The organism is Aquamicrobium soli, from assembly GCF_042646345.1.
In the GTDB taxonomy this organism is placed as follows: domain Bacteria; phylum Pseudomonadota; class Alphaproteobacteria; order Rhizobiales; family Rhizobiaceae; genus Mesorhizobium; species Mesorhizobium soli_A.
The window spans coordinates 56,781-113,291 of sequence record NZ_JBHRTK010000014.1 but is presented as its reverse complement, the minus strand read 5'-3'; the positions used below and the strand labels follow the sequence as shown (position 1 = coordinate 113,291).

Genomic DNA, 56,511 nt, shown 5'->3' with positions numbered 1-56,511 from the left:
CAGGGCGGCACGGCGCTGTTCACCCAGCCGGCGATGCCGATCAAGTGTGCCGGCGCGCCCCAGAAGATCATGTACCTGATGGCGGACCGCCTGAAACGCCGGGGAAAGCTCTCCGCCTCGACTCTGAAATTCTGCCTGACCGGCGACGCGCTGTTCGGCGTGCCGTTCTTCGTGCCGCCTTTGCAGAAGGCGGTCGACGGCTACGGCATCGAGGTCTGCTACCGCCACACGCTGAAGGCGGTCGACGGGCCGAAGAAGACGGCGCTGTTCGCGGTCGCTGGCAAGGACGGCGCGACCAGCGAGGTCGCAATGCAATTCGACATGATCCATGTCGTGCCGCCGCAGACCGGCCTCGACGTCGTGCGCGCGAGCCCGCTCGCCAACGCCGCCGGCTGGATCGAGGTCGACCCGGCGACGCTTCGGCACGTACGCTACCCCAATGTCTTCTCGCTCGGCGATGCCGCCTCGACGTCTAACGCCAAGACGGCGGCGGCCGTGCGGCTGCAGGCGCCGGTGGCGGTCGCCAACCTGCAGGCGACCATGTCCGGCAAGCCGATGCCGAAAGCCTATGACGGCTACGGCTCCTGTCCGCTGACCGTCGCGCTCGGCAAGATCGTGCTGGCGGAATTCGCTTATGGCGGCAAGGTGACGCCGAGCTTCCCCTTCGACCCGCGCGTGCCGCGCCGGAGCATGTGGTACCTGAAGACCAAGTTCCTGCCCTGGCTCTACTGGTCGCACATGCTGAAGGGCGGGACGATCGACATCAAACATCGGGAGCGCGGCTGGTGAAAGGGTCTCCCCCTCCCGACCGCCGCTGCCTTAAGGCTGGCTTAAGGTCCGAGGCGTTCCGCAGACTCGGCCCTCGAAAGGAAGCGAGTTCACGTTTGAAGCAACCGCGCCGCCAGCCCCTCGCCTGCGCCGCCTCGCTCGCCGTGGCCGCCATTCTCATGGTGTCGCCGGCGGCGGCGCAGGACGGCGCCGCGATCGCGGCAAACGGCGTTTCCGGGGCGCCGGCCTGCGCCTCCTGCCACGGCACGCAGGGCGAGGGAAATGCTGAGAGCGGCTTCCCCCGGCTGGCCGGGCTCAACGCCGCCTACCTCGTGCACCAGCTGGCGTCCTTCGTCGACGGCACGCGCAAGAACGACATCATGCCCCCCATCGCCAAGGCCCTGACGCCGGAGCAGCGCCAGGCGGTCGCTGATTTTTACGCCGGCCAGAAGGTCGCGAGCGCGACTGCCGAGAAACCGGACGCCAAGCTTCTCGCGCGCGGCGCCGCCCTCGCAATCACCGGCGACTGGTCGCACGGCGTCCCCGCTTGCGGGCAGTGCCACGGCCCGGCCGGGCAAGGCGTTGGGACCGCCTTTCCGCGCCTCGCCGGCCAGGGAGCGACCTATATCGAGAACGAGATCGCGGCCTGGAAGGATGGCAAGCGCGGCAACGACCCGCTGCACCTGATGAGCGGCATCGCCCATAAGCTCAGCGATGACGAGGTCAAGGCGGTTGCCGCCTACTACGCGGGCCTCCACGTCGCGAAGGACAGCCCCCATGACTGACACGCCCACCATCGACGCGAAGACGTGGGTCGCGGGCGTGGTCTTCCTCGGGCTCGCCGGCTTCATCGGCTATTCGCTTCCGCATCACGCCGAGATGCAGTCGAGCGGCGCCGCGAACGCACCGGCAGCGTCCGCAGCGAAGCCGGCGGTGAAACCATCTGAAGTGGCCCAGTTCACGCCCGTTCCCGAGGACAAGCTGCCGACGGGCGAGTTCGGCAAGATGGTCAAGCTCGGCGAGGCGATCTTCACCGACACGAAGGCGAACGCCGGCGCGTTCGTCGGCAACGACTTGCGCTGCGCGAGTTGTCATCTCGACCGGGGCCGGCTGGCGAACTCCGCGCCGTTCTGGGCGGGCTATCTCGTCTACCCAGCCTACCGCGCGAAGAACGGCCACGTGAACAGCTTCGCCGAGCGCATGCAGGGCTGCTTCCGCTTCAGCATGAACGGCAAGGCGCCGCCGTTCGGCGACAAGGTCCTCGTCGCGCTCGAGAGCTACGCCTATGCGATGGCCAAGGGCGCGCCGACGGGAGTGAAGGTCAAGGGGCAAGGCTATCCGAAGCTCGCGAAGCCCACCAAGCTCGACTACGCGCACGGCCAGCAAGTCTACGCGCAGCACTGCGCGCTCTGCCACGGCGCGGACGGCGAGGGCCAGAAGACCGCCGACGGCGCCGTCGTCTTCCCGCCGCTGTGGGGTGCGCGCTCCTACAACTGGGGCGCCGGCATGAGCTCGATCAACAATGCGGCTGGCTTCGTCAAGGCGAACATGCCGTTCAGCGAGGGCAATACGCTCACCGACGCCGAAGCCTGGGACGTCGCGGCCTACATCGACAGCCACGAGCGGCCGCAGGACCCGCGCTTCAAGGACTCGGTCGCCGCGACGCGCAAGGCGCACCACGATTCGCCGCTCGACATGTACGGGCAGACCGTCAACGGCGTGACGCTGGGCGAGCACTCGCCACCCGCTGGCACGGTCGGGGAGTGACCCATTCAAATCGCCGGCGTCCAGACGGCGAGCCACAAACGAAACCAGGGAGGTTGCCATGACAGACTTGAAGCGACGCCACATCATCCAGGCGGCGGGCGCCGTCGCGGCCGCGGGAGTGCTCGGCCTGCCGCAGGCGGCCGCCGCGAAAGCCGGAGACGTCGCATCCGAGATCCCTTCGGACGGCGGGCGACTGAAGGGCTTGGCCGAGGCGCTCGCCAAGGCGCCGCGCCGCAGGGACTTCAAGACCGTGCCGATGATCCTGACCAAGCCGTCGGAATGGGACGACGAGGCCCTGAGGCTCGTGCTCGACTACAAGTCGCCGCACAAGCAGGCCTGGGACAACACCGTGATTGGCGGCCCCTGGCTCAACCTGATGCGCAATTCCCTCAACGCGCAGATCTGGTCGTTCAGGCACCCGGATTTCCTGGTGGTCTCGGCGACGCACGGCTCGGCCCACCTCGCACTGCTCGACCAGTCGATCTGGGACAAGTACCAGCTCACCAAGCTCGCCGGCGACAAGTTCAAGACCAACACGCTCATCGAGGACGCCAAGGGAGCCACGGCGGACGCGAAGGACTTCGAGAACGCCGACGGCGTCTACTCGCCTGCCAACAACTCGATCCCCGCATTGATGAAGCGCGGCGTCGTCTTCCTGTCGTGCCACAACGCCATCTGGGAAGAAGCCGGGAAGCTGATCAAGTCCGGCGCCAACCCCGACAAGCTCACGCACGAGCAGATCGCGGCCGATCTGACCAACCACCTCCTGCCGGGCGTCGTGCTGACGCCAGGCGCGGTCGGCACGCTGCCGGAGCTGCAGCGAGCGGGCTTTGCCTATGCGACGTAACCGCAAGGGGATGTGGCCGATGCGAACCCGGATCGCGGCGGCGGTCATCGCATGTGCGGCGGTTGCGGCTCCCGCCTCGGCCGCAGACGGCTGGCACGGGAAGGTGCAGGCGCCAGGCTATCGCGGCGAGGTCTTCCCGCCGTGGCAGCACGGCGCGAACAGCGACGTCGCCGACCGCGGCTTCGAGTTCACCGTGCCTGAAGTCAACAGCATGGCGGACTTCCACGGCGATGTGTCGGACCCGAAGCTCGTCCTCTATGTCGGCGGCAACTACTTCTTCGTGATGGCGCCGCTGGTCAAGACGTTCGAGGCGGCACACCTCAAATACAAGGCCAAGATATTCTGGGAGACCATTCCGCCCGGGCTGCTGGTGAAGCAGATGGATGCCGGCGGCAAGGTCACGTCTGGCAATCTCACCTTCACGGCCAAGGCCGACGTCTACTTCGCCGGCCTGAAGAAGGTCAAAGACCTGATCTCGCAAGGCAAGCTCGATGGGCCTGCTGTACCTTACGTGACAAATGATCTCGCCATCATGGTCGCCAAGGGCAATCCGGGCCACGTCGCCGGCCTCAAGGATCTCGGACGCGACGATATCAAGCTGGCGATGCCCAACCCCGAATTCGAGGGCATCGCGCGGCAGATCAAGATCTCGCTCGCCAAGGCCGGCGGCGACCAGCTGGAAAAGAAGGTCTACGAGACGAAGGTGAAGGACGGCTCGACGATCCTCACCCATATCCACCATCGTCAGACCCCGCTGTTCCTGATGCAGGGCATCGCCGACGCCGGCGTCACCTGGAAGTCGGAAGCGATCTTCCAGGAGCAGGCGGGCCACCCGATCGAGCACGTCGACATTCCGGCCGACCTCAACACGACGGCGGTCTACGCAGGCGCGGTGGTGCACGGCGCGCCGCATCCCAAGGCCGCGCAAGCGTGGTTGTCGTTCATTCAGTCGGACGAAGCGTTCGCCGCGTTCGAGAAATACGGTTTCAAGCGGTACAGCAGACAGTAGTCCGCGCATTCGGGATCACACAGTGTTGGGTGCGCCCGCCCTCGGTGACGCGACTTCGCGTGCGATCTCGCCCGCCGGAATAAGACTAACAAGTTGGGACTTGCCCGATGAATGCGGTTGCCCTCGGCCCTTTTGTCTTCTCCGTCCACCAGGCCGCGGCGCTCGCCGGCGTGTTCGTCTTCATTGCCGTCACAGCGGTGTTGGCGTGGCGCGTCGACCCCGTGATCGGAAAGTGGTCGAGCTGGGCCCTGGTTGCGGCGCTCCTCGCCGCGCGTGCCGGTCACGTCGCGCTGCACTGGGACAGCTTCGCCGCGGAGCCGTGGAGGGTGTTCGCATTCTGGCAGGGCGGCTTCCAGCCTGTAGCCGGATTCGTTGGCGTCCTGCTCGTCAGCGCCTTCTTTATCCGATCGGTCAAGGCTGGCGCCGCGGCCGTCGCCGCGCTCGGAGTGAGCCTGCTTGTCGCGATTGGCTTCGCGCAATTGAAAAAAGCCACACTCGGCCAGGCCGCGCCGACCTTCGCCCTTGAGCAGATGCATGGGCCGCCGCTCGCGATCAGCGCGCTGGCCGGCAAGCCCGTCGTCGTCAACCTCTGGGCAAACTGGTGTCCGCCGTGCCGGCGAGAGATGCCGCTGCTCGCCAAGGTCGCAGCGAGCCGCGACGACGTGGTCTTTCTCTTCGTCAACCAGGGCGAGGGGACGCAGGCGATCCGTTCGTACCTCACGTCACAGCACCTAGAGCTTGGCCACGTCCTGCTCGACCAGTCGATGCAGGTGCGGCGCCACTACCGTACGGTGGGATTGCCGACGACACTGTTCCTGAGAGCCGACGGCACCCTCGCCGACATCCACGTCGGGGAGGTGTCGCCTGAGAGCCTCGATGCCGAAATCAGCAAGCTTATAGGCGCGAGGTGAGTTGAACCTCGCTTCGAAGACAATTCCCACGCTGTCCCAGCCCTGTATTGGCCGCTTTGTGGAGAGCCCGGCTTGGGTCCAATCGATCGGACGGCGCGAACGCCGCTGCGGCCTTCATTTTCCCCAAGCTCGTAAGGCCTTGCTCGCTGACGCGCAGAGGCGCGATGCACGGCCACGCAGCCACCTGAAGCGCGCTGGCGCTCGTTATATCGATCGCGCGTCGCCGGCCTGGCAACGCCGACGCTAGGTACCGGCCCCCGACGGGAGCACCACGACCTTCGTGCCTGCCGGCACGCGGCTGTAGAGGTCGATCACGTCCTGGTTCATCATGCGGATGCAGCCGGACGACACCGACTTGCCGATCGACCAGGGCTGGTTGGTGCCGTGGATGCGGTAGAGCGTGTCCTTGCCGTTCTCGAATAAATAGATGGCGCGCGCGCCGAGCGGGTTGGTCTGCCCGCCGTCCATGCCAACAGACCATTTCTTGTAGGTGTTCGGATCGCGCGCGATCATGTCTGACGTAGGCGTCCAGCGCGGCCACTCGCGCTTGTAGGAGACCTTGGCGGTGCCGGACCATTCCATGCCGGCGCGGCCGACGCCCACGCCGTAGCGCAGCGCCTTTCCGTCGCCTTGCACGAGGTAGAGGAAGTGGTGGGCCGGGTCGACCACGACGGTTCCGGGCGGCTGGTCGGTTTGATAGTCGACGAGTTGGCGCATGTAGCGCGGCTTGAGGTCGGCGAGCGAGACGGCCGGGACCGGAAACTTCTCGTCGGTGACCGCGCCGTAGCGCGCGGCGTCCGGCATTGCTGGGGCCGGCGCGGCGGCGAACGGCATCGGGTCTGGGCCGGACACGGTGGTGCAGGCGGCGAGGCACACTGCCAGCGCCAGCGCGGCGGAAACCCGCGCCATCATTAACACAATCGAACTACGCATCACTTCACGACGTCCCCAGCCGCCTGCCGGCGGCGCGCCTCAGCCAGCGCTTCCTTGAAGCCAGCATAGTCGAGGGTCGACGTGCGAAAGGGCCCGATCAGATAGGTCGGCGTTCCCTGGAGGCCGAGCGCATTGGCCTGGTCCATGTTGCGCTGGAGCAGTGCGGCTATGTCCGCGGAATGCTTCTTCAGGTCGGCATCGAGCCGCGCCATGTCGACGCCGGAGGCCTTGACCGCCGCCAGCATCCGGTCCTCCGGGACCTTGATGCCCGGGATCGCCATCAGGGCGCCGTGGACGAGGTCGTACTTGCCCTGGTACTTCGCCGCCAGCGCGAGCTGCGCGCCGTAGACCGAGGCCTTGGTCAGGATCGGCCAGTCCTTGTGGACGAGGCGAACGTGGCCGTCCTCCCTGACGATGCGGTTGAGGTCGGGCTCGGCCTTCTTGCAGAACGGGCAGTTGTAGTCGGTGAAGGCGACGATGGTGACGTCGCCCTCCGGGTTGCCGCTGACGGGGGCGTCGGGATCGTTGAGGATCGCGTTCACGTCGACGCCCTGCGCGAGCGCAGTGCCCGGTATCCCGGATAGGACAAACGCCAACGCCGCCGCAGCGGCCGCGATCCTGATGAAATCTCTTCGTTGCACGCGATGTCTCCTGTGAAGGTTCTAGACGCCCGCCTGGGCGAGGCGTGTTTCAATGCTTTCGACGGTGACGGGGCCGGTCAGGCGCGAGCCCGGGATCTCACGGCCGCGGCCGTCGATGAGAAGCAGCGTCGGAGGCCCGACGACCGCGAAGCGCGCCATCAGCGCGCGGGTCGCCTCGTTGTAGGCGGTCACGTCGGCGACGATGGTCGGAAGCGCCTTGAGCCGGCCGCGCACGGCTGGCTCGGCCATCACCGCCTCGTTCGACTTGCAGACGGTGCACCAGTCGGCCGTGAAAGAGACGAGCACGGGGCGTCCGGACCCCTGCGACGCGGCGAGCGCCTTGTCGAGGGCCGCCAGTGAGGACACGCGCACATCAGGACGGTCGGCTACGGCGGTTGTCGACATGCCAGGCAGCGTGTGGAGAGGGTTGAACGGATCGCCGTTGCCGATCGACGCGCCGACAATCAGCACGGCGCCGTAGACGACCGCAGCCACGCCCGCCGCCTTGCCGAGCCGGCGCACCGGGCCGCTCGCGGCGTCGAGCCGATCGAACGCGCCGACGAAGACCGCGACCCCGATCGCGAACACGCCCCAGAGGCCGAGGACGGCAGGTCCTGGCAGCAGTCGGCCAGCCAGCATCACCGCGATCGCGAGAAACACGGCGCCGAAGACCGGCCGGATGCGGTCGAGCCACGGACCCGCCTTCGGCAGGATTCCGGCGCCGAAGGTGCCGACGGCGACCAGCGGCAGTCCCATGCCGAGGCCGAGCGCGAACAGCGCCGCGGCGCCCTTGGCGGCCTCGCCAGTCTGAACCGCGTAGAGCATCGCCGCGGCAAGCGGCGGCGTGACGCAGGGCCCGACGATCAGCGCGGACCCGAATCCGAGCAGCGCGGCGCCTGTCAGCGAGCCGTTTCCGCCGCGGCCGGAAAACCGCCCGGCGATCCCGGCCGGCAGCGCCAGGTCGTAGACGCCGAACATCGACAGGGCCAGCGCCACGAACAGCGCGGCGGTCAGGCCGAGCGCCCACGGCGTCTGCAGCGCTGCCTGGAGGTTGGCTCCCGTCAACCCCGCGACGAGGCCGACAAGCCCGTAGGCCGCGGCCATGGCCAGCGCGTAGGTGAGCGACAGCGCGAAGCCCCGGCCGGCGGACAGCCTGCCGCCGGCGCCGCCCAGCATAGCCGACAGGATCGGGATCATCGGGAAGACGCAAGGCGTCAGCGACAGCAGAAGGCCGAAGCCGAGGAAGGCGGCCAGCATGGGAGCGAGACCGCCACCGAGGAGGGATGCCAGGTTGCTGTCCGCGCCGGAGGCTGCTGCTGCGGCCTGCGGTGGAGGCGGCGCCTGCGTTTCTGTCACCGAAGGCTGCGAGTTTGCTCCGCCGCCGCCACCAAGCCCGAGTTCCACGTCGTGGACGGCAAGGGTCGCGATGTCGACCGAACGGGTGAGCGGCGGATAGCAGATGCCCTCTTCGGCGCAGCCGCGCGACACGACCTCGATCTGGCCTGACGCGGGCAGCCCGGTCAGGCGCCCTTCGACGCTGCTGTGGTAGACTTCCACAACCCCGAAATTGGGGTCGTCCTTCGAATCGCCCGCCGGCAGGGCGAGAGGCAACTTCCGGCCGTCGAGCTTCGCCTGCAGGCTGTCGCGGTAGATGTAGTTGCCCGGCGCGATCGCAAAATGCAGCGTCAGCCCGTCCGCGCCGCTTCGCTCCACGGTGAGGCCGAAGACCTTGTCTGCCGGCGGCGGCATCCCCGCGACAGCCATCGCGGACGAAAAAAGGCCGAGAAAGGCGACGAGAAGCGCGATAGTTGTTCTTATTCCGACCGACATTCGCTGCGTTGGCCCCGGTGTGACGACGAGCGAGGACCAACGTCCAGCAGCTTAAGCCAGCCTTAAGGCGCGGAGGCGAAGGCGAACCAAGAAAAAAGGAACCGGACACGCATGCGCATTCTGGTGGTCGAGGACGACGCCGTCCTCTCCGACGGTTTGAAGGTCGGGCTGGCGCTCAATGGTTGGACGATCGATGCCGTCGTTTCTTGCGATGATGCCCGGGCAGCGCTGGCGGCGAACCGCTTCGACGCAGTCGTCCTTGACGTGATGCTGCCGGACGGGTCCGGCCTCGGCCTCCTGGCCAACATGCGGCGGGAACGCGATGCGACGCCGGTACTTCTGTTGACCGCACTCGACGAGACGGCCGACAAGGTGCGCGGTCTCGACACCGGCGCCGACGACTACCTCGTCAAGCCGTTCGACCTCGATGAGCTCTCAGCCCGCCTCAGGGCGCTCGGCAGGCGGCAGGCGGGACGCGCCCATCCTGTGCTGGCTGCGGCAGGCATCGCCATCGACCCGGCGACGCAGGCCGCGACGGTCGACGGCCGCCCGCTCTCGCTCTCTCGACGCGAGCTCGCTGTGCTGACGGCCCTGATGGAGAGGCCCGGGGTCATCCGCTCCCGCGCGGAGATCGAGGATCGGCTCTACGGCTGGCAGGAGGAGGTGGAGAGCAACGCCGTCGAGGTTCACATCCACAATTTGCGCGGCAAGATCGGCCGCGAGGCGATCGAGACGGTTCGCGGGCTCGGCTACCGTATCCGGACTCAATCATGAGCTCACTCCGCCGCCGCCTGTTCGTCCTCCTGATGGTCGCGACCGGCGCGATCTGGCTGTGTGCCGTCGGCTGGATCTACATGAGCAGCCGCGCAGAGCTCCAGCACGTCCTCGACACCCGCCTGCAGGAGGCCGCGCGCATGGTCCACTCGCTGGTGGCGAGCGGCAACGTGTCGGCCGCCGCCGCGACCACGCACATCGAGGACGTCGCCTACACCAAGCAGCTGTCGTGCCAGATCTGGTCGTTCGACGGCCGGCTGGTCGCGCGCTCCAGCGGCGCGCCGGACCAGAGCCTGGCGCAGAACGAGGAGGGTTTCGCCGACCGGGATGTCGGCGGCGAGCAATGGCGGATCTATACGATCGTCGACCAGAAGAAGGGCGTCCGTGTCGCCGTCGGCGATCGCATCGGCTTGCGCAACCAGCTCGTGCGCGATCTCGTCGCGGGGCTTGCGGCGCCGGCGCTGCTGATCGCGCCCCTTCTCGGGCTCATGATCTGGGCGAGCCTCGGCAGGGGACTGAGGCCGCTCAATGCCATCGCAGGAGACATCGCGAAGCGAGACGGCGAGGACATGCAGGCCATCGCATTGGACGAAACGCCCACGGAAGTGCGCCCGCTCCTCGCCGCGCTCAACGGGTTGTTTGGCAAAGTGGAGGCAGCTCGACGCCATGAGCGCGAGATCACGGCTTTCGCCGCGCACGAATTGCGCACACCGCTCGCCGGCCTGAAGACCCAGGTCCAGGTCGCGCTGGCGGCGACTGATGCGGCAATCCGCGAGAAGGCGCTGCGACAGGTGCTCGTGTCGGTAGATCGCACCACACGTCTCGCGCGCCAACTCCTTGCTTTGGCCAAGCTCGAGGCGTCGGCGGTCCCCCCAGCGACAGAGACCACCAATGCCGGGGGCCTGCTCCGGGAGGTCGTAGCTGAGTGTGTTGTTCCCGCCGGCCTCAGCATCGAGGTCGATCCGGAACTGGATGGTCTGAGCCTTAAGGCTGACCGGGAAAGCCTCCACCTCATCGTGAGGAATCTCCACGAGAACGCTATCGCACACACGACGGCGCCGGGGCGGATTCGCTGGGCGGCGCTCACTGAAGGAAACGGCATCGCCGTTACTGACGAAGGACCGGGCATTCCGGATGACGAATTGCCGCTGGTCATGCAGCGATTTTATCGTGGCCGAAGCCGAACCGCGAGCGGCACAGGCCTCGGGCTGACCATCGCAAAACTGGCAGCCGATCGCGTCGGGGCCCGGTTGAGCCTGAAAAATCGAAACGACCGACCAGGGCTTTGTTGCACCTTGGCGTGGCGGGAGACAGAATTGCGTGCTCGAAAAGGCCTTCGGTGTTCCCTTCAAGGTGGCCGCGTGTGAGGCTGAGGCCGAAGAACTCGGCCGCACTCTCGTTGGCCCGTTTCATAGCGGGACAGCGCAAACGTAGTGATCATCAATATCGGTCGCGGCCCGGCACGTAGGTAGCTAGCAAGGTCGCCTAGCCGCTCGACCCCGCGAGCGCTTCAACTTCCGGCAGCTTAAGCCAGCCTTAAGGTACGCAGGCGAACGCCGAGCAATGAAAGGACCGAACAACTATGCGTGTCCCGGTCGTCGAGCACTACGCTCTCCAGTCCGATGGGCTGAAAATCCACTTGGTCCAACGGCTGGATCGATCGGGTAGCTTCACTAATCAACGTGCGCCGACGAAACGTGGAGAAGCAATGCTTCGAACTAACGGCAGTTGGATCGATGGGGAATGCGCGTTACCTCCAAAGCCTGGAACTTCATAAAGTCCATCGAGGACTCCGACGACGAGGCGACTGTCCAGCAGCTCCTGCTCAGGCGGGCGGCTCCCTCGGGCTTCGAATGGGCGTTCGCGGGCCGCGTGCCGGGTCCGGCAGCAAGGCCCCGTGACATCCCCTCTCACGTCCTCTTCCAGCAATTTCCCGAGGGTTGGGGCGAGCGGTACAACGAAAACAATTACGCGCTGCGCGACCCGGTCGTGCGCCATCTCCAGCGCCAGCAAAGCCCGTTCACGTGGGACGAATGCTATGCCGCAGCAACGCGGCGCGAGGACGTGAAGCTCGTCGGCGGCGAGGCCGCGTCGTTCGGGCTGAGGAGCGGCTACGTCATCCCAATCCAACTGGTCGGGGGCGTTTTGGCCGCAGTGTCGTTCGGCGCCAGCCACGCGGACTTCCATCCCGACGCCCTCGCCGAGCTCGCCTTCGCGGCGAACTTCGCCGTCGGCCACCTCCTCCGCCTGCGTCACAAGCCGCAAAGCCGGGAACGCCTTGTGACACCACGCGAGCGGGAATGCATCTTGTGGGCGTCCGAAGGGAAGACCGACTGGGAGATTTCAGTCATCCTCGGCATCTCTCCGCCGACTGTCGCAAAGCACCTGCTGTCGGCGCGGCAGAGGCTCGACGTCATGAACCGGGCCCACCTCATCGGCGAGGCGATCCGCAGGAAGATCATCCGCTGACGCGCAAGCGGTCAACGCTGCCGCTGGCCCTTGATCGACTGCGTCTCCCCTTTCGCCGCTTCCAACTCCTGTACGATGCGCTCCTGCTCGGCCCGCAGCTTCTCGAGTGCGTCGGTCTGGATGAGGGCGTTGGGGATGCTCTGGCCGGGGTGCTCGGCGATCATGCGCGCCGCGTCCGCGGCGGCCGCCGCTTCGCGGGCTTCTCGCGCGGCCGACTGCTGCGAACCGGCGACGATTGCCCTCTCTGCGCGGAGTTCTCGCTGCGACGTCGGATCCAGCGCCGCGTTGGCCTCCTGGCGCCGCTCCGCATTGAGAGCGCGATCGGCGAGGCGCTCGGCCGTGGCAGCCTCGCGCCGCTCCTGCGCGCTGACCTCCTGCGCGCGGGCAACGAGCCTGTCCGCGTTCTCGCCGACGATCGCCTCGACCTCGGTTCGGCTGAGCTGCTCCACGCCGCGCTCCTGCGCCCGCTGCAGGTCGATCCTGTTCGCGAGCGTCTCCAGGTATCGCGCGGACGTCTCGCGGAACTGCTGCTTGGTCTGGCCGTCGAGCAGGTCGCTTGTCCGCGACACCGCTTCGTTCATGCCCCGCAGGTCCTTCGCCATTTGCTCAGACGTGATCGCCATCGCTGCATCCTCCTTCGTCAAATGCTCTACACGCTTCCCGATCGCCTGCAGGATCCCGCCAACGGCCTGCGCCAGGAGCAGCCGCTCGAGCATGTCCTTCGCTTGCGGGTTTGCGGGCTGCTCTGACGCCACGGCGCGCCATGCGACCATGCTTTCATTCACAGCAGCGCGCGCCGGCGGCGACATCGGCAAGCGGATCGGGTTCGACCGGGCGACCGCGATGCGCTGGCGCGCGTTGTCGATGAGCCTGCGGTTGGCTGGGTCGGCGGCGTAGGCCCTGTCCCGCGCCTCGCGCGCCGGACGCGGCCGGTCGGCGGCGTCCACGATGGCCTTGTCCTTCGGGCCGTAGCTCTGCGACGAGGCGCGCTCGCGCGCCGACGTCGCGACGATGCGAAGCCCTTCCGCCTGGGCGTGCTGCGCGTAGGCCGTGCGCCACTCGCGGAACGTCTCCGGGCCCGGGTGCAATTTCTGGCCGGACTCGCTCTTCGCGGCGATGACGGCGTGGACGTGGATGTGGCCGGCCGCCTCCTTGTCGACGTGGATGCCGAACATGAACTTGTGGTCGCCGAAGCGGTCGTGAAGGAAGCTGCGCGCCGCCCGCCGCAGCGCCTCGACGTCGGTGCCCGCCTTCGCCGACAGCATGAGGTGCATCGTGTCGCGCACCGACTGGGAACGCAGCGACGGACCCCACTCGCGCGCCGCCACCCGGGTGTCGGCGACGTTGGCGATGGCCTTGCCCTTGTCGTCGACGGCGGCTCCGTGCTCGACCAGCCTGTTGAGCCGGTAGGTGACGCCGTTGCGGCCGTGGTTGGTCATCCCGGGCGACGCGTCGATCGCCGCCGTATCGACGCCGGTAGCCGCGTGGATGCGGTCCTTGATCTTGCCCTCCGACGCCATGTCGAAGCGCTTGCGGGTGAAGCCGTTCTCGCGCTCCCCCACGCGCTCCTCGCGGACGCGGAACCGCTCCTTCGCCGGCCCGGCCAAGGCGATGACCAGGCGCGCCTCGAGCTCGCCAGACTCCGTGGTGTCGAGCCGGTACGCGTAGCGGTGTCCGCCGAAGCCGGCCGCGATCGCCTTCTCGTAGGTCTCGCGGCCTGCCTCGCTGCCCTTCACGCCGCGCAGCGTCAGTCGAACGGCGCCGACGTCCTGGCTCTCCGCCCGCTTCGAGAAGTTCGCCGACCAGGCCTTGATCTCGTCGGCGACCGCCTCGCGGTCCGTCAGCATCCGTCCGTCATGGGTTTCGAGCGGCACGTCCTCGCGTTGCGCGTACTGCCCCGTCTTGGTGGCTCGGACGGTGCCGTGGGCGTAGGAGAGCACCTTGATGACGGCCGGCTGGTAACCGGAGGCGAGCTGGCGTGCGCGCCCGACCGCGCCCTGCCCTGCCCCGCCAAAGCCTCCGGCGATCGGCGCAGACGTAGCGGCACGAGGCGACACTGCTCCGCCACCGTCTCCCCCGCCGGAGGACACCGGCAGCGACCGCATGCGCTCCTCGTCGCGGTCGCCCGTGATCGTCTGGCCCCGGATGACCTCGTGCGCCGGCGGCGCTTTGGCAAGCGGCGCGACGCGCGCCGCGCGGCGCCTCGGCTCCTCGTCGAGGCCGCTGAACGATCGCGGCTGTCGCCGCGACTGGGCGGCCGCGCCGACGGCGGTCCGGGCCGCCTCGACCTGCGCCACCCACCAGGCGATCTGGGCTGCGCGGTTCATCGCGCCTCCTCGGCCGGGATCTCGGACGGCAGCGGAAGCCCGGCCTGCCGCCGCAGTTTCGAGCCGTAGGCCACGGTCATCTCGGTGAGTTCGTCGTTGATGGCGGCGACCATCTCGTGCAGCCCGCGCCACACCGGCTCGGTGTCCTCGATGCGCACCGCCTGGCCGCGGTGGATCGCGCGCAGAACCTGCGAGAGGTTACGGCCGACCATCCGGACCTGCTGGGCGAGCTCGACGACGGCGCGCGTGTTCTCGGCCGACAGCGCCGGCCCGGCCTGCACGGACGCACGGATCAGGCGCCGCACCACCTCGGCCTTCGGCACCCCGAACAGCACGACGGCCGCCTGCAGCCGCGCCTCGTCGGCCTCCGACAACTCCGTTCGAAGCCTCGGCTTGCGTCGCGGTGCTGTGGCGGAGCGGGCCATCTTCCCTTCCCGTTCGCGCGGCTCTGCCGCCATTGCGCGTCAGCGCTTTCCGACTGCGTCCAGCAGTCGTCACCCGGTTTGGCCCACAAACCGGTATCTTGTCAACCAATATCTAATAAATCGACTGTCGGACACAACCTCAGGAGGGGCGCCCACGACCAGGGAAGCGAGCCCCATCACCCCGACGCGGACCCTCGGGATAGTCTCGCCGCAACTCGGCAATGACGAAGTGCGCTAGTGCGGCAATACCGCAACGAGGTACGCCACGAATGCCGCAATGCTGCAAAACCGCAGCGTTGTATTGCCGCATTGCCGCCTTCACACACTGCCGCAATACCGCAATAACGCATTGCCCCAGCACCGCAACGCGCGAACACCGCAACACCGCAGTCACGCACTGCCGGAATGACGAACTGCGGCGTTGCGGTATGTCTATTATATTGTATGTTAGCGGATCGATTCCACGAGGAGCAGGAGGTGGGCGTGCCAAGCGTCTTCGCCGTCGCTAACCCGAAGGGCGGCAGTGGCAAGACCACGGTCGCGATCATCCTCGCCGGCGAGTTCGCCAAGCACGGCTACTCCGCCGCGATCGTCGACGCCGACCCGCAGGGGTCCTCCTACCAGTGGCACGCGTCATCTGTCGCGCGCGGGCTGAGCCCTCAGGGTGTCGACCTCATCCGCGCGCCCGATGAGGCGGCGTTGGCGCAGGCGGTCGAGCGGCTCGCCGGTTACGACGTTGTCGTCATCGACACGCCCGGATACTACGGCGAGGTCCTCGTCCAGTCTGCGTTGCGCGCCGACCTCGTCGTGCTGCCCTGCAAGGTCCACACATTCGACGCGTCGCAGGTCGTGCGGACGATCCGCAACCTCGAGCAGCATGCCGCCGCCGCGCAGCTGCCGATGAGCCAGCACCGCGTTCTGTTCAACGAGTACGACAGCCTCGACCGCAACACGCGCCCGCTGCGCGAGGTCGTCGCCTACCTCGATTCGGAGCACGTCCCAGTTTGCGCGACGGCCCTCTACCGCCGCGTGACCTTCCGCACGATGACCAGCGGATCCGGGACGCTCTACCAGATGAGTGACAAGGACGAGTCCGTGCGCAAGGCGCGCTACAACGCCGACCAGGTCGTGCGCGAGCTGCTTGCCGCGAGCCAGGGCACGACGACCGATGAGGCCACCGCATGAACGACAGCGCGCCGAGCGAGAAGCCGGACCGGCCTCCCCTGCCCCGCGACGCGTTTCGCGCGCAGCGCGTCGGGGCCGCGCCCGCCCAAAAGACCGTGCTCCAGCCAGTGATCGTCACGCCGTCATACGACGACCCAGTCGCTTCGGCGCCGCCCGCGCAAAGGAGACCGTCGCCGGAGACGGGCGAGCCCGGCCAGCCGAAGAAAGCCGCTCGGCCGCCGCGCGACCGCAATCGCAATCCGTTCGAGTCATACGGCGAGCGTGCGTCGTCGCGGCCCTACGCGCTGCGCTTGCCCGACGCGGTTGACCTCGCGCTTCGCCAGCTCGCCGCCGAGGAGCGCACGCAGCCTTTGCGCATCGTCGACCGCGCCATCCACGACCTCCTCAAACGGCTCGGGCGGTTGCCTCCTGTCGACGAACCGTAGCCGCCGGCGCAAGGAAAGCGACCGCGTGGGGACAAAGACCCCTACGCGCTTTCGTCCGGGAAGGAAGGGGACGATAGCTTTCGTGCGGCGGGGACGTCTTTTCGACGTTGCGAGGCGCCGAGCGCCATCAGCATCGGCCAGACCGAGAACTGGCCGGCCGAGGCGCGTCGCGCCAATGTCCTCAGGTAGCCGCCGGGGTTCCTGATGGCGCTGCCGCGTTGCAGGATGAGGGCGAGCGTGACGCTCGCCGGGCCGGGCCCCATCGCAGCGCAGGTTTCCTCCCAGGCGCTCGGGCTGACGCCGAGCAGGGGGCGCACGATCGCGGCGGTGTCGGTGACGTCGCGCGCCGTGCGCAGGCCGTCGCGCGCGTAGTCGACGAAGTCGGGGCATGTCTCGGCGAGGAGCCGGACGGGCACCGGCGACCACGCCTTGTCTTGGGGTCCGGTGTGTTGAGCTTCGTCGTTGCGGGCGCGCCCTTCAGCCGCCGGCCGCTCTGCGTCGATTGTTGTGTCGCGATCCGTCTCGTCGCCCACATGGCTTTCCAGGATGCAGAGGATCCGCCTCGACAGTTCGGTTAGTGCGGCAGCAAGCGGCTCCAGCGTCTCTCGGCCAGCGGCCCGCGGCCGGCCGGCGAGCAGTTCTGTGTACTCGCGGTGAAGCGCCGGAAGGTCGGCGTCGACGTTCTGCTCGATGCCGTACGAGAGCATCTTGGCGATGTCGCGTCGGGCGAGCGTGATCTGCTCGCGCAGCGCGTCCAGGGCGCGCCGTTCTTCGATGATGCGGGCGGCGCGATCGGCGAGCTCGTCGGCGCTCGCCACGAGCGGGCTGAGGTCGAACCCGAACGCCTGCTCGATGCCGCCGGCTGGTGCGCGCCTGGCGTACCGCTTTCCGTTGGGGCTGTCGCGTCGAAGGATGAGGCCTGCGTCCACCAGGGCAGCGATGTGCCTGCGGAGCGTCGAGGCGGGTATGCCGTGCGACCGCACCGAGAGCTCCCGGTTCGAGGGGAAGACGACGAGGTCGTCCGACCCGAGCGTGAGAACCGTCTCGGGGTGGAAGCTCAGCAGCGCGTTGAGCACCGTGAGCGACCGGTCGGAGAGCCGGAGCTCGGCCCTCGCCTCGCAGACGTGGCGGAACGTCTTCCACTTGTGCGCCGCCTTGCCGTCTGGCGCGCGCCGCACGTCTCGCTGCATGCGCAATGCGGTCGCGGACAGCGGCCGCGGCCCGAAGGGGGCGGTTGGATTGAGGCCAGGCATCTGCATTCGCGTCCTCTCTTCGCGAGAGCGCTTGGCAAACAAAGACCGTGGCGTGAAAACGCGCGAGTCTCTTGATCTGTCGGGTGGCGCGGGCTAGGATGCTGTCGCGTTTACGAGGCACCGCTGGCGATTGGCGTCGCCAGCCCGCTGACCCTCTTGAGAGACCCGGCTTTGCCGGGTTTTTCTTTGTCCGAGCGCGCTCCTGTTGTTGAATCGAATCCGTCTATTATATTGAATGTTAGACGGCCATCCAACGTGTGAGTTAAACACACGGGAAGAGCCGGCGTCGGATCAGCGAGGGACGCGAGCGGCTCCATGAATACGAAGGTCTCCGGCCGCAAGGCCGCCCACGCGGCCCGCGGCAACACGCTGCTCGTCGCCTTCCAGGATGCGCTCGAGCGCTTGCGCAAGGAGATGGGCCTGACGCGTTGCGCGTTCGCGGAGCGTCTCGGCATTCCTCGCTCAAGCTACTTCCACCTGATGACCGAGGCGGCGAACCCGAGCCTCGACTACATCGAGCTGATCGCCGAGCGCGCCGGCGTCGAGCCGATCGCATTCCTGGGCAGGGCAGGCCAAAGCACGCGTCGATTCAGCGTCGGCGCGCGCTAAGTCGAGTCGCCTCAACAAGAAATTCGCTTGGCCAATGTCCAATATTCTAGACTTTGACACGGAGGTGTGTTGATGCTGGCGCGTGCCCAACGCCTAGCAGAGCCGGCCGAGATGTCGCCCGTCCGAAAACCCCAGTCCCTCGATCACTCGGTCCTGAACGAGATGCTGGCGATTCGGATGCAGCAACTCGAGATCGAGAACGGCGGCGCCGAGGCGTTCCTCGCCAAGACCGGGCTCGCCCGCCACACCTACTACACGATGGTGCGCGGCATCGGGAATCCGACCATCCGCACGATCGAGCGCATCGCGACGAGCCTCAACATGAGCGTGTTCGAATTGTTGGGCTTCGACGTCGCCGACGCGCGGCGCGCCCTGAAGAAGAGCGGCGTGAACTACGACGAGCTGATGTCGGCGATCACCAAGAAGAACCGCGCCGACCGCGCGCTGGCGCGACAGACGCGGTCCCGAAAGCTGCCGTCCTGACGCTCGAGGCGTCGAGCGGAGACGGGGAGGCTTGCGCCTCCTCGTCTCCGGCCTAGGCGGCCGAACGCTCCGCGGCCTGGGCGAGGCGGCCAAACTCGATGCCGATCAGGTCGACGGTGTAGATCCGCTGGCCGTCGCGCTCGTAGCTGTTCTGGCGGACCCGGCCGCGCACGTGCACCAGGTCGCCCTTGCTGACGTGCTCGTTCACGTAGTCCTGGATCGACTTGGTGAAGATCGTCACCTCGTTCCAGTGCTGGTCGTCCTTCCACTCGCCGCCCTTGTCCTTGAAGGGGTAGTTGGCGCAGACCGTGACGCGGACCGTCTTGCCGACTTGCTTGATGGTCCCGACGCGGCCGATGAGGGTGAATTCGGCGATGTTGCGCATAGTCTCTCTCCATCTTGTGGGGCTGCGCCCCGTTGCGATGGCGATCCGTCATGGCCGGGAAGGCGGCACAGAGCCGGAGCCCGCGAGACGCGGGCGGAGGGCGAGCGCAGCGCTGCGCCCCGTCAGCCCGTGAATTTTGGCGCCGCAGGCGCGTGCGCGAGGAATGCTGTCGGGCCCCGCTTGCGGGTGGCAGCAGGGGAAAATTCTCGGGCGCAGGGGCCGCCGTGCCGACGACGGCCATAGGAATCCAGCCATGCAACCGGGAGCGCTGCCCGACGGTGTCAAGCGAATCGAGGATTTGACCCCTTAGGCGAAGTGAAGAACTGACCCCCTTCATTGGTTTGCTGTTTCGTTGGTCTCGAGCGCCGGTCCGGTCTTCTGCAGAAGGCCGGACCGGCGCTTTTCGCGGAGGCGATAGCTGTCGCCGCGAATGGTGATCACCGTGGAATGGTGAAGGAGGCGATCCAGGATCGCCGTGGCAACAACGGGGTCTCCAAAAACACTTCCCCATTCGCCCACCGAGCGGTTGGAGGTGATCAGGATGGATCCCTTCTCATAGCGCCGCGACACCAACTGGAAGAACAGGTGAGCGGCATTGGCCTCGAAGGGCAGATAGCCCAGTTCGTCGATGATCAGCAGCTTCGGCCGCGACAGGAGCGTCAACTGCTTGTCGAGCAGACCGTCGCTATGAGCCTTGGCCAGCGTCGCCACCAATGTGGCCGCCGTGATGAACTGGACGTTGTAATTCTGGCGGATTGCTTCGCGGCCAAGGCTGACTGCCAGGTGCGTTTTGCCCGTTCCGGGCGGCCCGAGGAACAAAACCGTATCGCCGTGCGCAATCCAGCGGCAGGTCGCCAGTTCCCTGATCTGCTCCTGATCCAGCGAGGGTTGCGCCTCGTAATCGAAGCCGTCCAACTCCCGCACGAAGGGGAACTGTGCGATCTTGCTCGACATGGAGATACGCCGCTCGTCACGCCGGGCGATCTCGCGCGACACCAGGAAGGTCAGAGCCTCGCGCAAGTTCATCTTCGAACGGGCCGCCTCATCCAGCAACGTATCGAGCTGGTCACGGATCGCGGTCAGCTTCAGCCGATCGAGGGTTGCGATGAGCATGTCATGATCGACGGTCGTCATCACCAGCCCCCTCCGACAACAGCCTCGTATTCGGCAAGCGGCCGCAACAGGGCGGCAGGCGCGATCTCGATGCGCTCGGCACGGACCGGCCCTTCGAAGCCGGCTACGCCGACAAAATGAGCACGGTCCACGATCCTTTGTCGTCGCCCTCGGCACAAGGCATGGTCAGCCACCACCTGGCCGGCATGGCGCATGATCACCCGGCCGCCCAACACCACGACCTGAACGCTCTCCCCGATCAGGCGCCAGGGCACCGAGTAGCTGTTCGTGTCGAGATCGATCGCGCAGTCGGCCTGGACCTTGCGGACCAGATCCCGTAACTGACCGAAGGGGGCACGCCCAGCCAAGGGGCGAAGCGCCCTGGCTTCAGCGGCAAAGCGCTCCGCCGGCGCGACACCGGTGGTGCCGTGTTCACGCTGGTCAGCGACCTCGCGCGTCCACCGGTCCAGATGCGCCTCGAATGCCGCCCAGCTTTCAAACCGGCGTCCGGCGATCGCGTTCTTCTTGACGTAGCCGACTCCGCGTTCGTCCTTTCCTTTCGTGCGTGCCCGATAGGGAGCACAGGCACGCGGCGTGAAGCCCCAATATCGGGCGAAGGCATGCAGCCGCGTGTTGAATCTCACCTCGCGCGTCACCGCGTCATGGTGTTCGACCAGCGCCTTCGCGTTATCGATCAGGACTTCCACGGGAACGCCTCCGAACCGCAGGAAAGCGCCTTCCATCCCTTCGAACCAGTCCGCCTGGCGCTGCCTCTGCGAAGCTCGGATATGCATCCGGCGCGAATAGCCGAGCGTGGCGACGAACACATGGATTCGAACCCGCTCGCCGCCGATCCAGACCTTTGTGTCGCCGAAGTCGATCTGCATCTGATGCCCAGGCACCGTCTCAAAGCGCACCGTCGCCCGCTTCTGCGCTTTCAACTCGCGCCGCCATTGTCGAACCCGAAGCTCGACCGAACGCAGCCCGATGATGATGCCATGCTCGCTCTTTAACTCTTGGCGAATGACGTCCGCGTTCCCGTCGTGGCGGAAAAACCGCTCCCGAAGCCAGTCATCCAGACCATCAAATGCCGTCCGACGCGCAGGCTGGCGATACGGCACCACGCCGCCTTCGCGAAGATAGCGGCGAACAGTATTGCGCGCACAGCCAAATTCCTGCGCAATTCGTTTCGATCCCCAGCCGACCTCATGCAGTCGAACCATTGCTGAAACTTCTTCCCCCGACCGCATCTCCTCAACTCGCACTGTTTTTGACAATGCGAGGTTCGACGGAAATTCATCGCTCATCTACTGATCCTCTCAATAACGAGGGGTCAGTTCTTCGTTTCGTTCGGGGGTCAATTTCTCATTTCGCCTGACAGACGGGAGAGGCGAGCAGCCGTCGCCGTGCCGCCATCGCCCCACGCTGGGCCAAAATTCGGCGGCAAGGATCCGCGTTGTCGACGCGAATTCACCGAGGACCGTGCAGCAATGAGAAGACGCCGCGCTGGATTTCGGGTCGATCCCAGCAAATGACGGCACACCGAGCGGACCGAGCGCCTGCAACCGACCGCGGTGCGCCTTGGCCGAATGGCAGGACCGCGGCGCAAACGGCGCGGGCAGAACCCGAACCCGGTCCGCGGCAGTCCAGCCTCGCCGCCGCGAACCTCGAACCGGCCCGCCGGCGCCGGGCGCGCTCCTTCCCCAAGACCGCCACGGCCGTCACGCCGACCGCTTGGTGCGCAGTTGCGCGTTGACCTGCGACATCAGGATGGGTCCGAGCGAGAACTCCCCGGCCCTCGCCTTCTCCGTCAGGCCGCGCAAATAGCCCCCGGCCGATCGGATAGCCGCGCCGCGCTGGAGGATGCACGCCACAACCACGGCGGCCTGCATTTCGCCCATCACGGCTTGCGCCTCCTCCCAGGCGCTGGGGCTGATTCCGAGCATCGACCGCACCACGGCCGCCGTCGCCAGCAGGTCCCGCCAGCTCGCAATCCCGCCCTTGGCGTAGTCGGCGATGTCGGGGCACGCCTTCATCACCAACCCAAGCGGATAGGCCGTCTCGGCAACCCTCGGCGTTTCAGGTTCTGGCACCGCCCTCGCCGCCCGGCTTCCTCGAAAGCCAGGTTCAAGATCAATTAGGGGGTCTGGATTTGAATTCTGTATATGGCGCTCACTTCGGGACTCATTGGCGCTCATATCTTGTGCTTTGACGTGGTTTTCCAGCAAGTTGAGGACGTCATCGGCGAGTTGCGAGAGTTCCTCGGCCGCCGCCTCGAGCTGTACGCGGGTCGCCGTTCGCGGAATCCCCTCGACGATCGAGCGGAAGCCTGCGTGTACCTCGGCCCAGTCCGCTGGCCCCTGCCCTCCCCTGCGCGTTGGAACGCCTTCCTCGATGCCCGTAGCGATCATCTTGGCGATGTCGCGCCGGCACAGCGTGATGCGCTCGCGTGCGAGCTTGATCGCGCGCGCTTCGGCCTCAACGGCCGCTGCCATGCTCTCGAACTCCTCGGAGCGGACGACGAGCGGCGAGAGGTCGAAGCCGAACGCCAGCTCGATTTCGCCCGATGCGCCCTTGCGCGCGTATCGCTTGCCGTTGGGGCTGTCGCGGCGGACGATCAGTCCAGCGTCGACCAGGACGGCGAGATGGCGCCGCAGCGTCGACGCCGGCATGCCGTGCGCGCGGAGCGACAGGAGTTGGTTCGACGGGAAGACGACGAGGTCGTCCTCGCCCGTCAACGCGGTCTCGGGATGGAACGTGAGAAGCGCGTTCAAGACTGAGAGCGCGCGCTCGGTCACGCCAAGGCTCGGTCTTGCCCGGCAGATCGCCTGGAAGATCTTCCACTTGTGTACGACCTTCTCGGGCGGCCGCGAGGCTGCGGCGATCTGCGTTGCCACGTGGGCGAGCGTCAGCGATCGCCGCCCGAAGGGCGTCGTCGGTGTGTGTGGTTCCATGTCTTGCCCTCATGCGGGCAAAGGAAATCTGCTCGCCGAAACGGCGCCGTCTCTCACGAGAGACTTGACTGCGATTCGCGGAAGTGATTCTCTATCAGTCGCCAAACTAAGACAGAGGCTTCCGGGACGGCGACGTTTCGGGGGCCTTTTTCTTTTGCCTACGGTTCCTTTCGTGATTGTTGTGTACGCGATTCACGCATCGCGGTGCCTCCAGACAGAAACTGGCCGGTAGCAGTCGCAATTTCGGAGCGGGGAAGTCATGTCCCCTCCTTCGTGTGACGGAATGCGTCGTAGAGCTCGGGGAGCTTGTCCAAGACGAAGTCGCCGAACGCCGGCGCGACTTTCTCGTCGAGCGCCAAAATAAATCGATCGCCCGCGCGCTCGACCTTTGCGATCTTTTTTCCGTCAGCTGCGGTCCAGGTGGTGGCTTTGGTTGCCTTCACGGGACGCACGGTGACGGCCGAAAGAACCATCGCAAATCGATCGTCCGTGTTCGCTGCGACGAAGGGCTGGCTGGACAGCAACCCTTCAAGTTTACCAGCAGGCTTTTTTTCGCCGAGGCGATCGACGAGCTCCATCCACCGGCGGCGACCAACCTTCGGCGCGGGCCCGATTGCATCGCTCAACTTCGCGGGCACGGCGCGATAGATTGAAATCAGCCGTGAGAGCTCCGTCTTGTCGACAGATAGAGCCGCCATGATGGTGTCGCGTTTGAAGTTACGGTCCTCGAGCAGCGTCGCGTAGCGAGCGCGCTCGATGAACGAGAGATCCTCGCGCTCGCCGTTTTCCTTCCCTTGGGCGATGACGAGATCATCGTCGCTGAGATTTTGAACGACCGCGCGGACCGGGCGGCCAAGTTCGCGCAAAGCGCGGACGCGCCGATGGCCGTACGCGATCTGGTAGCGGTCCTGGTGTGCCGGGTGCGGCCGCAGCAACGCAGGAACAAGCTGGCCTTTCTCCCTGATTGACTCCTTGAACGCCGTGAAGCCTGCGTCCGAGCCCTCCATGCGATCTGGGACGATGGAGTCGTCGATAAGATTTGTATCTATCTCAAGTACCGCTTCACCATTCGCCAGGCGCGCGGAGAGAGCCTTGGCCGCGTCGCGCTCGGCCGAAAGCTGTTCGAGGGATCGGCTCATTGCGCCGACGGCGCCGCGCGAGCCGAGAGTTGGCATCGCTCCTCTCTCCGCGGGCGCAGGATTAGAGGCGGCCGGCTGGTCCGTGCTGCTGCCTTCAATAAGATCAGCGAGGAGGTTCTTTCGTCCCATCAGGTCCTCCGCCAAGCAGCGCTGATCAGGGACTCGATCTCGCCGTTCACGCTGTCGAGGGATTCGATTGCGCGGTCGTAGGTCGCGCGCGTGAACTGCTGTCGCTCTACCTCGTACAATGTTTGCTTGGTGATTCCGGCGTCGGAGATTGCGGTGCTCTTCAGCACCATGTGGGTAAGCACGCGATCAGCAAACAGCGAGCGCATGAAGCTAACCATCTGGGTTTGCGGTCCGTCGCTGGGTTCATAGCGGGTTACAAGATATCGCATCCAATCGTAGTCGGTATTTCCGCCAGCCTTGGCAACGACAGACATCAGATCAGACGTCATTATGAGAAATTGACACATCGACATGACGTCGAGCATCTGCGGATGAACGGGAATGAGAAGGGCAGTCGCTGCGCAGAGCGCTGACAAAGTCAGAAACCCAAGCTGCGGCGGGCAGTCGATGACGACGACGTCGTAGTTCTGCTCTACCGAAGCGAGCGCACGCGCGACGCGCGAAAAAAAGAGCGGATCGTCTGTCTGTCGCGAGGTCAGCGCCTTCGGCGTTTCGTGCTCGAACTCCATGAGCTCGATGTTGCCGGGTATGATGTCGAGGCCGGAGAAGTAGGTCGGGCGGATGATGTCCCGAAGGTCTCGGCGTTCGTCGTCGTAGCGGATTGCTCCGTAGAGCGTCCCGTTTTCTTCAATGTCAAACTCTGGCTGATATCCGTGAAGGGCGGACAGCGAAGCCTGCGGGTCGAGATCAACGGCGAGGACGCGATATCCCTGCAGCGTCAGGTGCTGCGCAAGGTGCGCTGCGGTCGTTGTCTTCCCGGAGCCACCCTTGAAGTTGACCACGGCCACGACCTGCAAGTGTTCGCCAGTGATGCGCCAAGGGCGGTACCGCCGAGTGCTCTTCCCCGTTTCGTCGAGATAGGTCCTGAGAGCCTGGATGTCGTCGAAGGTATAGGACCGACGGCCCGACGGGTTCGTCTCAGGCTGAGGCCCCTTCCCTTCCAGAGAGAGCTGCCGGAGATAGCCGTCGTTGACGCCAACGAGTTTCGCCGCCTCGCCCGATGAGAAGGGGCGCAATTTTTTCCGAGCCTTCGGCGGGAACAGTTTGAGGCGATGAGCCTGGAGCTTTTCAGATAGCTCTCGTGCGTCTGCCGCGATAAGTTCGTGAATCGCGAGGCGACGTGGCTCGGGCGGCGTTGTGAGTGTCTGCTCCACTGATTTGTCCACGGTCTGCTCGCGTAGTTACGTCTTCATCGGCCTCTTACGGCTCAAAACCGTGGCTACTTAAGCCCGATTCTCCCCATTCGGCAAGAAATTAAGGGTTAACGAGGTGTTAACGCCGCATCGGCGTGCCGACGGCGTCGCGAGCCTCCGCGCAGTTGCTCACGATCTTCATAGCGGGGCCACGAGCAAGGAGTGGGCGAGTTGACCGGTGTCAACTTTTCTTGCCTGGGCTCGGAGTTGACACCGGTCAACTCGCGGGAGCCGGTCGCTGTGAATGCACCAATGAGCTCTTCTTACAACGCCAATCGAGCCGCCCTCCCCTGCGCGCGCTCGGCCTCGTTGTAGTAACTCGCGGCCTGCTGCACCGACCGGTGCTGAGACTGCTGCATCGCCTCCGGCAGCGCCACGCCCTGCCGCGCCGCCTCTGTAAGGTACCCCGATCGAAGGCCATGGGCGGTGAAGTCCCTCGGGTCGAGCCCGGCCATTGCGCATCGCCGCTTGACGATCAAGTTGACCGACTGCGGCGTTAGCGCCCGCTCCTCAATCGCCTCCCAGCGGTCGATCGCGCGGAAGATTGGACCCTTGCGGACGTCGGATCGCTCGAGCCACTCCCGCAGCGCCTCGACCGGCGGCCCAACCAGGAACACCCTGCCCTCGTCGTCGGCGTCGCCGGTCTTGGTCCGGCCGAGCTGGATCGAGGCGCACGGTAGCGTCGGCGACTTCGGGTCGGTCGGATCGAGCGGCACCGCCGGCTCGTCGGTCAGCTGCTCGATCCGCAGCCGCGCCACCTCGCTGCGCCGCCGCCCGCCGGAGGCGAAGGCCAGCAGCAGGATCGCGAGGTCGCGCGTGTCGGCGAGTCGGTCCGTCGCGCACGTCGCAACCAGCCGGTCGAGGACGTCGCGTGTCACGGCCCGCTTGCTCTTTCGCCGGCGCGGTCGCGGCGAGGCCCGCACCGCGAGGCGCACGGCCGAGCGCAAGGCCGGAGAGCCGAATGGTCCCTCGATCCCCTTCCAGCGGTGCAGTGTCCCCCAGCTCGCCAGGCGCCGCTTCACGGTGCTCGGCGCATGCGGGCCGTCGCTGCGCAACAGCCCCTCCTCGCGGAGCGCAGCCGCGACATCCACGGGCATCCCGTGCCGGGGATCGCTCTCGCGCTGCGCCGGATCCCAGAGGTGGTGGGCGACGAACTTCAGCGCGAGCGCCTCCGACGCCGGCCACGGCAGCGGCTCGCCGATGGCGGCGGCCGCCCAGCCCTCGAGGTACGCCAGGTCGGACGCCAGCGCCCGCAGGCTATTCTCGCCCATGCCCTCGCGCGCAAGGTGTTTCAGTGTCGCGACGTCGTCGTCGGTGAGCAGCTGCGCGAGGCGATCGCGACGGTCCATCGGCAGGATGGCCGAAAGCGTGTCGAGCTCCAGGCTCCGCCGGGATTCGGCGTCGAGCGATCGGCCTTTGACGATGTCGTCCATGGCGCGCCTCAGAATCCGTAAGATCGCTCCGCCCAGCGCAGCAGCACGGCGGCGTCGGGGTCGGGCAGGCGCACACGCTGCGCTTTTAGTCCTTCGGCGATCGCGAGACCGACATCGGGCTCCACCCAGTGGCCGTGGGTCATCAGGAAGAACCAACCGAAGGGCAGGTCGACTTCACGATCGAGAGCCTCGATCCGGTCCATGAGCTGGTGAACTGAGGTCTCTGGCGTCATCAGCAGGCGCTCCTTGGGCATCCTCAGCGGCCGCGGGATGAATCCGATTTCGCGTTCGCCTTTGTAGGTGTAGTCGCGAACGTCGAGCGCCCAATGCGCGAAGACGCGGTGCGACCGGGCGCTCGAAGCCTCCCAGTCCTGGAAGAAGCGCAGCTCGCGCGGCACAAACTCAAAATAGTCCGGCACCAATGCCAGGAACGGGGTTTCGCGCGTCGTCCCGCGCGGGCCGGTTTCGCGGATGACCCGCCGCTCCATCTCGGGACGCTTGGCCTCGCGCTTGTCGCGCTCGATGCGGCCGCAGCGATCGAGGAAGCTGCGGACGTGGACGAAGGCGCCGCCGGCGCGATCGAGCAGGCGGTAGACCGGACCGGCAAGACGGTCCGTGTCGGGCAGGGGATCCAGGCGCGGCCAGCTCGGGTCGAGCAATTCCTGCTCGCCCCAGGGCCGGTAATCCGGATTGACGATCGGGCCGGCGCGCCACTCGACCTCGCGGCCGAGCGCGATCTGGATGTAGTCGGCCGGGGCGGGGCCGGTCGGCGCGAAGACGAAGGCGCTGGCGCCACGCCACTCGGTGATTTGCAGGCCGGTGTCTCTCAGGCGGGCCCAGGTCGCCGTGACGTCGCCGCCGTCCTTGGCGAGCTCGGCCATCATCCACGGCCGCAGTTCGCCGATGCGCGTGCCGTTCGGCTGGATGACCGAACGGGTGTCGCGCCAGTAGTCGTCGTCGACCTGGGCGAGGCTGAAGTCGAAGCCCGGGAAGGCGGCGGTGAGGGCGGGGACGAGGCCTGCGTCGACCGAGGCCGGGTCGAGCCGCGCCAGGACCGCGTTCAGCGTGGCCGCATCCGGCAGGCGGACGGGGGAAGGGGTCATCGATGGGCCTCTTGCGGGATTAGCGGGATTTCCGTATATTCCGGAACAAAGGAGAACCCATTATGGCTTCCACCGTGACCGCCGCCGAGGTCTCCAAGAACTTCGGCGCCTACCAGGACGCCGCCGTGCGCGAGCCGGTGGTGATCACCAAGAACGGCCGACCGCGCACCGTGCTGTTGGCCTACGAGGACTTCGTCCGGCTGTCGAAGCGCGACCGCCGCGTCCAACGCACCGTCGACTTGAGCGACACCGAGATCGCCGCGGTCGAGGCCGCCGAGATGACGCCGGATTCCGACCAGGTCGGAGCCTCCGCCAGCCAGACTGCCGGCTGAGGCGTGCTGCCGACGGAGGTCAGGCTCGGCTGGGTCTTCCGCTACGCCTACCTGTGGGATTGGCAGCGCCGCGAGGGCCGGGAGGAGGGCGACAAGGACCGCCCCTGTCTGGTGCTGGCGATTGTCATGACGACGGAGGCGGGCGACCCCGTGGTGCGCGTCCTGCCGATCACGCACACGCCGCCGGCGAACCCGGCCGATGCGATCGAGATCCCGGCCGAGGTCAAGAGCCGGCTGCGGCTCGACGACGAGCGCTCCTGGATCGTGCTGACCGAAAGCAACCGCTTCACCTGGCCGGGGCCGGACCTGCGCAACATCGATACGGATAGCGGCTACTACGGCGCGCTGACGCCGGGCCTGTTCACCGAGGTGAAGCGCCGCTTCGTGGCGATCGCCCGCGGCGAGGTCGCGACCAGCGCGCCGCACCGGAGCGTGCCGCGCACCGAGTGATGGCGGCCGCTGGCGGCCGAAGGCGTCCGGAAGAGGGGAGGGGGCTGGCAGTGACGGCGTCCTCTCGTCGATCTGGTGCCCGGCGGGCGCGATTTTTCGGGGTTCGGGCGCTCAGAATCGCCGATTTGCGATTCCGTGTCCAACACTATCGATAAGGGGTGGTTATCGATAGTTAGAAGCGCGCACAAATCGATGCCTCTATGACGGAAGCTAAAGCCATGATAGCCTCCGTATCGCCGATCCTCGTTAAGGTTATCAAAGTCTTGCAAAGCGGATACCTCATCCCCGATCCGCTACCCTGGCCGGAGATTGGCGGGCCACTCGCCACGGCCGAGGATGCGCTCGCACGGCTCGACGAGCGCCTGGCCAAGAGCCCCATCCGTGAGGGCTGGGCATCACGAACTCACTTCGCTGATGCGGCGGCCACTCTGTGGCTGGAAGGCGAGCTCGTCCACCTCGATGATCTTGTTCTCCACGATGCGCGCATGGACATCCGCGCGCCGACCCACGAGCTGACCCGCGCGCACGCCGTTCTACGCATGCGACGGCGCATCGGAGGCGCCGAGCCCGACTGGGCACTGTCGCCCTCCGGCCTTGCGAGCTTGCGGGGAGGACGTTCTGCACACGAGCCGGCCGCCAATAGGGGAGGGGAGGACTCTCTCGACCAGGACGATGGCGAGGAGGAGCACGCTGTGGTCGGCTCCGCAGCGGCCGATGTCTCTCTCGATCAACTCTTCGCAGACGTCGACGCGGCGATTGCCAGCTCCGACCGTGTGCTCATGGCCGGAGCAAGCACCGCACAACGCCCATCTGAACGCGATCCGCTCGTCTATGACGTCGACTGGGACGAAGACGCGCGTCTGGCGGAATGGCGCACCATCGTTGATCGCACCCGCGCGCTCCCATCGACGCTTGCGGCCGCGATCGCAGCGCAGGCGTGGATTGAGATCGCGCCATTGCAGCATACGCCATGGTTGGGCCGCCTGCTTGCGGCGGCTCTGCTTCGCGAACGTGGCAAGGCGCGGGCGCATCTGCCGTGCCTGTCGGAAGGACTGAAGGCGATTCCGCGCGAGCGGCGTCGGCCGCGCGACGCCGCAGGGCAACTGCGCGTCGAGCTGGAGGCGATCGCTGCGGCGGCCGACGCAGGGTTGAAAAGTCACGATCGTTGGCTTGCCGCTCGCACGATCCTCGCCCGCAAGCTCGACGGTCGCCGCTCCACGTCGCGGCTCCCCGCACTGCTGGACTATGTGCTGACACGGCCGGTCGTCTCGGCCGGTATGATCGCCGAAGAGCTGAGGATCACATCGCGCGCCGCTCATGATCTCGTCGCCGAGCTAGGTTTGCGCGAAGCGACGGGGCGCGGAAGTTATCGCGCGTGGGGCATCCTCTAAAAGAGTCGGCCGCCCTCCGCTGCGACCTCAACTATTCGCACACCGATAATTCGCCACTGCGTGCATCTTCGCAGCACGCCTCGACTGCGATAAGATGCCGTATTCATTTATTCGTCTTCGATTCCAGGAACATCTGTTGATGGAAGTTGCGTTACTTGTCGCCGGACTATTGGCGATCGCCATTGTGCTCTACATGTTTTTATCGGCGCCGGGAAAGCGTCTTTCGACGAGAGTGAAGTGTTTGGTCTTCAGCGTTCTCGTTGCCTTGATGACGGCGCTCTGGTGCGCTGCGTATGGCCCTGATTTCTGGGTCATGGTTCAGGCGGGGGTCATCATTGTCATCGCTGCGGTCGTCGGCCTTCTCTCGTCATCGAAAGAAACCCGATAGCTGCGGGAGAGTGGCTATCCGCGCCCACCGACGGCCCGCGTGCATCGCACGCCCTGTGCGACGTAAATGTCCATCAGGGTCTGAAGGGGCGAGGCCGTGCGTTGAAGATTGCCCATCGGCATGCGCAATGTCGCCCCATGGCGATTGGAGAGCTCCGCAACGACGGCGGAGGGGGTCACAGCGGTGTCGGCCGGAAGGTCGGGATAGCGGGCGCAAATCAGTTTCGCCGCGACCTCACGAGACGCACCATATTCGTGCCGCCAGATGATGTGACCGAGAATGAATTCGACGGCCTCGTGCAGTTCCGCGTAGCTGTCGATCAGCGGCGTGCCCGACGTGATCGACGCCAACACCAGCACATCGAAATCCTTCGATTGATCCATGTTGTCCCAAAGACCGATCATCGAACTCACGCGATCATGGCATGAGCATATCGCAACCACCCGTTCGACGCATCGCACGCACGGATCCTTGATTGGTAGCAAAGACGATCCGACCGAGATCTCGCTGCGAGATGGATCGTGACCCCCATGGGCGGAGACCGCATTGCGGGCTTCGCGAGCGGCGCACAGCGGTGCGAGTAGAGCCAGCCCGCCGCAGGCGGCTCGCCCAGATACATGCTGATGCTCGACCCATCGATGCGGTGAATCATTCGCGCTGGATCGATTCAGGAAATCCATTGGACGGTCGTCTCCGGCCAGGCGAGACTCTCGCCATGTCCAGAACGGATCAATACCCGCGCCATTTGCGCCGCATCGACCCCGCGCAGAACATGCGCCGCTTTTATTTGCTCGCGCTGCAGCCGACGCTGTTCGGGGGCGCTTCGGTCGTGCGGACCTGGGGACGCATCGGCACCTCGGGTCAGACGATGATGGAAACATTCGATCAACCGGCCGCCGCTGACAACGCCTTCGACCTTCTCGAGCGCAGGAAGAGGCGCCGCGGTTACCAGGACGCCGATTGTTCGAGCGGCGACTGACGCCCGGCGCGTCACGAGCACGGCGAAGGCCCCGCCTTGCGGCGGGGCCCTCTTGTCGCCCGGATCAGTCCCGGTTCGGCCGGGACCAGATCAGCTGCAGGCCTTCCTCGCCTTCGACTTCGACCAGGGTCGCGTAGATCGGGGCCGGGAAGCTCGGATCGTCGAGCTTGACCGAGAGGTAGTCGCGATCCGTCTGGTCGGAGTGCTTCTGCCAAGCGGCGCCGAGCTCGACATTCGCCGCTGCGAAGATGCGGAAGTGCGGCCCCTTGTCGGAGGGGTTCTCGATGCGGACCAGCCGAGCTTTGACGTTCAGGGTCAGGGTGCGGATGGTGCCCGTGAAGCCGTTGCCGTTGGAGGTGAAGGTGCCGATGTTAGCCATTGTCTCATTCCCTTGTTTCAGGGCCGCGCCCATCGCGACCCGATGGCGGTCGTGAGGCCGGAGGCGATCGACGCGCACCCGAAGGGCTGAAACGCAGTGGAAGGCGGCCGGGGACGGCTTTTTTGCCTCGCGATGCAAAGCCGAAGGCGGCGGAAAAAAGTCGTCGCAGGACGTTGCGGGGACAAGATCGAGAGAACGCGCAGCGTGCTCGTCCTTCGGTCAGACCAGGCCAATCGGGTTCGTATTGGGGGTGGCTGTCGTAAACGCCTTGGGAATGACGACATGCGCGTCACTATCGCCGTCTCAATCACGCCCGACGGCGCCATCACGGCGCACTCGCTCTCCCGCAGGCCGGCGTCCAGCTTGCCGACCGCAGCCGCATCCACGCATGGGTCCCACGATCACCAGCCTTCGCTCGAATGTCATGCGCCTGCCGTTGCCAGACACCCGATCGGCCGGTCGACGCTCCTCAGTCCAACCAAGCCGACGATCCGAGCTTCCCGGCCTCGCCAACGCCAAACGCCGGTCATAGCCGAAGGCAGGCGCTGCAGATTGCCTCTGCACCTGCGGTGGGGCACCCGCCCGACAAGGTCCACGCCGCAAGGCGTGATCCTGGCTCGAGGGACGCAAGCGCATCGGTCCCGATCAGCATCATCGCCGGCCATCGCCGACAAAAAAGGGGGCTAAGCCCCCTCCGCCTCGCGCTCCCGGCGTTCGGCTTCCGTGAGCGCCTGATCGAGGCGTTGCTGCGTTTCGCGGCGCTCTTTCCGCGTCAGGATGCAATGCGCAAGCTCAGCGCGGAGCTCGGCGATTTCTGCGTAGATGTCGTGAACGTTTTCCATGTGAACCTCCTTCGTCTCGATGACGGAGGCAGGCCGCCGGGCGTTGGAGGGCCGGGTCAGGGATCGCGCAGCGACCGGCAGAGCCGGCGCGCGGGGGTGCCGATTTTTTGTCGCCGCCCGGCGGGTGGCGGCGGAAAATTGGGGGATGACCGCGCGTCCTTGACGCGGTACGACTGCCGGTATCATCGGCCGTCACTGAGAGAGAGATGGCCCTGGCACAACGGTGCGGCTGGGTCCTTCTTCCTTCCCCCGGCCGCGCAAGCCGCGGTCGTCAGGAAGCAGCAGTCGAGGCGCCGCGTCGCGCAGCGCCATCGGAACCGGCTCAATGAGCCGGGCCCCGCTCGTAGGGATCAAATTCGTGGATCAGCTCGACGTCGTCGCTGTCGTCGAGCTCGTTCGAGGGCAGCGCGCCGTAGGCATCGCCGGACTTGAAGAGCGTCACCGGGACCATCAGGGTGCGAGCGAGCTGGAAGGCGTGGTTCTGGGCAAGGGAAAGATCGTGCGACATTTCGAAGGCTCCATCCGGAGCGGGCCAATTCCCGCTCGATGGCTCCTCGAAGGACCGCCTTCGGTCGCGATCACCGCGAAGGCGAAGCCGTAGCGGCGGCAGCTTGCTAGCCGACCCCTTGCGGGTTGATCGTGGAAGACCCGGAGCCGGGCCAGGACGCCATCGCTGAAGAGCGGAGTTGGTACGCGCAGCCGAGACGAGCCGCGGCCAACGCTCCATCCCTTGTCCAGCGGGAGCCATCAGTTATCGCCCCTGCAATCATCTCGAGCTTCACGCCCCACCTCATCGAACGCGGGCAACGTCGCACCGTCGGCGATCTCGCGAACACTCGCCGGCTACGAGCGGCAGAAACAGATAGACATCGCGCTACAGAAGATCTGATGGATCATGCCCACGTTGTTCATGCTCGACTGCCGCCGCGCAGATTCCCAAGTCGCTCTTCGACGCGCGCGCACGCTAGTGATGATGCCGCACGAGAAACATCTCTACCTCCGTCACTATCACGCGACCGGTGGCTGCCCGTGTTGTGCGGCCCCACAGGGTAGATACAGAGCGATGCTAGTGCCTTCAGTCGACGTGCTTTCGATTGACGCCTGTCCCCCCAGTGCCCGCGCGAAGTCCGACACGATGGCAAGCCCCAGTCCGTTCCCGCCGGCGCGCGCACTGAAGCGGGGCTCAAAAGCCCTAGCCGCAACGGCCTCGGACATGCCGTGACCCGTGTCCGAGAATCGCAGAACAATAGCCTCGTCAGCATTCGAAGCGACCCCGACAACACGACAGGCCTCGACCTCGACGTGCCCCCCGAACGGCATCGCCTGGCGCGCGTTGATGACGAGGTTCAGTAGTGCATTCTCGAGCTCGGTCTCCACGCAATGCAATGGAGGGAGATCATCCGAGGCCCGCACCCGCAACGTCGACTGCGAGCCGAGAGCCAAACGCATCGGAGTTTCCAGTCGACGCAAGAAAGTATCCATCTCAACGCGTGTGAACCGCGAGGCGATCGCCGTGCCGCGTTGCAGTGTCTCGCGTGCGAATCCGCCGGCCCGATGTACTGACGCGTCGACCTGTGCCAGGAGCGAGATCGCGTCGTCGCTTCGCCCTTCCCGAATGCAGCGCTCAGCGACCTTGATTCCACTCGATACGATCTGAAGAAGATTGCCTAGGTCATGCACCGCGCGGTCACGCGATGCGCTGTCCGTCGGATGAGACCGAAGCGCATTTCCATCCTGCTGGAGGGGCCCGAATGGAATGTGATCGAGCTTAAGCTGACCGGACCACTCCGCAAGATTCACTTCCATTGTCTTTACCCCCGGCCAGATAATTGCGAACTCATCTCCGGGCGCAGGATCGATTATGGGACTCAATGACTCAATTCTACGGGCGTTTTACTGATTTCAACTGTGGGATGTTTGTCTAATATTTTTGTATAGGGCGGGACCTTGAATACGCCATCGCTGGGGACGGAATTGGTGCGCCCGGATCGAGGCGAGCCGCGCGTCACGTACGTGTATTCGGCAAGACAGTGGACACTAGGGCGAGAAATATAGCCCACGTCGACATGGTCTTGATGCCGACCTGTAAATTTCACCGCGCCAACAAGCGCAGCCACGATCGCCAAGATGCCCAACCGATGGCGAATATTCCGCACGACAACCGCGGAGGCGCGACGCCGTGGCAGCGTTCCCTTCCGGAAGCGATCTCGAAAAAGTGGGTCGCGCTCCCCGGGGCGCTACAGCAGCGCGAGCTGCCCTTCTGAAGCCGCCATCGCGTTCTCGAGCGATGACACCGTGACGCCGACCAGCCGAATCCCCTTCTCGACCGGGAAGAGCGAATCGAGCAGCGCGCGAGACAGCTCCTCAACCTCCGCAGCGGTTCGGAACGGCAGGGAAACGGTCCGGCTTCGCGTTACCTGCTGGAAGTCTGCATACTTCACCTTCAACGTCACCGTGCGAGCCCGGAGCTGCTTCGACGCGCACAGACGCCATACCTTCGCGACCAGAGCGTTGATCTCGGGATAGACGCTCTCCCGGGCGAACAGATCGATGCGGAAGGTGTCCTCCGCCCCAATCGACTTGCGTGGCCGGTCCGGCTCGACAGGGCGGTTGTCGATGCCGCGGGCAATGCGATAGTACCAGCTCCCCGCCTTGCCGAAGTGCTGCTGCAGGTAGGCAAGCGGCTTCGTCTTGAGATCAGCGCCGGTGTAGATTCCAAGCCGTTCCATTTTCTCTGCCGTCGCTGGCCCGACGCCGTGAAATTTCTTCACGGCAAGCGCCTCAACGAACGAAGGACCCTTGTTCGGCGTGATGACAGCCTGGCCGTTCGGCTTGTTGAGGTCACTCGCCATCTTCGCGAGGAATTTGCAGTACGAAATACCGGCGGAGGCGTTGAGACCCGTGACTTCCTTGATGCGCGCACGAATTAGCGTCGCGATCTCGCTCGCGATCGGAATGCCGTGCTTGTTCTCCGAGACGTCGAGATAAGCCTCGTCAAGCGAGAGCGGCTCGATCAGATCAGTGTGCTCGGCGAAGATTTCGCGGATCTGCGCCGAGACGGCACGATACACATCGAAACGGGGCGGCACGAAAACGAGGTCGGGACAACGCCTTTTCGCGGTGACCGACGGCATCGCCGATCGGATGCCATAGACGCGGGCCTCGTAACTCGCCGCGGCAACCACGCCACGCACCTCCGAACCGCCGACAGCGACGGGCCGACCGCGCAGCCCGGGATCGTCGCGCTGTTCAACCGACGCGTAGAATGCGTCCATGTCGATGTGGATGATCTTTCGCGGGAGGATAGCCGATTCCGTCACCACCACGGCCCATCGTCAAAGTGCGAGCACGGGTTGCGCTCGCCCGTGGTGAAGGCGGGATATCTGAAAGCTCCCAGCGGGCAACGCGCGCAACACGTCAGCCTCAGGTCGAGCCATGTCGAGCCACCTCATACGATCCTCCCGGCGGAGCACCGCCATTTGCCGATCGTGATACGGCGCGATGTCGCCATTCGACTCGATGGTGATGATCGCATAGGCCTCGGGCCAGTCGCGGGTCGCTGGCCGCCAAATTCCGGCAAAATAAAACCAATCGCCGTTTGCGAGCCGGAAGCTGTAATCCTTGCCGTTGCTGCGATGTCGAAATTCCGATGCCGGGACGAGACAGCGATAGCTTGGAAACGTCCGGCTTTCCGCGCGAACAACAGTATAGGGTCGCGCGTGTGGATCAAGCGGCTGTAGACCCCACGCCAGTTCGACCATTTCGACGTCGCCGCCTGAGCGTCTGACGACGACGCGGCGTTCGTCGAGCGGTGCATCGGAATTGAAAGGCTTCACGTTCATAATGATTTAGAACATAATAGGAACAGCTCTCCGGCGCAACGCCAAGAAAGGAGGAGTGATGTGTAATGACTATCGCCTGATGGTGGACGTCGCCTCGATCGTCGAGGACTTCGCCGACCTCAAGATCAAAATCCGGTTCAGCGAGGGCCCGCCGAACATTCAGGCGCGGGAGGATATCAAGATCACCGACGTGGCCCCGATCATCCGCTCGGTCGAAGGGGCACCCGGGGAGGGTGATCTGGTGCAGCGCCGCTGGAGCTGGCCGGGCCAGAATAAGCGACCGGTCTACAATTTCCGCTCGGACGGTCGCGAGTTCACCAGCAACCGGTGCCTGATCGTCACCGATGGCTTCTACGAGTTCACCGATCCGACCGAGAAGGGAAAGAAGCGGAAGGACAAGTGGCTCTTTACCAGGCGCGACGAGCCGATCTTCTGCATCGCCGGCATCTGGCGAGAGACGAAGGATGTGGGCGAGGCCTTCACCATGCTGACGATGGAGCCAGGCCCCGACGTCGCGCGGTATCATGATCGACAGATCGTCATCCTCGAACGCGAAACCTGGGCAGATTGGCTCGATCCGACCGTGCCGGCGCGAGACCTGATCAAGCCACTCTCGGCGGGGTCGCTTTTGGTCGAACAGGTGGGTTAGGACAGCGTCGTGATGTCAGCTCCGCTTCCTCCCATCATGCGCTTCGTCGAGAAGGTGGATGCCGCACACAAGGTCTTTCGCTCCGTGCTCGGCGCTGCCACCCCGGATCAGGTTTTCACCGAAAGTGCGGTTACCATCTCGGGCGATGGTCAGCGGCTCTACGAATTTACGGGAAACAACGGCGTTCTCGCCGAAGCGGTGCTCGGAGTGGATTTTCCGCGCGCGACGGGTCCGATCGAGCTGGAGCACTACACGACGCTGACGAGCCTCAAGGCCATCGTGGCTTCACGGCAGATTCATCTCCGCGCAGTCGCGGCCTATCTGCGTGAAGGCGAGTTTGCCACGTTCGCGCAAGAACATGGGCTCCAGGGATATTTCGACGACAATGGCCGCGGCAAACAGGTCCTCGAGGACCTGTCGGACAATTTGTTCTTCATCTCGCTGACGAAGCCGGGCAACCCGGACGAGGCGACGCTCTGGGATACATTCGCCAATGGAGGGCGGGGCGTCCGGCTGCGCCTGCGGGTCACGCCAACGCCAGCGGGCGACTTGCGGACCATGAGCTATCAGACCGGCCATCCGACGGCGCTCAAGCAGATCAACGACGCCCTGGCCAGCGAGGGTCTCGTCTACACGCCCTGGACGATCTCTCGCATCTGCGCCTTCTATCTGCCGCTCGGCTACCGCGTAGAGCGCGAGGTGCGGCTGCTTGTGAAGCGCCACAGGGGCGGCGTGGATCGTACGATCCAGAGGGGCCCCGACACTGTCTGGCCGGTGGCGCTTGCGGCGCCGGGTGCGACCACAGGCGATCCGGCGTGCGAGATCGAACTTGTCGAGGTGACGGCTGGACTGCGTTGTATGGCGACGGCGGTTCAGGCTGCGCTGGCCGGCAGCGTCTATGCCGGGGTAGCGGTCTCGTGATGACCTACGGGCGGCGCGGCACCACGTTAGACTACTGGAAGTTCCGGCTCTTCACCTTGATGGTGTCGATGTGGAGGTCGGGAACGTAGATGTTGCGGGTTCGCGTCGGTTTCGACGGCTGCTCGCGCGGATCCGGGGCCGAACCGCCGTTGCGGACCTGATCGCCGCAGCCATGGGGCAGGGGAAAGCCTGCCTCCCGTTCCCCGACGCTGGCAAGCTCGGCGGAGAGATCGACGATCCGCTGCGCGACGAGGTGGACCACCTCGCCTTCGCGCTGGATTCGACCGCGCACGGCGATCATGCTCGCCGACAGGACCGCACGCCGGTTGGCCTCGAAGACCTTCGGCCAGACGACGAGGTTGGCGATGCCAGTCTCATCCTCCAACGTGATGAACATCACGCCTTTTGCCGATCCCGGCCGTTGACGGACAAGGACGATGCCGGCCGCTTCGAGCCAGCGGCCGTCGCGCGATTCCATCGCTTCTGCGCAGGCGACGATCCGGCGCCGGTGCAGGTCGCTGCGAAGAAAGGAGACCGGATGACTGCGCAGCGACAAACCGACATGTCGATAATCTTCGACGACTTCGCCGCCTGTCTTCATGGAGCGCAACGCCACTGCAGGCTCGTCGATCTCCGCACTCGGACCCCGATCGCGCGCTGCCGCGGCGACGAAGAGCGGTAAGGATTCGTCGCGCAACGCTTTGATCGCCCACAGCGCCTCCCGTCGCGCAAGCCCGACCGCAGGCCGGAAGGCGTCGGCTTCCGCAAGCTGGACAAGCGCCGCCTGCGGCACATCGGACCGGCGCCAGAGATCATCGACCGTCGCGAAAGGCTGATCGCCGCGTGCAGCGACGATGCTGGCGGCATGCGCATTGGCAAGGCCCCGCACCATGCGAAGGCCGAGCCTGACCGCAAAGCGCGCCTCATCGCCGGTCGGCTCGAGCGTGCAATCCCATCGCGAGGCCGCGACGCAGACGGGGCGCACCTCGATGCCGTGCTCGATCGCGTCCCTGACGATTTGAGCCGGCGCGTAGAAGCCCATCGGCTGGCTATTGAGCAAGGCCGCGCAAAATACATCCGGGTGCCAGCATTTGAGCCACGCACTCGCATAGGCGATCAAGGCGAACGAGGCAGCATGGCTTTCCGGGAAACCATACGAGCCGAACCCCTCCAGCTGTCGAAACGTCTGTTCGGCGAAGGCGCGCTCGTAGCCGTTGGCCACCATGCCGTCGATCAGCTTGGCCTTGAACGACGAGACGCCGCCGGTGAATTTGAACGTGGCCATCGACTTGCGCAGCATGTCGGCCTCGCCCGGCGTGAACCCCGCGCAAGTAATCGCGACCCTCATCGCTTGCTCTTGGAACAAGGGTACGCCCAGTGTTTTTCCGAGCACCTGTTCGAGCTCGGGCTTGGGGTAGTGGACGGGCTCGCGCCCTTCGCGGCGACGAAGATAGGGGTGGACCATATCGCCCTGGATCGGACCGGGCCGGACGATCGCCACCTGAACGACCAGGTCGTAATAGGTGCGAGGCTTGAGGCGCGGCAGCATCGACATTTGCGCGCGGCTCTCGATTTGAAATGTCCCGAGGGTGTCGGCCTTCCTGATCATCGCATAGGTACGAGGATCTTCGGCAGGAATCGTAGCGAGGTCGAGCTCGATGCCCTTGTGATGCGCGAGGAGGTCGAGACCCTTTTTCATGCAAGTGAGCATGCCCAGGGCCAAGACGTCGACCTTCATAAATCGCAGCGCGTCGATGTCGTCCTTGTCCCACTCGATGACCTGGCGGTCCTTCATGCTCGCAGGCTCGATTGGGACGAGATCGTCGAGCCTGTCGTGGGTGAGGACGAAACCGCCGGGGTGCTGCGACAAATGTCGTGGCGCGCCCATGAGCTGACGCGCCAGGTCCAGGGTCAATCGCAGCCGTCGATCAGCAATATTGAGATTGAGCGCCTCGACATGGCTGTTTTCCACGCCGTCCTCGGACCAGCCCCAGACCTGCCCGGAGAGCGAGGAAATCAGATCCTCGGGCAGGCCGAGGGCCTTGCCGACGTCGCGCAGCGCCCCTTTGGTCCGATAGCGGATGACGGTGGAGCACAGCGCCGCGTGGTCGCGACCGTAGGTTTCAAAAACCCACTGCATCACGATCTCCCGCCGTTCATGTTCAAAGTCCACGTCAATGTCGGGCGGTTCGCGTCTCTCCTCGGACACGAAGCGTTCGAACAGCAGGTCGTTGCGACCGGGATCGATCGAGGTGATCCCGAGCACGTAGCAGACGGCGGAGTTCGCGGCAGAGCCGCGTCCCTGGCATAGGATATCGCGTGAGCGCGCGAACCTGACGATGCTGTTGACCGTCAAAAAATATGGCGCGTAGTCGAGCTTCTTGATCAGGCGCAGTTCGTGCTGAAGAACGGCGCGCACCTCGTCGGGCAAGCCCTCGGGATAGCGGGTCTGAGCCCCTTCCCAGGTTAGCTTTTCGAGCGTCTCCTGCGGCGAAAGCGCGGGATCGTCACGCTCCTCTGGGTATTGATAGGCCAGCTCATCGAGGCTGAAGCGACACCGGTCGGCGATCTCCAGCGTGCGCGCCAAAGCCTCCGGGTAGCGCATAAACAGGCGGTGCATCTCCTCGGGCGGCTTGAGATAACGATCGGCATGTCGTTCGCGGCGGTCGCCGAGCGCATCGATGGTGACGTTGTGGCGAATGCAGGTGACGACGTCCTGGAGGATCCGGCGATCGGGCTCGTGAAAGAGCACGTCGTTGGTCACGACGGTGCGGACCTTCGCCGCGGCGGCGGCATTGGAGAGCTCGTGAAGCCGGAGCTGGTCGTTCGGCCGGCGTCTGAGCGTCAGCGCCATGTAGGCGCGGTTGGCGAAGGCATCGTGCAGTTGGCGCAGGTGAAGTCGACAATCATCGTCGGCCATGTCAGGCACGAGCACTGCGATCAGACCTTCGCCATAGGCGATGACGTCGGTCCATGCGAGGCTGCATTTGCCCTTGCCCGCGCGCCGCTTGCCGAGCGAGAGCAGCCGGCAGAGCCGCGCGTAAGCGGCCCGGTCGGTTGGATAGACCAGGATCGACATGCCGTCTGACAGATCCAGGCGGCAGCCCACGATCAGCCGCACCCCGGTCGCTTTCGAGGCTTCGTGTGCGCGAACGATACCGGCAAGGCTGTTGCGGTCGACGACCGCGAGCGCCTCGATGCCCTGCAACGCTGCCCGGGCGAAGAGTTCGTCGGCTGACGATGCCCCGCGCAGGAAGCTGAAATGCGATGTGACCTGAAGCTCGACATAGCGATGGGTGCTCATCCGAACACCCCATGCACGAACCAGCGATGCGACCCAGTCGCCGCATCCTCGCCGTCGCCGGCGCGATAGATCCAGTATCGTTCGCCAGCTTCGTCTTCGACCCTGAAATAGTCGCGCACGGTCGCGAGTTCGGCATCGCGTTTCCACCATTCCCCGAACACGCGCTCGGGCCCGTCAGCCCGGCGCACACGGCGGCGAATGCCACGCCAGGTGAAGGCGACCGGGGGATGATCGGGCAGGAGCGCGACGGTCTCGATCAGCTCGGGGCGCTGCAGCAGACGCGCGGGCCGCGGCCAATGGCCCGGCCAGGTGGCGCCGGTGTCGGGCGCCATTGCGGGAATGCGGCCGACGGCGCGCTCGGGCACGTCGCTGGACAGCGGCGCCGCGCGATAGACGGCCCGTTCGCCGACGCGGTTGGCGAGCGTGTCGATCAGATCGGACACATCGGGAATGGCCTCTTCGATCAGCGAGCTGACGGTCTGCTTGCGGAGCAGAGGTTCGGTGCTGCTTGCGACGAGGGAAAGGAGCTCGATGCCGAAGCCCGGATCGATGGTTTCGATCTTGTCGCACAAGAGCCGGGTGAGGCGCTTTACATCGCGCACGGGCATTGCCATGCCGACACGGATCGCCTGGCGCTGATTGTCGACGCGCCGCAGGTGAAGGTCGAGCCGCCGCGCCCCGAGGTCGGCTTCCTCGAGCCGTTCGCAGAGCGCAACGACGAGCTTGCCGATGTAACGCGCGATTGTCTCGGCCGCCGAGATCGGTTCGGCGAAGCTACGCCGGACCTCGATCAAATCGGCCGGCCGGACTGGATCGATCGGTTCCGCCGCCGACCCGACCGCCTGGTCGAGCCGCCGACCGAGCTCGTGGCCGAAACGAAGCGTCAGCGGCGCACGCGGCTGCGCCAGAAGATCGCCGACCTGCTGGAAGCCGAGGATGCGCAGATCGTGGTTCATCGCCGCAGGCAGACGCAGAGCTTCCAACGGCAATGAGGAGACGATGTTCGGCCCATGCCCGGCTGCCGCCACGAAGCCCGGGCTGGCAAGGTAACGGGCAAAGGCATGCGCGGCGCCCCAGCTGTCGGCCACGGCGGCGCGCGCGGCAATGCCGGACATGGCAAGGCGCCCGATCAGGGCATCGAGCATCGCTTCTTCACCGCCATGGAGATGATCGGCACCCGTGGTGTCGATCACGATCCCGTCTTCGCCATCCACCGCGACGATCGGGGCAAAGCGCTGCAGCACCCACAAAGCGAGGCGCTCCAGCGCCTCGGAATCCGCGATAGGGTCGGCATCCTGGATGAGCAGGTCCCGGACGAGGACCTGCGCCTTGGCGACCGGCATACCGGGCCGCAAGCCAGCCGCCCGCGCGGCGGCATCCGCCGACACCACCACGCGCCGGCTTCCTTCCCGGCCGATCAGGACGAGCGGGGCCTCAACCGGAGGCGCCGCGTCGCCGGCCTTCCGCCGCAGCCGATCGGTCGACCAGCTCGGCAGGAAGAGCGAGACAACCCGTGTCATCGCAAGCCTCCAACTCGAAATCTGCACTCTCGCCCGCGCGGGCGCGGATCAACTCGACAAGCCACCGATGGCGGCTGACACCAGGAACGGGCAGCGCCGCCGAGGGCAGGACCGAGATCCTCCAGCGCGTCATCGCGGCGGTTGGCTGTCCAAAATCGGCGGCCTCGGTCTGGCGCCGCCAGCGCCGAAGGGCGATGCCGATCGTCCCGGTGCCTTCAGCCGAGAGCTGCAAGCGCCGGGAGGCGGTCATGGAAAGACGGGCGACCTCGCCGACGACGGCGCCCAGCCCGCCGTGCCGGAGGCCTTCCTCCATGCAGGCGAGGATCGCCTTGTCGTCGCCTGCCTCGACGTAGATCACGCGATCCGGCGGCAATCCTGCCTGCGCGAGCGCCGGCGCGAAGAGATCCGGGCGTGTGATGCACCACAGGATCTTGCCCGTCGTCCGCGCGGCGATGCCGCCGGCGAACAGGGCGGCGGCCGCACCGTCGACGGCACCAAATCCGCCGCCCGCAATCTCATGAAGAGCGCCACGCGCCAGCCCTCCGCCGGGGAGTCGCGCGTCGACCTCGGCAATCCCGAAAGGAAGCACCGATTTCGCGCGCAGGGTTCGACCCTCGATCTTCTCGATTTGCGCGCGCAACGACTCTATGGCGGGCTCCGGCCGCAAGCTGGTCCTTGACCTCCTGGGATGGCTCTTGCATCATGTTCTCTATTTGTTCTCCAAATAAAGGGCGTGAGTCAAGAGCAGCGGCGAGCATCGAATCGAAGCAGCTGCGAGATGCAAAATTGCACTGTCTTGCGGCGGGTCCTTTGCCGCACGGATCGATCCCAGTACGGCGGGACCAGATCACCCAAGGGTCTCCTTCGCTTCCACCTCGCCCAGCACACGTAGATCGGGGAGCGGAAGCTTGAACCAAGAACTGAACGGCGAAGCTGGTTCGCTCGCGTCACTTCAAATGTTGATCGTATGCGGCGAGAGCCAATCCGCAGTGGCTACCGCGTATTCCTCTCAAGGACGGTCTCGAAGTAGATATCGTTCTCATACGTTCCGAAGTTCCGGTTCAAGCCGAATCTGCAAATCGAGAAGCTGGCTGGCATCCATTCCATGGCCCGCGAGAGTTTGCAGGTAGTCAAGCAGATCGTCTTGCCGCGGTTGGCCAAAGGCTAGGCGATAGACCGTGAGGCTGCGCTTGAGCCAAGCGAGTCGCGTGACTTCCCGACTGAACGGCAACATCGGCACGCGCCGTTCGACCCTCACGGAACCTTCGTAGATCCAATAGGGGATGAGGTCGGTGTCGACCGCCGCCTGGCTGCGCGCGCGCTCGAACATCAGCTTCCACGGATCGTCAGGCGCCTGCCCACAGCCCCTGACGGCACCGCCTTGGCGCTCGGCCAAGTTGAGACGCACGGCATGGCCCTTGAAGCGGTTGACGCGGCCTTCGCGCTGTTCAAGGTCCACCGGGTTGCCCGGTAGGTTCCAGTGATAGACGCGATAGCAATAGGGATGGAAATCCAACCCCTCCTGGCCGACCGACGTGGTGGCGAGAACGAATGGCCGGAACGGCGAGTTGAACGCATCGCGCACGCCTCCGAGCCGGGCGACGGCGCCGTCCTCGTCCTTGTAGTCGGCGAGCCGCATCGCGAAGCGTCCGCGCATCTGGAATTTGCTGATGTCGAGGGCCTCGCCATCGACATGCACGTCGTCGACCTCGATCTGCGACGGGCGGATGGCCAGGGCCTGGGCCATGGCGCGCGCGACGCCGAGGGCGCGTTCCTCGGCCGGGCGGGCTCCGAGACCTTCGGCATCGACAAGGTAGTGGGCGTATTCGTCCAAGACGGCCTGTAGGTTGTGCTCGGCGCAGTAGACCAACACACGGCGCCAATAGTGATCGTCGGTATCCCGCCGCAACAGGGCGACCGCGTCATGCTGGTTGAACAGCGCCCGGAACGACCAAGCGACTTCAGCGGCGGCGCTGAGCAGGCGCGGGTCGTCCCACGCCAGCTCGGGCGCGATCCGCTTGAGGGCGCGAAGCGCGCAGACGGCCGGGCTGCCGAGCGCCACGTCTACCAGCAGGTCGGAAAGATCGGCGGACGAAGCGCCGATGTCGTGCGTCTTGACCGCCGCCGCAAGCTCGGCGACATGATCCTGAAAGGCGTCTTCGCTCGCCAGGGCGCGCATGCCATGGGGCGTCTCCAGCCAGGCGCGGGACCGCGTGCCCAGCAGGTCATCTACCACGGCGGGAGCGGCCCACTCGGCGCTGTTGGCGTCCTGCCGCGACGCCGCCCCTTTTCGCAGAGCCTCGAGGGCGGGCTTGAGGCGGTCGACGATGGCGGCGCGCATGCCCTCCTGCGACAGGGCGGTCTCGGTTTCACTGAAAACCGCGAGCGGATCGGCCAGCTCGGCCAGAGCCGGCGACGGATAGATCAGGAGCAGCGCGCGCAAACCCACAAGCCGCCCCTGATCCTGTCGGAACTGCAAGGGGCGCAGACGATGTTGCTCGAAATAGCGTCGGCCGGATTCGCCGACGCCCATGCGCCGTTCGGCTTCATAAGACAGCAGGGCTGCAATCGCGTCGGGCACCATGGACCAGGCCGAAAATATCAGCGCCTTGGTCAGCGGCGCGCCGGATCGCGCGTCGCCGTAATAGGGCATGGCGGCGGGTATCCAGAGATTCTGTTCGAGACGCTGGCCGAAGATGTCGTCCATGATCGCGCGCATGCGGCCATTGGCCGGCTCGAGCGGCGCATAGGCGTCGATGGCGTCGTGATCGAGCATGGTCGGCCGAGCGGCCTGGATGGCGCTGCGGAGGGTCGCCGAGGGCGCCTCCGCCTCGTCCGTCAGAAGCTGCTTCAGGCTGTAGTGTCGCATGAAGTTGAGCAGGTAAGGCGCCGATTTCCAGTATTCGATGATTTCCGGCGCATCGAGTGTGCGCGCCACTTGCGACAAGGCCGACGCCTGCGCGAGATCGGCGGGCGCGACCGAGACCGTGATGGCGGGCTCGCTCATCATGGAGTCGCGTTCGATCGTGGACGCGACCCGCTCGGTTCGGGCGATCACTTTGCGCAGGCGCTGTTCGATGGCCTGGCGCGCCTCGACCGCTGAAGCGTGCGATTGCGGCAGGGTATGCAGAAGGCCGCGGAAAGCGCGCATCTCGCGCGAGAGCGTGGCCGCCACCTCCGGCCCTCTTTCGCGGCCATAGAGGAAGCTCAGGGTTTCGAGGAAATCCTGATAGTGGTCGCCTTCGTCGGGCTCATCGCCGGCGAGCGTCAGCATCCGGTAGGGCGTGGCGGAGAGCAGCAGGGTACGGGCGGCGTGCCCGTCGCCTCCCGAGTAGTCGAACAGTTCGCGCGCTAGGATCGCCGCGTCGCTGTCGCCATGCAGCAGATCCCGAAACCGCTGGAACTCGTCCATGATGATGAGGTCGGGTTGCAGCGCATCCACGCAGGCGTGGGAGAGCTTGGCGCGGAGCCGGGCGACCAGGTTGTTGCGGGGCTGTGTCATTTCTGCGGGATAGGTGTCCCGGCGGCGCGGGAAGAGTTCGCAAATCCGTTCGAGTTCCTCGAAGAGGTCGCGATCCGCTTTCACGTCGCGGCGGAAACGCTCGATGATGCGCTTGTCGACGCCTTCGAGGGTGAGGTTGTCCACAGCGCGGTTCCAACCCTCGACGCCGGCCGTGACCTGCAACAGGTTGTGCAGGCCGCGCGGGCGGGTAACGAGATCGCGCAGGAGATGGAACAGCAAGGCGCGTTCCTGCGTCACACCCGTCGCGGAGCGCAGATCGAAGGTTGTGCCCGGCGTCAGGCTGATGAAGTTCACCCTGTTGGCGTCGAGGCCCGCCTGATCGCGCAGTTGCAGGGGAACGAGCGTCATGCGGGTCGGCAGGGCCAGCTCGCGTCGCCCGAGGACGTTTAGCCGGTTGAGGTTCTGGGCGGCGATCGCCTGGTTCGAGCAGATGTAGAGGATGTCGATCCGCTTGGTGTTGTCCCACAGGTGTTCGATCATGCGGGCGATGACCCCGCGCGCCACCATCGTCTTCCCGAGGCCGACTTCGTCGGCGACCAGGAACTGGCGGACAGGATCGTCCTGGCCGTAGAGCCGATCGAAGACGTAGTCGACGGTGCGCCGCTGAAAGACCTTGAGGGGAGCGAGCGCCGCGTCGGCGCGAAACCGTTCATTCGGCATGCACGGCATCCTGCGTGGCGAGCGCAATTCGGAATGTATTCCAGAGTGCGCGGAACTCGGCGGGAATCGGATCGGTATCGTCACTGTCGCCGGTTTCCAGGCGGGCGATCAGCCGTTCGATGGCGCGAAGCTGGTCCCCGCCCCGGCAGAAGGCCCGAACCATCTCCTCGAGGATGGGCGCGTCGTCGCTTGCCGCGCGCCAGGCGCCCTGACCTGACCCGTCCTGCGCCGCGAGGGCGGCAGCGAAGGGATCGCCCAATTCGGAGAGGAGCAGCCGGAGATAGCGGAAGAAGGCGTCCTTGCTGTCGATCACCCAGCGCAGGATGGCAGCGTGGCGCTCTGCGGGCAGCCCCTCCATCTTGAGCCCCGTGCTGAACAGGATCGAGACGTCGTCCGTCTCGTCCGTCAGGTGACAGGCGAGGAACCGGGTAAGGTCGACCAAGGGCATTGCGCCAAGGTCGGCGGGCTGTCCCTGCCGGAGCGGCTCCAGCACATCGCGCGCATGTCCTTCGCCTCGCGTGATCGGCCAAACTCGCAGCGCACCGAGCCCGGTAAGGGGCAGCGGTTCGGACGGGATCAGCCAGACCTGCCAGACCGGCGCGCCATTGGCAGCGTGCTCGCCGCGCTCACAACGAAGCGTGAGGCCGCTGCGGCAAATCTCTCGCCGGGCCAGGTCCAATCGCGCCTCGGCCGCGCGTTGCGCGGCGTCGGCGGTGTTCATCTCGTTGCGGACGAAAGGTCGCGTCAGCCGGCCGAACCCCTTCTCGCCGAGGATTTCCTCGACGCTACCGACCCGCGACCGCTTGCCGGTCAGGGTCGCGAAGATCTCAACATTGCCGCCGGTCAGCAGCGCCGGGCGCGTGGCATTTCCTGAGCCGACCGTGATCGCGGTGTCCCAGCCGCGCTCGGCGACGAACGCCTTGGCGTGGAGCCCTTGCAGGGCCGTTGCGTCGGCTTCCTCGCCATCTTCCGTGGCCGCCATTTCGTCGAGCACGGCCACGCGGCCAAAGCCATCGAGCGTGGCGCCGGGCATCTGGGCGAGTTCGTCGGATCGCCCGATGAAGATGGGCTTTTCGGCGCTGGCCAGGCCGGCGAGCATCGACAAGGTTTGATCGTCGCAGAAGGGCGACACGACGCCCAGCCGAACGCAGGGTTCCGGGCGCCATGGCTTTCCGCCGAGGCCGTTGACGGCGAAGGAGACGCTCTGGAACGGTTCGGGCAGGCTCCATTCCGCGCGCCGTATGTCTTCGGCCAGCTCATCGACAAGGGCCTTCGTTCCATCGGGAGCACCGACGGTTGCCAGGGCGGGGAGCTGGCGAAGGAAGTCGGTGACCGGGCGGTTGATGGCTTTGGGCTGCTTGGAGATCACCCCGTCGAGGGTGGCGGCAATATCCCAGGAGCGGTCGCGTGTCAGGTTTCGGGAGAGGATGAGCAGGCGCAGGCGCGCCGGATCTTCGGGCCGCAACGGCGTGAAGCGCAGCGCCCACATCTTGGGGTGGAAGGCGCCGCCGTGAGGGGCGGCGACCTCGACCACGATGCGTTCGAGCAGCGAGCAAAGGCGGGAATGGGGACGGACGCTCGCCTGGATATGGCCGGCGTCGGTGAAGACGACGAGGCGGCCGGCGATGCGCTCGGCGCCTTCCAAGAGTGCCAGGGGGTGAGAAAGGATGTCGTCGCGATTCTCGGCGGCGAACAGCGCCAGACTGACCGGCACGGCGAGCGCGGTCTCGAAGTCGAGCGAGAAGGTCGTGGCGACTGCCGCGTCGAAGACGTAGCCCGCCGGCGGCTGGAGATTGGCGCCGTAGAGGGTTCGCTGTTCGGGATCAAGACTGCGCCTATTCAGCATGTGCGAGATCCCGCAGGTGCGATTTGGCTTGCGCCCAGCGGAAGGTGAGGCGGTCGGCGCCGGATGCGCCGGTCCAGCGGTCGCGCACGGCGTGATTGGCGTAGCGGGACTGGCTGGTTTTCAGCCGGCGTTCACGCTCTTCGACAAGCTGCCGCGCCGCAGACGACGCGATCACCTGCTCCGTCCCGGCCAGAACCAGCTCGCGCCACTCGGTTACAAAGCGCTTGGCGGCTGGCCGGACAGCGTGCGCCGGGTGCTCGACGACGTTCCAGAAATCATCGAGCGACCATGTGCGGACGGCGCTGGGATCGAGTTCGTCGCTCCAGGCCGCAAGCCGCTCGCGATAGTCGTCGATCCAGTCGTCGCGCTGGCGCAGCTCGCTGAGCGCGAGATTGTAAAGCAGCGCGGCGCCGTGCACCACATGTGAGAAGATTTCCCCATGCTGGACGAGGCGGCGCGCTGCGGATGGAAACGCCGACAGATGGGGGTGCGTCCAGATATAGTCGCAGTCCGCGTCGATGCCTTCGCGCGCCAGCATCGTGAGCAGTGCAGTGGGCTGGCTGGCGATCAGGCGGTCGATGAGGAATTGCGCCTCGTCGGTGGTCAGGCGGAAGACGGCGTGCTCAAGTAGGTCGCCGGGCATCCGGGGCAAGGCCGGATTCCAGACGGTGGGCGTTTGGGCGCCGGCCAGAGCGTCTTCGCCGCTGGATGCGCCGCGCGACCGGCCACGGCCCCGCAAGGCGATGAACAGACTGTCGAGCGAGCCCGGAAAGACCCGGATGCCCCACGCGCCCAGGCCAGCCCAATAGACGGAACTCGGCAACCGCTGGAGCCGTGGTCCTGCATCCCGGCCGATGATGCCGTTGGACTCACCGCCGGCTTTCAGGGCGTCGGCAAGCCGGATTTCGGTGTCGCGCGCCTCGGTGCGGAGCTGTGCTTCAGGGACTTCACGCTTTTCCAGCGCCCGATAGAGCCAGGGAATGAACAGCATGTATCGCAGGCGCGTCTGGATCGTGCTCGTGCCCGGAAAGAGGTGATCGGCGATAGAATCCCGGATCGCCCCCAGCCCCAGCTCGTCGCGGGTCTCGCGCTCCTGAAAGAGCGCCATGATGCGCTGCGCGCGCTGCCGCTCGGCTTCATCGAAATCGATCCAGGCAAGAGACGACATGGGCTCAGGCCGCCTCGCTCTCGGTCGGTTTCGTCGGCAGGACGGGAATGACGGCGCCGGAGGTCATCAGCACGATCAGGCCGCGCTCGGCGCCAGTCATGTCGAGATAGGCCCGCACCTGCGCGCGATAATGATCGAGCGTTCCCGGCGCCGGCGTCACATCGCTTTTCCAGTCCACGACGACGGCGGGGCGGCCCTCGGCCGTCAGGGTCAGTGCATCGGCGATCCCGGCCGTTGCGGTTTCCGCGCCGTCGGCCGCCTGTGCGGAATAGACGGGAAATTCGGCGAGAAGCCCCGGCCGCAGGGCCGCGATGTCAGGCAGAGCCAGGGTCCGGGCCACACAGGCCGCCAATTCCTGCGCCGACAGCCCCGTCGCCGGGTCGGCGACCGGAGACTGGCCGAGGGCGCGGATGAGGTGGCCAGCCCGTTCGCTCAGGGCAGCTTCCTCCTCTTGGGTTTCGCCGGTCAGCACTTCTTCCATGAGCTTGTGGAGGATCAGCCCGCGCTCGCGGCCGCCCTGCACGAGGACGGCTGCTTCCAGCTCGGGGGGCTGATCGTCGGCCGATCCCGTCCAGAGCGCGGCTTCCTCTTCCCGCAGCACGGTCCCGGCGGCGTTTTCGTCACGGCTGGGCGCGAACCAGGTCAACCGCGTCTGCGCGGCCGCGATGGCTTCGGCTTCGGCTGCGAAGCTCGCGCGCGTCTGGGTGTTGCCCGCGCCCGCGTCTGCGGCCGCGAGACCGGCAGGCAGGTGAGAGATGTCCAGGCCGGGCAGGTCGGCGAGCGACAGATCGACGAGACCGATCCAGGCCGATTTCGATGGCGTGGCGTCGAGCCGGGGCAAGACGAGGAGTTCGCGGGCGCGGGTGGCCGCGACATACCAGAGCCGGATGCGTTCGCGGTCCAGCTCGTCCTTTTCCGCCTGGCGCGCGGTTTCGTAGCCCTCGGGCACGACGCCCAGGACCGGGCAATAGAAGGTCTCGGTCTGGCGGTCGATCACGGCGCTGTCGGGCGCCATGACGCCGGTCATGGTGTTGACCGGAATGACGATCGGCCATTCCAGCCCCTTGGCCGCGTGCATGGTGAAGAGCGCGACCGCTTCCTCCTGGGCGTCGGGCCGTCCCTCGACGGCGCGGGCCTCGTCGGACCACGCCGCTGTCATCGCCTCGGCGAAGGCGCGCAGGCCGCGCACGGCGTAGCCGGTCGACAGGCTGAGATAGAGATCGACATTGGCGAGCGCGCGCTCGGCTTGGCCGCGATGGCGCTCAAGGAGGAGCGGACGCACGCGCATCACGTCCACGGCCTGCGACAGCAGCTCGTGCGGGGTCGTGCTGTTGCCGCGCCGGGAAAGCGATTGCAGCCGCTCGATGACCTCGCGCGCGAGCGGGTGCCCGATGACGGTGGGGTCGATGCTGAGGTCCAGACGTGGAATCCCGTCGGGCTTCTCCTCCGAGCGCGGAAGCCCCCACACGATGTCCAGCAGCTCTTCCTCGGTGAGGCCGACCAGAGGCCCGCGAAGCAGCGCGCCAAGCGCCAGCGTGTCGCGGCGATCGGCGAGGACGCGGGTCAGCGCGATCAGGTCCTGGACCTCCTGGCGGCGGAACAGCCCCTTTCCGGCTTGGGTCGCTACGGGGATGCCGCGGCGCTCCAGGGCTTCCTCATAGCGCCACAGCTCCGCGCCGGTTGGCGCCAGCAAGGCGATGTCGCCCGGCTGACAAGGGCGCTCCGCGCCGCTGCGACGGTCGATGATGGGGTGGCTTTCGATCAGCCGGGCGCACAGATCGGCGATGGCGTCGGCCTCGGCGTCACGCTGCTGCTCGGCGCTGGCCTTGCCGTTTTCGTCGGCCACGGCGATGTCGAGGGCCGCCACGCACAGGCCGCCGCGATCGTCATGGAACGGGTCGAGCGCGGTGAAGCCGGGCTGCCCGCCGGCCGAGAGCGCGACCTCGAAGCGCTCGTTGACGAAGGTGAGGATCGAGGCGCAGGAGCGGAAATTAGTGGAGATCGACAGGAGGCTACCGGGGTCCTGGTCGCGGAAGGCGTCGCGCGCCTGCACATAGGCGCCGACATCGGCGCCCCGGAAGCGATAGATCGCCTGTTTGGGGTCGCCGACCAGGAAGAGCGCGCCCGGCCGGATGCGGAACCGGGTCCAGCCGTCCGCGCCATCGACCGGCTCGCCGCAAAGGCGCCAGAAGATCTCGGTTTGCAGGGGATCGGTGTCCTGAAACTCGTCGACGAGGACGTGGGCGAAACGCTGCCCGAGCGCCCGTCGAACGTCGTCATGGTCGCGCAGCAGGTCGCGCGCGGCGAAAATCAGATCGTCGAAATCGAGCTGGGCGCTGGCGCGCTTGTGGTCGCGATAGCGTTGCAGGATCGGACGCGCTTCGTCGATCAGCGCGGCCAGGGCATGGCCGGCGACGGCCTGCGCCAACGCGACCCAAGCGTCGCAACAGGCGGTGTAGTGGGTCTCGGCGGCGTCGTTCAGCCGGTCGCCATCGGCCTTGGAGAGACCGGCCTGTTTGGCCGTGGCGGCCCATTTGCCCTTCTTGCGGTAGGAGGCGAACGCGCCGGCCTTGGTGCAAAGATCCGGGTGGGGCCGCGCGGTCAGGAGCCGAACGAGGCCCGCGGACGTCGCGGGATCGGGACCGTTCGCCACGGCGGTCGCCATTTCGGCCAGCCGCTCGACGATCATCACCGTTTCCGGCTCGGCCGCCGCCGTGCCATCCATGAAGTTCGCGAAATCCGCCGTGGCCTGCCGGAACGCCGTGAGGTGGCCGCCAAGTGGAGAGACGAGCGGGGCCGTGAGCGTGGGGCGACGGCGCATATTCTCGGCGATCTTGTGGATGAGCGCCACGGTCTCGCCGGGGCTGTGCAGCACCAGCTCGGCCAGGATACCGCCCTGGCCGCCGGAGAGGCGCTCGCGCAGCCAGCCGTCGACGATTTCGAGGAAGGTGAGATCGGCCTGGTTGCGGTCCATGACGCCGGCGCCGGGATCTATGTCGGCCTCCGCCGGATAGGGCTTGATCAGGCGCTGGCAGAAGCCGTGGATGGTCGAGCAGGTGATTTCGTCGATCGCGGCGCTGGCGGCGGCGAGATTGTCGCGATGGGTCTGTGACAGCCCATCGGGCAGCGCCACGCGCAGCTCGGTCGCGATCGTGCCGGCCGAGAGATCGGCAACGAACTCGCGGACGCGCGACAGCAGCTCGCTCGCGGCGAGTTCAGTGAAGGTGACGGCGGTGATGGAGCGCGGCGCGACGCCTTCGGCCAGCATGGCGGCGATGCGGCCAGCCATGACGGCGGTCTTACCTGAACCCGCGCCAGCCTCGACCAGGATCGAGCGATCATGGAGGCTGATCGCATCGCGGCGCGCGCCGTCGTCCTTCAGCACCTTGGACACGCTGCTCATCATTCCGCCTCCCAGACCTGAGCGACTTCGCCAAGCCGTTCAGTGGCGGCCGGCATTTTGCGTTTGCAATAGGTGGCGCTGGCGTTGGCCGGCAAGGCGAAGGCGAGGTCGTCATAGTCGCCGCCGGTATCCGGGCCAGGCAGGGCCGCGCCTCCGGCAAGACTCGACCGTGCCGCGCGCAGATAGCCCGAGATCTCCGCCAGCACGGCCTCGGGATCGTCGAGCTGGAGATCGACGGGCTCGCGCGGATAGAGCAGCGAGGCGCTGATGGCGACATCGTCGCCGAGGAGCGCCTTCACCGCGAAGGCATAGAGACAGCGCTGAAGCTCTCGCCCGCCATTGAGGCGGATGTCGCCGCGCGGCGGCCGTCCGGTCTTATAGTCCCGCACGAGGGCGCGCTTGCCGTCGCCCGAGATGTCGAGCCGGTCGATATAGCCGGCGATGTTGAAGCCCGTGTCGGGAATCGCGACCGGCGCGCTCGCATCCCAGGGCGTTTCCGCGTCGGATTTCGGCTCCAAGCCGCCGAAGGGCACCTCTCCGTAGGAGCGTGCGCCCGGCAGGACATCATCACCATAGGACAAGGCGCGGCCCGCCATTACGCGGGCGTCATCGAGCGTGCGGCTCCAGATGACGGCCGGCGGAACCGGACGCTCGCTTTCCCAATCGGCGGCGACGGCTTGCGCGGCCCGCGCCACCGCTGCTTCGATGGTCTCGGCGTCGGCGGAGGCAAGACCGTCTCCGGTTTCGAGGTCGCGCAAGGCGCGGTCGAGAACCAAGTGAACGAGATCGCCGATACCGAGCGCGTCGAGCACGAGCGGTTCGGCGCTGCTCTGCGGTTCACGCCATCCGAACGCATAGACCCACACGAAACTCAGCGGATTGCGCAGCAGGCGGCGCAGCGAGCTGGCCGACTGGGTGCGGCCGAGGATGGCGAGAACGAGCGGATGATCCGCCCGCACGACCCCGTCATGGGGAGTGATCTCGGCCTGCCGCCAGGCGCGCCAGCAGCCGTGCGCGCCGACCGCTTGCGGATCGGCGGCGAACTCTTGGGGCCGGGCCATGAGGCGGTCTGTTTCGCTGAAGGCGTGCGCCGGCGTCCCGTTGCGGCGCAGATAGGTTTCGTCGCCACGCCCGGCGAGCAGAGGGCTGCGACCCAGGAGACGCCCGTCGCTGTCGCGCCGGGCGCGCGACAGAACGACGGTGTCGGCCGTCGTGGCGAGGATCGTCTCGAAGTCGCGGCGGTCGGCGAGGTTGACCGGCAGCGGGTCGAGCACCGGGGTCGGGATGATATGGTCCGGGATCAGCCGGTCCTCGGCGATCCCGCGCGGCCAGCGCGAGGAATTAAGCCCGAGGAGCCGCACGAAGCGGCGGGGCGATGCCGCGAGTGCGCTGGCCGGCATCCAGGCGACGCAGACGCACGCTTCCAGTCCGTCGTCCTGCTTCAGGGTTTCCAGCGTCGCGTCGATCGAGGCGGCAGGGCCGGCGAGCAGCGCCTTGCGCCAGATCGCGAGCGCGCGGCCCTTGAGGAAGGCTTCTCCGATCTCGCTGGCTGCCTCCGATCCTTTCACAAGGGTCTCGACCGCCGTGCGCAGCGTCGCAATGTGATCGGCGCCGTCGGGCCAGTCTTCCGGCGTCAGCCGGGCCAGCAGGCGGTTCCAGGCGCCCGGAGTCGAGAGCGGCGCATCGGTCGGCAGCACCCGCAGCCAGCCTTCGGGCAGGGTCTCGAAAGGCCCGCTGTCCCGGCAGAGTGCCGCGAGGCGGCGCAGCCGCGACTGCGACAGACCGCGAACCACAATGTCGGCCAGCGCCGCAGCCGCCTGGCCCTCGCGGGTGGCGACGGTGCGGATGCCATGGACGAAGTGAAGGTCGATGTTGGCGTCGGCGCGCAGGGCCAGGAAATGATCGTCATAGTCGGCGGGCGAGGCGGTCGCGATGGCGATCTCCGAAGCCGGGACGCCCGAGGCGAGCAGGCTGCGCGCCCAGCGCATCGCCTCAATGGCCTCGTGATAGGCCGTCGCCGCGCTGGCGGCGCTGATTACCGGCGCATGCGCCGGTGCGCGCGCGACCGTGACGCCTGTGCCGTCCAGCCATGCGGGAACGCTCCTGGGGCCGGCCGTCCATCGCACGGGTATATGGACGGTGAGCGCCTGGAGCAGCGGCCGCCAACAGGGCGAGAGTTCGGTAAGGCCGACAATCTCCAACGGGCCGAGGACCCCCGGGGCATGACCGATACGGGCGGTTGCGGCGGTGACGATGTCGAGAGGCCGCATCATGCCGGGCGGAAGCTGGTCGAGGACGGCCGCTTCCAGGCGCGCGATAGCGGCGAGACGCGGATGATCGGCCGCGCGTGCGGCAAGATCGATGCCCGCGCGCCAGGCTTTGTGGAGCGTGTCGGCTGCCGCGTCGATCATGCCGGGAAGAGCCTTGATGCTCTCCAGCTCCCCCATCGGCGTGGCAGGCAAGGCCGCCTGGATGGCCGCGCGCAGGCTCTCATCGTCGATCGGACGAGCAAATCCGCCGGCAAGTCGGACGGCCGCCTGCTCGAACGACATGATCTGGAGGCCGTGACGACCGCCACGACCCGCCGCGAGGCGGCTCTCCCGCATGGCGAGGCGACCGTGAACAACCAAGGTGGATCGGCTCGCTACGGACATAACCCCTCTCCTAATAGGTAGTACCTGTTTTGCGGTCGCGGTCTCAGCGCGACCGCAATTATCGCAACCTTGCTTCTCTTGGGATTACGTAGCTG

The 56,511-nt window shown here is 66.3% G+C and carries 49 protein-coding genes (1 of these 49 cut by a window edge); 20 read left to right on the top strand and 29 right to left on the bottom strand.

Annotation, left to right across the window (positions count from 1 at the left end; translation table 11 throughout):
* From ACFOHJ_RS15395 to ACFOHJ_RS15370, 6 genes are all read left to right on the top strand, one after another.
* A protein-coding gene (locus ACFOHJ_RS15395; protein ID WP_378221941.1) for an NAD(P)/FAD-dependent oxidoreductase crosses the window boundary here: on the top strand, positions 1 to 789 show its 3' portion. 474 nt of this gene lie to the left of the window's left edge; 789 of the gene's 1,263 nt are visible here — the last part of the coding sequence; its start codon lies beyond the left edge, outside the window; the stop codon is at positions 787 to 789.
* Between the two features lie 95 nt (positions 790 to 884).
* The gene (locus tag ACFOHJ_RS15390; RefSeq protein WP_378221939.1) at positions 885 to 1,553 is read left to right on the top strand and encodes a c-type cytochrome; all 669 of its coding nucleotides are present in this window, start codon (positions 885 to 887) and stop codon (positions 1,551 to 1,553) included.
* A complete protein-coding gene (locus tag ACFOHJ_RS15385) occupies positions 1,546 to 2,535 on the top strand; it encodes a c-type cytochrome (protein WP_378221937.1) in 990 nt (329 codons plus the stop codon). The genes ACFOHJ_RS15390 and ACFOHJ_RS15385 overlap by 8 nt, the downstream gene beginning before the upstream one ends.
* A gap of 58 nt (positions 2,536 to 2,593) precedes the next feature.
* On the top strand, positions 2,594 to 3,382 hold the full coding sequence (gene tetH, locus ACFOHJ_RS15380; protein WP_378221936.1) for a thiosulfate dehydrogenase: 789 nt from the start codon (positions 2,594 to 2,596) through the stop codon (positions 3,380 to 3,382).
* A 19-nt stretch (positions 3,383 to 3,401) separates the two neighbouring features.
* Entirely contained in the window at positions 3,402 to 4,391 is a 990-nt protein-coding gene (locus ACFOHJ_RS15375; RefSeq protein WP_378221934.1) for a substrate-binding domain-containing protein, read from the top strand.
* 107 nt (positions 4,392 to 4,498) lie between these two features.
* Positions 4,499 to 5,302, top strand: coding sequence for a TlpA family protein disulfide reductase (locus ACFOHJ_RS15370; RefSeq protein ID WP_378221933.1), 804 nt, complete (start codon positions 4,499 to 4,501; stop codon positions 5,300 to 5,302).
* A gap of 243 nt (positions 5,303 to 5,545) precedes the next feature.
* On the opposite strand, the gene ACFOHJ_RS15365 is transcribed toward ACFOHJ_RS15370, so the two are convergent.
* The 3 genes from ACFOHJ_RS15365 to dsbD are packed head-to-tail and all read right to left on the bottom strand — an operon-like array spanning position 5,546 to position 8,625.
* Positions 5,546 to 6,235 carry a L,D-transpeptidase gene (locus ACFOHJ_RS15365; RefSeq protein WP_378221931.1) on the bottom strand — a complete coding sequence of 230 codons (690 nt, stop codon included), beginning with the start codon at positions 6,233 to 6,235 and terminating at the stop codon, positions 5,546 to 5,548.
* Positions 6,235 to 6,876: a DsbA family protein gene (locus ACFOHJ_RS15360; RefSeq protein ID WP_378221930.1), complete on the bottom strand. Its 642-nt coding sequence runs from the start codon at positions 6,874 to 6,876 to the stop codon at positions 6,235 to 6,237. The genes ACFOHJ_RS15365 and ACFOHJ_RS15360 overlap by 1 nt, the downstream gene beginning before the upstream one ends.
* 21 nt (positions 6,877 to 6,897) lie before the next feature.
* Positions 6,898 to 8,625, bottom strand: a complete 1,728-nt coding sequence (dsbD, locus tag ACFOHJ_RS15355; RefSeq protein WP_378221928.1) for a protein-disulfide reductase DsbD — start codon at positions 8,623 to 8,625, stop codon at positions 6,898 to 6,900.
* Positions 8,626 to 8,817: 192 nt separating this feature from the next.
* On the opposite strand from dsbD, the gene ACFOHJ_RS15350 reads away from it, so the two are divergent.
* The 3 genes from ACFOHJ_RS15350 to ACFOHJ_RS15340 all read left to right on the top strand — a co-directional run bounded on the left by ACFOHJ_RS15350 (position 8,818) and on the right by ACFOHJ_RS15340 (position 11,949).
* Positions 8,818 to 9,480, top strand: a complete 663-nt coding sequence (locus tag ACFOHJ_RS15350; protein ID WP_378221927.1) for a response regulator — start codon at positions 8,818 to 8,820, stop codon at positions 9,478 to 9,480.
* Complete coding sequence (locus ACFOHJ_RS15345) at positions 9,477 to 10,847, top strand: ATP-binding protein (RefSeq protein ID WP_378221926.1); 1,371 nt, start codon at positions 9,477 to 9,479, stop codon at positions 10,845 to 10,847. Before ACFOHJ_RS15350 ends, ACFOHJ_RS15345 begins: the two co-directional genes overlap by 4 nt.
* A 376-nt stretch (positions 10,848 to 11,223) precedes the next feature.
* Positions 11,224 to 11,949: a helix-turn-helix transcriptional regulator gene (locus ACFOHJ_RS15340; RefSeq protein WP_378221924.1), complete on the top strand. Its 726-nt coding sequence runs from the start codon at positions 11,224 to 11,226 to the stop codon at positions 11,947 to 11,949.
* Positions 11,950 to 11,960: 11 nt separating this feature from the next.
* Here the strand turns inward: ACFOHJ_RS15340 and ACFOHJ_RS15335 are convergent, their stop codons facing one another.
* Positions 11,961 to 14,276, bottom strand: a complete 2,316-nt coding sequence (locus tag ACFOHJ_RS15335) for a relaxase/mobilization nuclease domain-containing protein (protein ID WP_378221922.1) — start codon at positions 14,274 to 14,276, stop codon at positions 11,961 to 11,963.
* On the bottom strand, positions 14,273 to 14,701 hold the full coding sequence (locus tag ACFOHJ_RS15330; RefSeq protein ID WP_378221920.1) for a hypothetical protein: 429 nt from the start codon (positions 14,699 to 14,701) through the stop codon (positions 14,273 to 14,275). The genes ACFOHJ_RS15335 and ACFOHJ_RS15330 overlap by 4 nt, the downstream gene beginning before the upstream one ends.
* A gap of 483 nt (positions 14,702 to 15,184) precedes the next feature.
* Here ACFOHJ_RS15330 and ACFOHJ_RS15325 point away from each other — a divergent pair, with 483 nt between their 5' ends.
* Together ACFOHJ_RS15325 and ACFOHJ_RS15320 are read left to right on the top strand one after the other, a co-directional pair.
* Complete coding sequence (locus ACFOHJ_RS15325) at positions 15,185 to 15,886, top strand: nucleotide-binding protein (protein ID WP_378221977.1); 702 nt, start codon at positions 15,185 to 15,187, stop codon at positions 15,884 to 15,886.
* A complete protein-coding gene (locus ACFOHJ_RS15320) occupies positions 15,883 to 16,311 on the top strand; it encodes a hypothetical protein (RefSeq protein ID WP_378221918.1) in 429 nt (142 codons plus the stop codon). Before ACFOHJ_RS15325 ends, ACFOHJ_RS15320 begins: the two co-directional genes overlap by 4 nt.
* 41 nt (positions 16,312 to 16,352) lie before the next feature.
* Here ACFOHJ_RS15320 and repC (ACFOHJ_RS15315) read toward each other — a convergent pair whose 3' ends face one another.
* Positions 16,353 to 17,570, bottom strand: coding sequence for a plasmid replication protein RepC (gene repC / locus ACFOHJ_RS15315; RefSeq protein WP_378221917.1), 1,218 nt, complete (start codon positions 17,568 to 17,570; stop codon positions 16,353 to 16,355).
* Positions 17,571 to 17,879: 309 nt separating this feature from the next.
* Here repC (ACFOHJ_RS15315) and ACFOHJ_RS15310 point away from each other — a divergent pair, with 309 nt between their 5' ends.
* Positions 17,880 to 18,173, top strand: coding sequence for a helix-turn-helix domain-containing protein (locus ACFOHJ_RS15310; RefSeq protein ID WP_089172944.1), 294 nt, complete (start codon positions 17,880 to 17,882; stop codon positions 18,171 to 18,173).
* 72 nt (positions 18,174 to 18,245) lie between these two features.
* Complete coding sequence (locus ACFOHJ_RS15305; RefSeq protein ID WP_378221915.1) at positions 18,246 to 18,656, top strand: XRE family transcriptional regulator; 411 nt, start codon at positions 18,246 to 18,248, stop codon at positions 18,654 to 18,656.
* A gap of 52 nt (positions 18,657 to 18,708) precedes the next feature.
* Here the strand turns inward: ACFOHJ_RS15305 and ACFOHJ_RS15300 are convergent, their stop codons facing one another.
* From ACFOHJ_RS15300 to ACFOHJ_RS15265, 8 genes are all read right to left on the bottom strand, one after another.
* Positions 18,709 to 19,041, bottom strand: coding sequence for a single-stranded DNA-binding protein (locus ACFOHJ_RS15300; RefSeq protein WP_378221914.1), 333 nt, complete (start codon positions 19,039 to 19,041; stop codon positions 18,709 to 18,711).
* Positions 19,042 to 19,374: 333 nt separating this feature from the next.
* Entirely contained in the window at positions 19,375 to 20,175 is an 801-nt protein-coding gene (gene istB / locus ACFOHJ_RS15295) for an IS21-like element helper ATPase IstB (protein WP_378221975.1), read from the bottom strand.
* On the bottom strand, positions 20,175 to 21,461 hold the full coding sequence (gene istA, locus ACFOHJ_RS15290) for an IS21 family transposase (protein ID WP_378221912.1): 1,287 nt from the start codon (positions 21,459 to 21,461) through the stop codon (positions 20,175 to 20,177). The genes istB and istA overlap by 1 nt, the downstream gene beginning before the upstream one ends.
* Before the next feature lie 414 nt (positions 21,462 to 21,875).
* Positions 21,876 to 23,108 carry a plasmid replication protein RepC gene (gene repC / locus ACFOHJ_RS15285; protein ID WP_378221910.1) on the bottom strand — a complete coding sequence of 411 codons (1,233 nt, stop codon included), beginning with the start codon at positions 23,106 to 23,108 and terminating at the stop codon, positions 21,876 to 21,878.
* 257 nt (positions 23,109 to 23,365) lie between these two features.
* A complete protein-coding gene (gene repB / locus ACFOHJ_RS15280; protein WP_378221909.1) occupies positions 23,366 to 24,376 on the bottom strand; it encodes a plasmid partitioning protein RepB in 1,011 nt (336 codons plus the stop codon).
* Positions 24,376 to 25,590 carry a plasmid partitioning protein RepA gene (gene repA, locus ACFOHJ_RS15275; protein ID WP_378221907.1) on the bottom strand — a complete coding sequence of 405 codons (1,215 nt, stop codon included), beginning with the start codon at positions 25,588 to 25,590 and terminating at the stop codon, positions 24,376 to 24,378. The genes repB and repA overlap by 1 nt, the downstream gene beginning before the upstream one ends.
* 302 nt (positions 25,591 to 25,892) lie before the next feature.
* Complete coding sequence (locus ACFOHJ_RS15270; RefSeq protein ID WP_378221905.1) at positions 25,893 to 27,062, bottom strand: site-specific integrase; 1,170 nt, start codon at positions 27,060 to 27,062, stop codon at positions 25,893 to 25,895.
* An 8-nt stretch (positions 27,063 to 27,070) separates the two neighbouring features.
* Positions 27,071 to 28,165 (bottom strand): hypothetical protein, encoded by a 1,095-nt coding sequence (locus tag ACFOHJ_RS15265; RefSeq protein ID WP_378221903.1) that lies wholly within the window; start codon positions 28,163 to 28,165, stop codon positions 27,071 to 27,073.
* Positions 28,166 to 28,227: 62 nt separating this feature from the next.
* Here ACFOHJ_RS15265 and ACFOHJ_RS15260 point away from each other — a divergent pair, with 62 nt between their 5' ends.
* The 4 genes from ACFOHJ_RS15260 to ACFOHJ_RS15245 all read left to right on the top strand — a co-directional run bounded on the left by ACFOHJ_RS15260 (position 28,228) and on the right by ACFOHJ_RS15245 (position 30,726).
* A complete protein-coding gene (locus tag ACFOHJ_RS15260) occupies positions 28,228 to 28,497 on the top strand; it encodes a type II toxin-antitoxin system Phd/YefM family antitoxin (RefSeq protein ID WP_378221902.1) in 270 nt (89 codons plus the stop codon).
* A gap of 3 nt (positions 28,498 to 28,500) precedes the next feature.
* Positions 28,501 to 28,947 (top strand): plasmid maintenance toxin (PemK-like), encoded by a 447-nt coding sequence (locus ACFOHJ_RS15255; protein ID WP_378221900.1) that lies wholly within the window; start codon positions 28,501 to 28,503, stop codon positions 28,945 to 28,947.
* Between the two features lie 218 nt (positions 28,948 to 29,165).
* Positions 29,166 to 30,338, top strand: a complete 1,173-nt coding sequence (locus tag ACFOHJ_RS15250) for an RHE_PE00001 family protein (RefSeq protein ID WP_378221898.1) — start codon at positions 29,166 to 29,168, stop codon at positions 30,336 to 30,338.
* Positions 30,339 to 30,474: 136 nt separating this feature from the next.
* Positions 30,475 to 30,726 (top strand): hypothetical protein, encoded by a 252-nt coding sequence (locus ACFOHJ_RS15245; protein WP_378221896.1) that lies wholly within the window; start codon positions 30,475 to 30,477, stop codon positions 30,724 to 30,726.
* 14 nt (positions 30,727 to 30,740) lie between these two features.
* Here ACFOHJ_RS15245 and ACFOHJ_RS15240 read toward each other — a convergent pair whose 3' ends face one another.
* Positions 30,741 to 31,406 carry a hypothetical protein gene (locus ACFOHJ_RS15240; protein ID WP_378221895.1) on the bottom strand — a complete coding sequence of 222 codons (666 nt, stop codon included), beginning with the start codon at positions 31,404 to 31,406 and terminating at the stop codon, positions 30,741 to 30,743.
* Positions 31,407 to 31,441: 35 nt separating this feature from the next.
* Here ACFOHJ_RS15240 and ACFOHJ_RS15235 point away from each other — a divergent pair, with 35 nt between their 5' ends.
* Positions 31,442 to 31,705, top strand: a complete 264-nt coding sequence (locus ACFOHJ_RS15235; RefSeq protein ID WP_244451437.1) for a WGR domain-containing protein — start codon at positions 31,442 to 31,444, stop codon at positions 31,703 to 31,705.
* Between the two features lie 64 nt (positions 31,706 to 31,769).
* Here ACFOHJ_RS15235 and ACFOHJ_RS15230 read toward each other — a convergent pair whose 3' ends face one another.
* The 6 genes from ACFOHJ_RS15230 to ACFOHJ_RS15205 all read right to left on the bottom strand — a co-directional run bounded on the left by ACFOHJ_RS15230 (position 31,770) and on the right by ACFOHJ_RS15205 (position 36,771).
* Positions 31,770 to 32,084 (bottom strand): DUF736 domain-containing protein, encoded by a 315-nt coding sequence (locus tag ACFOHJ_RS15230; protein ID WP_349016039.1) that lies wholly within the window; start codon positions 32,082 to 32,084, stop codon positions 31,770 to 31,772.
* A gap of 683 nt (positions 32,085 to 32,767) precedes the next feature.
* Entirely contained in the window at positions 32,768 to 32,926 is a 159-nt protein-coding gene (locus ACFOHJ_RS15225) for a hypothetical protein (RefSeq protein WP_244451435.1), read from the bottom strand.
* 322 nt (positions 32,927 to 33,248) lie between these two features.
* Positions 33,249 to 33,434: a hypothetical protein gene (locus ACFOHJ_RS15220; RefSeq protein ID WP_378221893.1), complete on the bottom strand. Its 186-nt coding sequence runs from the start codon at positions 33,432 to 33,434 to the stop codon at positions 33,249 to 33,251.
* 500 nt (positions 33,435 to 33,934) lie between these two features.
* Positions 33,935 to 34,732, bottom strand: coding sequence for a sensor histidine kinase (locus tag ACFOHJ_RS15215; RefSeq protein ID WP_349016041.1), 798 nt, complete (start codon positions 34,730 to 34,732; stop codon positions 33,935 to 33,937).
* 431 nt (positions 34,733 to 35,163) lie between these two features.
* A complete protein-coding gene (dinB, locus tag ACFOHJ_RS15210) occupies positions 35,164 to 36,249 on the bottom strand; it encodes a DNA polymerase IV (RefSeq protein WP_378221973.1) in 1,086 nt (361 codons plus the stop codon).
* A 12-nt stretch (positions 36,250 to 36,261) separates the two neighbouring features.
* The gene (locus ACFOHJ_RS15205; protein ID WP_378221971.1) at positions 36,262 to 36,771 is read right to left on the bottom strand and encodes an SOS response-associated peptidase family protein; all 510 of its coding nucleotides are present in this window, start codon (positions 36,769 to 36,771) and stop codon (positions 36,262 to 36,264) included.
* A gap of 55 nt (positions 36,772 to 36,826) precedes the next feature.
* Between ACFOHJ_RS15205 and ACFOHJ_RS15200 the strand changes: the two genes are divergently transcribed.
* Positions 36,827 to 37,417, top strand: coding sequence for an SOS response-associated peptidase (locus tag ACFOHJ_RS15200; protein ID WP_378221891.1), 591 nt, complete (start codon positions 36,827 to 36,829; stop codon positions 37,415 to 37,417).
* A gap of 12 nt (positions 37,418 to 37,429) precedes the next feature.
* Entirely contained in the window at positions 37,430 to 38,338 is a 909-nt protein-coding gene (locus ACFOHJ_RS15195) for a hypothetical protein (protein ID WP_378221889.1), read from the top strand.
* Positions 38,339 to 38,369: 31 nt separating this feature from the next.
* Here the strand turns inward: ACFOHJ_RS15195 and ACFOHJ_RS15190 are convergent, their stop codons facing one another.
* The 8 genes from ACFOHJ_RS15190 to ACFOHJ_RS15155 form a co-directional block, all read right to left on the bottom strand.
* Positions 38,370 to 41,642: an error-prone DNA polymerase gene (locus ACFOHJ_RS15190; protein WP_378221887.1), complete on the bottom strand. Its 3,273-nt coding sequence runs from the start codon at positions 41,640 to 41,642 to the stop codon at positions 38,370 to 38,372.
* On the bottom strand, positions 41,639 to 43,162 hold the full coding sequence (locus tag ACFOHJ_RS15185; protein WP_378221885.1) for a Y-family DNA polymerase: 1,524 nt from the start codon (positions 43,160 to 43,162) through the stop codon (positions 41,639 to 41,641). Before ACFOHJ_RS15185 ends, ACFOHJ_RS15190 begins: the two co-directional genes overlap by 4 nt.
* Complete coding sequence (locus ACFOHJ_RS15180; RefSeq protein ID WP_378221883.1) at positions 43,077 to 43,829, bottom strand: ImuA family protein; 753 nt, start codon at positions 43,827 to 43,829, stop codon at positions 43,077 to 43,079. The genes ACFOHJ_RS15185 and ACFOHJ_RS15180 overlap by 86 nt, the downstream gene beginning before the upstream one ends.
* A 372-nt stretch (positions 43,830 to 44,201) precedes the next feature.
* Positions 44,202 to 47,192, bottom strand: a complete 2,991-nt coding sequence (locus ACFOHJ_RS15175) for a helicase C-terminal domain-containing protein (protein WP_378221881.1) — start codon at positions 47,190 to 47,192, stop codon at positions 44,202 to 44,204.
* Positions 47,193 to 47,334: 142 nt separating this feature from the next.
* Complete coding sequence (locus ACFOHJ_RS15170; protein ID WP_378221880.1) at positions 47,335 to 49,191, bottom strand: phospholipase D family protein; 1,857 nt, start codon at positions 49,189 to 49,191, stop codon at positions 47,335 to 47,337.
* Entirely contained in the window at positions 49,181 to 50,359 is a 1,179-nt protein-coding gene (locus ACFOHJ_RS15165; protein WP_349016050.1) for a DUF6361 family protein, read from the bottom strand. Before ACFOHJ_RS15165 ends, ACFOHJ_RS15170 begins: the two co-directional genes overlap by 11 nt.
* A gap of 4 nt (positions 50,360 to 50,363) precedes the next feature.
* Positions 50,364 to 53,762, bottom strand: coding sequence for a UvrD-helicase domain-containing protein (locus tag ACFOHJ_RS15160; protein WP_378221969.1), 3,399 nt, complete (start codon positions 53,760 to 53,762; stop codon positions 50,364 to 50,366).
* On the bottom strand, positions 53,762 to 56,416 hold the full coding sequence (locus ACFOHJ_RS15155) for a PD-(D/E)XK nuclease family protein (protein WP_378221878.1): 2,655 nt from the start codon (positions 56,414 to 56,416) through the stop codon (positions 53,762 to 53,764). The genes ACFOHJ_RS15160 and ACFOHJ_RS15155 overlap by 1 nt, the downstream gene beginning before the upstream one ends.
* Positions 56,417 to 56,511 lie beyond the last annotated feature (95 nt).

Coding starts and splice junctions, on each gene's coding strand:
- ACFOHJ_RS15385 (WP_378221937.1), top strand. CDS start 1,546: ATGACTGACACGCCCACCATCGACGCGAAGACGTGGGTCGCGGGCGTG.
- tetH (WP_378221936.1), top strand. CDS start 2,594: ATGACAGACTTGAAGCGACGCCACATCATCCAGGCGGCGGGCGCCGTC.
- ACFOHJ_RS15375 (WP_378221934.1), top strand. CDS start 3,402: ATGCGAACCCGGATCGCGGCGGCGGTCATCGCATGTGCGGCGGTTGCG.
- ACFOHJ_RS15370 (WP_378221933.1), top strand. CDS start 4,499: ATGAATGCGGTTGCCCTCGGCCCTTTTGTCTTCTCCGTCCACCAGGCC.
- ACFOHJ_RS15365 (WP_378221931.1), bottom strand. CDS start 6,235: ATGCGTAGTTCGATTGTGTTAATGATGGCGCGGGTTTCCGCCGCGCTG.
- dsbD (WP_378221928.1), bottom strand. CDS start 8,625: ATGCCGCCGCCGGCAGACAAGGTCTTCGGCCTCACCGTGGAGCGAAGC.
- ACFOHJ_RS15350 (WP_378221927.1), top strand. CDS start 8,818: ATGCGCATTCTGGTGGTCGAGGACGACGCCGTCCTCTCCGACGGTTTG.
- ACFOHJ_RS15345 (WP_378221926.1), top strand. CDS start 9,477: ATGAGCTCACTCCGCCGCCGCCTGTTCGTCCTCCTGATGGTCGCGACC.
- ACFOHJ_RS15340 (WP_378221924.1), top strand. CDS start 11,224: ATGCGCGTTACCTCCAAAGCCTGGAACTTCATAAAGTCCATCGAGGAC.
- ACFOHJ_RS15335 (WP_378221922.1), bottom strand. CDS start 14,276: ATGAACCGCGCAGCCCAGATCGCCTGGTGGGTGGCGCAGGTCGAGGCG.
- ACFOHJ_RS15330 (WP_378221920.1), bottom strand. CDS start 14,701: ATGGCCCGCTCCGCCACAGCACCGCGACGCAAGCCGAGGCTTCGAACG.
- ACFOHJ_RS15320 (WP_378221918.1), top strand. CDS start 15,883: ATGAACGACAGCGCGCCGAGCGAGAAGCCGGACCGGCCTCCCCTGCCC.
- repC (WP_378221917.1), bottom strand. CDS start 17,570: ATGCAGATGCCTGGCCTCAATCCAACCGCCCCCTTCGGGCCGCGGCCG.
- ACFOHJ_RS15310 (WP_089172944.1), top strand. CDS start 17,880: ATGAATACGAAGGTCTCCGGCCGCAAGGCCGCCCACGCGGCCCGCGGC.
- ACFOHJ_RS15305 (WP_378221915.1), top strand. CDS start 18,246: ATGCTGGCGCGTGCCCAACGCCTAGCAGAGCCGGCCGAGATGTCGCCC.
- ACFOHJ_RS15300 (WP_378221914.1), bottom strand. CDS start 19,041: ATGCGCAACATCGCCGAATTCACCCTCATCGGCCGCGTCGGGACCATC.
- istB (WP_378221975.1), bottom strand. CDS start 20,175: ATGACGACCGTCGATCATGACATGCTCATCGCAACCCTCGATCGGCTG.
- istA (WP_378221912.1), bottom strand. CDS start 21,461: ATGAGCGATGAATTTCCGTCGAACCTCGCATTGTCAAAAACAGTGCGA.
- repC (WP_378221910.1), bottom strand. CDS start 23,108: ATGGAACCACACACACCGACGACGCCCTTCGGGCGGCGATCGCTGACG.
- repB (WP_378221909.1), bottom strand. CDS start 24,376: ATGGGACGAAAGAACCTCCTCGCTGATCTTATTGAAGGCAGCAGCACG.
- ACFOHJ_RS15270 (WP_378221905.1), bottom strand. CDS start 27,062: ATGGACGACATCGTCAAAGGCCGATCGCTCGACGCCGAATCCCGGCGG.
- ACFOHJ_RS15265 (WP_378221903.1), bottom strand. CDS start 28,165: ATGACCCCTTCCCCCGTCCGCCTGCCGGATGCGGCCACGCTGAACGCG.
- ACFOHJ_RS15260 (WP_378221902.1), top strand. CDS start 28,228: ATGGCTTCCACCGTGACCGCCGCCGAGGTCTCCAAGAACTTCGGCGCC.
- ACFOHJ_RS15250 (WP_378221898.1), top strand. CDS start 29,166: ATGATAGCCTCCGTATCGCCGATCCTCGTTAAGGTTATCAAAGTCTTG.
- ACFOHJ_RS15240 (WP_378221895.1), bottom strand. CDS start 31,406: ATGGATTTCCTGAATCGATCCAGCGCGAATGATTCACCGCATCGATGG.
- ACFOHJ_RS15235 (WP_244451437.1), top strand. CDS start 31,442: ATGTCCAGAACGGATCAATACCCGCGCCATTTGCGCCGCATCGACCCC.
- ACFOHJ_RS15230 (WP_349016039.1), bottom strand. CDS start 32,084: ATGGCTAACATCGGCACCTTCACCTCCAACGGCAACGGCTTCACGGGC.
- ACFOHJ_RS15225 (WP_244451435.1), bottom strand. CDS start 32,926: ATGGAAAACGTTCACGACATCTACGCAGAAATCGCCGAGCTCCGCGCT.
- ACFOHJ_RS15220 (WP_378221893.1), bottom strand. CDS start 33,434: ATGTCGCACGATCTTTCCCTTGCCCAGAACCACGCCTTCCAGCTCGCT.
- ACFOHJ_RS15215 (WP_349016041.1), bottom strand. CDS start 34,732: ATGGAAGTGAATCTTGCGGAGTGGTCCGGTCAGCTTAAGCTCGATCAC.
- ACFOHJ_RS15200 (WP_378221891.1), top strand. CDS start 36,827: ATGTGTAATGACTATCGCCTGATGGTGGACGTCGCCTCGATCGTCGAG.
- ACFOHJ_RS15195 (WP_378221889.1), top strand. CDS start 37,430: ATGTCAGCTCCGCTTCCTCCCATCATGCGCTTCGTCGAGAAGGTGGAT.
- ACFOHJ_RS15190 (WP_378221887.1), bottom strand. CDS start 41,642: ATGAGCACCCATCGCTATGTCGAGCTTCAGGTCACATCGCATTTCAGC.
- ACFOHJ_RS15185 (WP_378221885.1), bottom strand. CDS start 43,162: ATGACACGGGTTGTCTCGCTCTTCCTGCCGAGCTGGTCGACCGATCGG.
- ACFOHJ_RS15175 (WP_378221881.1), bottom strand. CDS start 47,192: ATGGTGGCGCGCGGGGTCATCGCCCGCATGATCGAACACCTGTGGGAC.
- ACFOHJ_RS15170 (WP_378221880.1), bottom strand. CDS start 49,191: ATGCTGAATAGGCGCAGTCTTGATCCCGAACAGCGAACCCTCTACGGC.
- ACFOHJ_RS15165 (WP_349016050.1), bottom strand. CDS start 50,359: ATGTCGTCTCTTGCCTGGATCGATTTCGATGAAGCCGAGCGGCAGCGC.
- ACFOHJ_RS15160 (WP_378221969.1), bottom strand. CDS start 53,762: ATGAGCAGCGTGTCCAAGGTGCTGAAGGACGACGGCGCGCGCCGCGAT.
- ACFOHJ_RS15155 (WP_378221878.1), bottom strand. CDS start 56,416: ATGTCCGTAGCGAGCCGATCCACCTTGGTTGTTCACGGTCGCCTCGCC.